Source organism: Microcoleus sp. MON1_C5 (assembly GCF_036701875.1).
In the GTDB taxonomy this organism is placed as follows: Bacteria; Cyanobacteriota; Cyanobacteriia; order Cyanobacteriales; family Microcoleaceae; genus Microcoleus.
This window is the reverse complement of the sequence record NZ_JAUBRN010000033.1, coordinates 1-57104: the sequence shown is the minus strand read 5'-3', so window position 1 is coordinate 57104 and position 57104 is coordinate 1. Positions and strand designations below refer to the sequence as shown.

The following is a 57104-nucleotide window of genomic DNA, read 5'->3' as shown; positions in this document are numbered from 1 at the left end:
CAAGTTCTCGGCATCATTGGCATGGGTTTTTCCACAGTGCAAAATCTGTTATTCAATTTGCTAGATGTGATTGTGATTGCGGTGGTTAGCTTCTTTAGGCTGCTAGATGGTAGACGACTAGGGAATCTGATCGTGAGGCTCTTTCCACCCGGCTTACGCGATGATTTGACCAGGGCAATTCAAAAGAACTTTCTGGGTTTCTTTTGGGGTCGGTTGCTGTTATCAATCTTCTTCGGCATCTCTACCTTTGTGGTGTTTATTTTTCGGGATATTCCTATGCACTGGTTAGGGCTGCAGTCGCAGGCGCATTTGACCTGATTCCCGGTATTGGCGCAACGATTGGGATTAGCCTAATCTGCCTGATTATTCTGCCTCAAAGAATTCTGCTCAGTTTGAAAGTTTGAGTGGGTTGCATTGTTTTACAGCAGGTTGAAGAAAACTTACTCATGCCCCGTATTATATTATGCAAGGCTCCATTAATATAAATCCAGTCATTATGTTCTTTGCGCTATTAGTGGGGGCGCGAGTCGCTGGATTGGTCGGGGTTTTTCTGTCGCTCCCGATCGCGGGCGCGGTGATCGGCATCCTGGATATTGATGAAATGCGTGGGGAAAAGACAGAACAACCTTCTGGTTGATGTTGAAGCTAGTTGGCTTGAGGTTTCGGTTAAAATATTTTGTTTTAAATCTCTGGGAGAGCAATTATGAAAGGTTTAAAAGGAAAAAACGCACTAATTACTGGAGCGAGTTCAGGCATTGGGCAGGCGATCGCCATTCGTCTCGCTCAAGAAGGTTGCAACATTGCCGTTAACTATCGCAAAAGCTTAGAAGAGGCAGAAGATACTGAAGAAATAGCTCTGCAAAAAGCCTGTGGACAAGCATCGGAATGCGGGGTTGAAACGCTATTAGTTCAGGGAGATGTCTCCAAAGAAGACGACATCCTTCGTATGGTGAATAGTGTCATTGATAAATTTGGTAGTCTGGATATCCTGATTAATAATGCTGGGATTCAAACAGAAAGCGCCTCCCATGAAGTGCCAACCGATGAATTCGATCGCGTAATTGGCGTCAATTTGCGAGGTGCATATCTCTGTGCGCGGGAAACCATTAAGCATCTGTTAGAGCAGCAGCGCTCTGGGGTGATTATCAATATTTCGAGTGTGCATGAAATCATTCCCCGCCCGATGTATATCAGCTATTCCATCAGCAAAGGCGGCATGGGAAATCTGACTAAAACCCTAGCGTTGGAATACGCAAACCGAGGCATCCGCGTCAATGCTATTGCGCCCGGTGCGACGATTACACCGATTAATGAAAGCTGGACGGACAATCCAGAACAAAAGGCAGTGGTTGAAAGCCATATCCGAATGGGGCGGGCAGGCACATCGGAGGAAATGGCTGCAGCAGCGGCATTTCTGGCATCAGATGAAGCGGCTTACATTACGGGACAAACGCTCTATATTGATGGTGGATTGACCCTCTATGCTGACTTTCGCGAATCTTGGTCTGCCTAAATTAACTGGGAGAAACTATGGGGAGGAAATAGGCGATCGCTGTCATTTTACCTAAACAAGGATTTTTTTGGGCGATCGCTTTCTTTACTCACCGGACACTAGACTAAACCGCATTAAGGTCTCAGGCAGATATGATTGAACGTGGCAGCCAGGAAGGCATTGCGGACGAGTTAGACCGCAAAGATGTCAAGTAGTGGTATCTTGCTGCGTAACAATCAAATAATTCATTGGGGCGATGAACTTGACAGAGAAAAATCCTCGATCGCGCTGACGTGACTGCGCTCCAAAAATCAATAGTTTCTGCTATTAATGTAAGTCATGAAATTAATTAATTATTTTAACATCTTATTCGGATTTTGGAGCTATTTTCGGGGCGGATTTTTCCTAGTTTGACCCTTTTTTTGTGGGCATAAAATGGTATTTACCAGCGCCAAGACGCTGTGAGCTATAGATGCCAGCATCACCTGAAAAAAGGTAGCTCATCACACAAGCGATCGCCACAAACACCCCAGATTCTAGTCCAAAAAGTTCAATTCCCATTAAAGTTGCAGCGATCGGGGTATTGGCAGCGCCACCAAAGACTCCCACAAATCCCATTCCTGCCAATAAAGGTGCTGGTAATCCCAAGATTAATGACAAAGCATTGCCTAATGTTGCGCCAATAAAAAATAGAGGAGTAACTTCACCGCCCTTAAAACCAGCCCCTAATGTCAACGCCGTTAAACCTATTTTTGCCGCAAAATCCCAAGGCGGTAACTGAGTGTAAAACGCATCGACAATGGTAGGAATACCAAGACCGATATACTTAGTTGAGCCGATCGCCCAAACAGTCAAGGCGACAATAACACCGCCGATTGCCGGACGTAAAGGAGGGTAGGATATCTGGGCTTTAAAGAAGTGGCTAATTTGATGAGTTAGTTTCGCAAAAATCATCGCTACAATGCCGAAAATTATGCCAGCTATAATTGCATAAACTAGCCCCATTGGAGTTATCATTGGTACAAGCGGAGCGTGGCGGTATGCGGTGTGATGCAACCCCAGATTTAAGGTAATGCGATCGCCCACCACTGCTGCAACTAAACAGGGAAAAAGAGCATTATGGTTAATCGTACCAATCGCTAAAACCTCTAAACCAAAGATAGTTCCAGCTAAGGGAGTTCCAAAAACCGAAGCAAATCCTCCACTAATCCCCGCCATTAATAAAGTTCGGCGCTCCCTGGGTTTAAAGTGGAATATTTTAGTCAACTGATCGGCAAGGGATGCCGCAATTTGTAGGGCTGTCCCTTCCCGACCTGCTGAACCTCCAAATAAATGGGTTAAATCTGTCCCTAACAGCACCATAGGAGCCATTCGTAAGGGAATAATGCTTTGGGGATGATGAATCTCTTCGAGTAAAAGATTATTTCCGGCTTCTACTTTTTTGCCATATTTATGATAAATCCAACCGCTGAAGAATCCACCTAGGGGTAGTAAGGCGATCGCCCATAAATGAGATTCTCGCCAATTGGTTGCCCATTCTAAAGATGCGAGGAGAGCGGCGGAACCAAGGCCGGAAAGCATACCAACGATACAAGAAATAATGAACCACTTGCTGAGTTGCAGAATGACTGTGAACTGCTCAATTTGAGGGAGACTTTTCATAAGGAATGATTCTTTTGGATAAATTTAGGCTCGTTGCGATCGAGCCTAAATCTGCGTTAATTACGGCCTTGTTTATGAACCGCAGAGGGCGCAGAGGACGCAGAGAGGGGAGAAGAGTATCAAGGGGATATAAAACCCATATTTGGGATTACTTGTAACTAGATTCCACCAAGATGACAGGAATAGGACTGGTTTCTAAGACGGCTTGAGAAACCGAACCTACTAGCACTTCTTCCCAAGGTTGATGCCCTCGTTTTCCGATCGCAATATATGTCACTTGCCGAGCTTGCGCCACGCGGATAATCTCCTCTGGAACTGTACCCGAAAGACTCAGGAACTCATGGCGAATATCTGATAATATTCGTTGTGCTTGTTGTTGTAATAGTAAGTTGGTGCTTTTATCCCCCAGATTATCTACATACAAAACAATCACATCTCCATCACTGCGCCGAGCTAAGTCTGCGGTCTTAGTTAAAACATCTGTTGTTAGAGGGGAAGCGTCTACTGCTGCGAGAAAAACTGGACGACCGGAAATAGCTACTTTGGTCGGGTCAACTTCGCCTTTTTCTAATAGTTTGGGAGCAAAGGTAGGAATTGCCCAAGCACCCAAGGGAGCGGTTACTAAAATTGAGAGAGCTGCGATCGCCAAAATCGTCTCGCCACCAGCAATGCCCTGAGCTAGGGGAATCGCCCCTATCGCCGCCTGTACCGTTGCCTTAGCGGAATTTCCTGCTAGCAAAAACAGCCGTTCTTTCCCAGTCCAATTACTACCTAAAGTGGAAAGATACCAACCGAGCGATCGCCCAATTAGAGTCCCGATCGCCAACACCAACAGACCAACCAGCAATGTATTTCCTAAGACATTAAGTTGAATACTGGCTCCCAGCAGCACAAACAAAATAATTTCCGCGATCGTCCACAAACTGTCAAAGCCACCCCGCAATCTTCGTGCTAAAGGCGCATCGAACTCAATCAGGAAAAACCCCGCCGCCATGACAGCCAAATAGCCAGAGAAAACCGGAATATGTTCGGCTGATACTACCAGCCCTAGGGCAAAGCCAGCAGCCACTAGGGAGTCCTGAACCGCAGTTTGAGTCCAGTTTTGCTTGACTAATAGTGACACCAAAATTCGAGCAGTCACCCATCCCAACAGCACCCCCAAGCTAATTTGGATGAGGATTTGAAATGGCAGCAATTGCAGAGGGCTGAGGGTGATTCCTAGTAAGGTAATGGCTGTAGCTTTCCCTTGGGACAGAAATGCTAGCAGTAGGCTAAACACCAGCAAAAGCAATACATCTGACAAGGCACTTCCAGTCAGAATCGCATCGGGAATTCCTTTTTTTACTCCCCAACCTAGACTTTTTAACCGCAGCATTCCGGGAACAATTACTGCTGGAGATTCCGCGCCAATGATGCAGCCTAGCAGTAGCCCCGTCAAAAAATCAAACTGAAGTAGCCACATCGCGGCGACAGCAATAGAGATAGCCTCGCAAGCTGCAGGCAGAAAGCCTAATCGCAGCGCCACGGTTCCCTGTTGGGATAGCTTTTCGCGATCGAGTCCTAACCCCGCCTTCATCAAAATCACCATCACGGCAATGGTGCGAAGGGAATTCGCAGCGCCCAAAACCTCTGGGCTAATGACATTCCCCAGTTGCGGGCCTAATAAAATGCCCACCAGCACCATACCTACGAGTGCTGGAGCTTTCAGCCGTCGAGCAATCTGCCCGACAAAAAAGCCCATTAATAAAATCCAGATAATACTTTCTAACATCACGCCACCTTGAAGCTGAATCGATGAAGGTGACTTGTAGGGGAAAGATCGATCGAGGCATCCGCACTATCCTACCCTTCCGCCACAAGTCGGAACAGTAGGAGCCATCAGCCTTTTAAACGTTATGAAGATTATTAATAACGAAGGGCGGTTTCGGCGAGCTCCATCGCCATCATTACTTTTATACCACTATTGAAGCTGATCTTCCATTTCCGTGCCCATTCCCTAAAGCAGATCGCAAATTGAGCTTTTCCGATTCATTGTTCCAAGCTAGGATGCGTCAAATCTGGGCGATTATTTATAGCTATTTCTATCGCCCTGCCATTGGAACTATTGTGATTGAGCGACTGATTGTGCCGAGTCAGGGCGGCCAAACAGATGAGGCTACAGCCAAAAATGCGATCGCGCCTGCACAAACTGCTATAGAGGCGATCGAGTCGCTAGCTGCGGGTAGCCCCTATCTGCTCGGCAGCGAAGCGAGCATTGCTAATTTCTACGTGATTCCCATCTTTATCTACATTTCCCAAACTCCAGATTTTGAAGTGATTACCCCTCAAACGCCGAAACTACGGACATGGTGGGAGAAAATGAGTTAGTTGCCCAGCATCAAAAAAGTGTGTCTAAGTGCAATCTAATTGGCAGCAGGAAACCAGAGGAATATAACTCGAACAGATGTAATCTTTGGCATCTAAATGTTGACCTAATTTGGGGACTGAATTCTCTACGAGAAGCGATGGCATCACCATTTGGATCGTCTTTATCTAGGATTTTGGCATCAAATTTATTGGTGAGTCAGAATGCCGAGAATGAGGAAGCAGAACTAGCGAGTGCAAAATCAATTCAAGCCGTGTCGGTAGAAATTACCGCCATGGGAACTGATATTCAAGCCTGTTTCACGAGGAGATTGAGACCTGTTACTTGCTAACCTGTTAAAGGCTGAGGCTGCCTCTATACTTGCAAGATTGCTTGCGCTGCCTTATAAATAAGGGAGAAAATCTTGTCTCAACAACCAGTCCTCAAGAAAATCAGAAACGATGTCCAACGAAGCGTCTGACCGTCTTAAACAAAATTCTGAAAAAATTATGGGGATGTGGGAGAAGCGGGCGCGTGAGGAAGTTGGTGCATCAACGCATCAAACTTCTCTTGTCTTGCAAGATTCCCTACCTCTGTACTTAAACCAACTGGTAGATGAACTCTCAAACAGAATTGTTAGGACATCTGCCCGAATCACAGCCGACGAGGTAGAAAGTACGCGGATTGGCAGGCTGCATGGGCAGGAACGGGCGGGGTATGCTGACTACTCCATGACTCACCTAATTTTCGAGTATCACCTCCTGCGTCAAGTAATATTTCAAGTTTTAGAAGAAGAAGCACCTTTAGGAGTGCAGGATCGAGACATTATTATCGGCTCCATTGAGCAAGCTGTTAATGACGCGGCCACTCAATTCTCCGAAACGCTGAGAGATATTCAAGAACTATTTATGGTGACGCTAACTCACGACCTCAGAAATCCCATCAATGTCGTAAAAATGGGAACTCAACTGACTCTGCGGCGGCTGGAACGAGGAGATACCCACATGGATGTGGCCGCGAGGATGCTGGGTGCGATCAATCGCCTGGATTCGATGATTCAAAATCTGCTTGATGCGAGCCGGCTGCGGGCAGGGCAGAGCTTAAAGATTGAACTTGAAGAATGCGATTTTCAGATGCTAGTCCAAGAGGTAGTAGAAGATTTGAGCTTCGCCTATGGAGAGCGGTTTGTTGTGGTTTCTGACCCTGATATCTGGGCTTTTTGCAGCCGTAAAGAAATACGGCGGGTGATTGAAAATTTAGCAATTAACGCTGTGAAATATGGTGCGCCTAGTACGCCGATTACACTCACACTCCAGCAAACTGAAACCCAGATCAGCCTTACTATCCATAATGAAGGCAATCCGATCGCCCTAGACGCTCAATCCATCCTATTTCAACAATTTCGTCGAACCATTTCTGCCGAGGAGCAAACAGGCTGGGGATTAGGATTATTTTTAGCAAAAAATATTACTGAGGCGCATAAAGGGACACTGGAAGTTGAAAGTGCAGAGGGCAAGGGGACAAGCTTCATCATTAAGTTGCCTAAATTTCCCTGTTAGTTGGCCTAGTTGCTGAGAGACTTATGTTTAGCAAGAGAAATCTTTTGGTCGATAAGGGCTTTTGTTAAGTTGACTTGAACAATATTTCAATGGATTCCAGCTCTGCCTTACCCTATATACTTATGCGTACTAGCAAAAATATTTAGAAGTCAAAGCACTGTAAAATACAGGTTTTAGTCTTAACTACCATTTTGTTACTGCTGCTAAACCTCAGCCAAGTTCTGCTAAAAAATTCAAAAAATATAGATAACCTTGGCCGGTTTTCAATCACTCACTTAAAAAAGGAATTTATGCCGGGACACGACATTATCGTTATTGGAACTTCGGCAGGCGGACTCAAATAATGGAGGAAAAGGTCACGTTTTTGCGTCAATTGTCTGAGCAAATGGGAAATTACAATTTACAAAGTCCGGCCGCAAAATACGAAGATCGCGCCGCGCCAAAAGCCTGGATGCCGAAGTATCGCTGATTCGAGGCATCATTCTCAACGGCTTTGCCACGAAACGAGCCATTGCCGACACAGAGGAAGAGCAGCCCGAGTAACTCAACGTCGAGCTAGTTTTCTTTCCACCGAGCAATACGCTTAACGAGTGTTTTACAGCCGCGTAAAATTTTAGTCGTCAAGGCGCATCACTTATTACTTTAGACAACTGAGAAATGTGACGGTAATCTTATAGACGTATAGTATTTTTAGCCTCATTTAAATTAAATTTCATTGGGTTATGCTAATATATCGAGCCTGATTCTTGACGCGATCGATCCAAGTTTGAATTGCCGGGAATCTGGTTAAATCAAATCCGCCTTCGTCAGCAACGTGAGTGTAAGCAAATAAACCGATGTCAGCAATTGTATAGCGATCGCCTACAAAAAAAGCATGGTTTGCTAAATGCTGTTCCATCAGCCCCAAAGCAGCATAACCCGGTGCTTGTTTTTGTTGGAGTGCTTCCTGATATTCTTCTGCTTTCCCTGTCATATACCAAAAACGAGAAGTAGCAATAAAAGGTTCGTGACTGTACTGTTCAAAAAACAACCACTGCATGACTTGAGCGCGTTCAAATTTATCCGTGGGGAAAAACTCAGTTTCTTCGCTCAAGTAAAACATAATCGCATTCGATTCAAACAGAAATTTACCCGGTGCGATTTCTAACACCGGAATGCGGCCATTGGGATTTTTGACCAAAAATTCAGGTGTGCGGCTTTTTCCTTGGAGAATATCAATTTCTGTGCGATCGAACGCCATATTGAGCTGAGTTAAGAGCAAGCGAACTTTATAGCAATTGCCCGAGGAGGAATACTCGTAAAGTTTAAACATGAGTCTTGAGAAGATTTTACGATCTTAAATAATCTCATAAATTAGATAATTTAGGCACGATGAGTTAACAGTTGTTTGCTAAAATTATTTTGGCGATCGGTGTCGATCGCCAAAACCAGCCACTTCTGCCAAAGTATAAAGCGGCCGGCCCTTCACCTCCTCGTAAATACGCCCTATATACTGGCCCAAAATCCCAATACTAACCAACTGCACCGCACCCAAAAAGAAAACCGCCATAATCACAATTGTCAAACCAGTTAATGCCGAACCCGCAGAGAAAAGACGCCAATACAAAACCAAAAAAGCCATCAAAACAGACACGAAAGCCGAAAACAAACCCAAATAAATCGACAGTTGCAGAGGAACCTTTGAAAAAGACACTAAACCGTTCATCGCCAAAGCAAAAGATTTACTGAAGGTATACTTAACATCGCCAGCAAAACGCGGATCGCGTTCAAACTTAACCGCCGTTTGTTTAAAACCAATCCAAGCGCGCAGTCCCCGAATGTAGCGGTTGCGTTCAGGCATCGCATTGAGCACGTCCACCACGCACCTATCCATCAAACAAAAATCTCCCGTATCTATGGGAATATCAACATCAGCAAGATTCCGCAAAATGCGATAATACATATAAGCGGGCAACCGCTTAAACCAACCTTCTTGACGGCGGTGAGTGCGCTGAGCGTAAACAACTTGATAGCCCTGCCGCCACTGTTCTACCATATCTATAATTAGCTCTGGCGGGTCTTGCAAATCCCCGTCCATGATGACTACAACTTTACCACTAGAAAAGTTTAAACCAGCAGTTACAGCTATTTGATGGCCGAAATTGCGAGCAAAACTAAGGTAGCAAATTCGCGAATCTTTTTCGTGCAATTCTCGCAAAAGTTCGAGAGAGCGATCGCGGCTACCATCATTAATTAAAATTAATTCTACTGGGCCGTCTAGCCGATCCATCACGGCACTAATTCGCCGATACAATTCAGCGAGATTTTCTTCTTCGTTATAGATAGGAATTACCAAAGAATACTTAGGTGTATCGTTCATTGCTGTTTATGTTTAAAAATCGGCTTTTCAAGCCTTAAATCAAAAGTTTCTTTTTCCCCAAACACGCTGGCTGCTTCACGACAGAGATTCGGCACGTAATTTCGCTCTTTGAGCCAGACAACAGCAGCCGACAAAATAGCAGCGTACCCAAACTTATCTATTTTCTTAAATACGAAAAATAAAGACACCAGAAGACTGACGCACGCCGGAAAATATTTGTTATCATAGATGTTTAGTTCAGACTATAAAAATCACAATCATAACCCCTCGATTAAAAATTGCATGACAAATTCCAATTATCTGTGGCAAGCAAATCAAGACTTAAGCGAAGCTTGTCTGCAACATCCCTTTGTCAGAGGCCTTGCTGACGGCAGCCTCCCCCAAAATAGTTTTGCATATTACGTTGCACAAGACGCATTTTTTCTGGGAGCCTTCGCTCGCGCTTACAGTATCGCTGCAGCAAAAGCACCCGACTGGGATGGGTTTGAAATCCTCCACAATCTCGGCAGCGGTGTTTTAGAAGAACTTCGGTTGCATCAAGGATATGCAGGCAAATGGGGGGTAAACTTGCAAGAGGCTAAACCGGGAATCGCTACCCGCCGCTACACAGATTTTTTATTAGCGACAGCCTGGGGAAGCGGTGTCGGTTTGACAGTAGCCGCGATGACTCCTTGCTTGCGGTTGTATGCTTTTTTGGGACAGCAGCTAGCTAAACCTCATATACCGGAACACGCCTTTAGCGACTGGATTTCCACCTATAACAGCCCTGATTTTGAGTTTTTAGCAAAACGGCTGGAAAGTTTGGTCGATCGCTACGCAGAAGCTGGGCCGGAAGTAGAAGCAACCTATCGCTACGCTATGCTGTGTGAAAGAGACTTTTTTCAGGCAGCTTGGGAAATAGAGTAAATTAAGTTTGGGCAAAAAAGATGGATAATTATCTTAAGCTTCCTACGCCCACGCAGCAAGTTTAACACTCATGTACAGCAGGAATATAGCAAATAATGTCATAACAGCATATCCCCAACGCGGCTGACTACTCAACACTAAACCGAGTCCCATCTAGAACGACACAATGCCGTAAGCGTATCGGTGAAGCGATTGCAGAGCACCGGAGTTTATTAGTAGTGCTAAAGAGCAAAAACCGAAACAGACGACTGTAATGCTCAGCCTTTTTCGCAACTACGACAACAAATAGCCAGCGCCCAAAGCCATCGCAACTTTACTAACAGCTTGCAACCACCAATAATGCCCCCAAGAACGCTCAACTATTAATTAGTGCCCCTGCTAATTCCACTTGCATTCCAAGAGTCGTCAACCCGCGTATCAGCAAAGGAAATAGGGGATAAAAAGCTACAGAATGCTGCTGCTCGTCCTCTGCATAGCTGTAGCCTAAATTAGCGATTTCGACGTACCATTTACCGTCCCAGTGCGAAAACTGTTCCCAGCCACTTTTGGGAAGGAAGCCGCTTACAAAATCCAGAGGTGGCCGGGGATCATACAGGGGCGGGTTTTTGCAGACTAAAGGAGTAATTAGCTGCATCCCGATCGCAATTATCGATCGGCTCAGAAACCACATAGCAATTACAAAAATTAACCCGTCCCTGCTTTTGGATCGCTCCAGGCGCGGAATTACTTCTATCCCTAAATCCGTATTTGCCATGGCTAAAACAGCGCAAGACTGTAGATTTAAAATTAAAGTATAGTCCGCTGCCGAGCGATCGCCAAATATATACGTAAGTACAGGCGTACTACTAATTTTAACGTCCGAGTTTATTGGGAATCCCTTCGCAGCCACCGGGAATAGTCTCTCTCGACTTCGAGCCACACCAAGCGCAGCAGTAATAGCGCTGCTCGTCCGACAGCCGCTTGACACCGGTGAAATCAGCATGTTCAACCACAGCGCCGGTATGTTCACCCGTTTGATAGTTGGGAAATTCGGTACGGCTGCGGGGAGATGCAGTTTCTGCCGAGCCGTAGAATAATGCGGCGCCTCTCATGTCGGCGCGAGCAAGATTGGCGTCGTACAAGACAGCGCGGGAGAGGTTGGCTTTCACTAAATCGCACTTGCTGAGATTGGCGCGGACGAGGTTGGCTTCGCTCAAATCCGTCCACCGCAAATCAGTGCCAGCCAGGTCAGCACCCGCTAACATGACATTGAGATCGATAACACGGATACCGTGATCTCTATCTTCAGCGTAGCCGCCGTCACCGTCCAGGATGGGGCGGCCTAAAAGCCGATCGCGCTTCAGAGGAGTAACCAATCTAGACTGCGACAAAAACCGCAGAATTTTAGCTTTACCTTCAGCATCTACACTGCTCATAATCGCAGCCGTGCGACCTTCTGCGATCGCCCTTTCCTGCGGCCAGTCTTCCAAAAACCCTTGTTCGTCAAGGGCTAAGTCCGAAACCCCTTGAAAATAAGCATCGATCGTTTGCTGCTGCGTAATTCTGTTTTGCTGAATCGTCAAATCTTTCGAGATCACGTACTGCCGCCAAGCCACGTAAACGCCCAAAATTGCGATCAAAATTTGACCCAAAGCGCCGATCAGCTCGCCGAGAGCGCCGATGGCGTCCCAGTTGATTTGGATGTTGCGGCTTCCCGGTTCAGTATTACTACCGCTGAGCATCAGCAAGCCAACAATCCCAGCTAAAAGCCCGAAGCAGGCGACGATCAGAGTGCGCCAAGTCGGCGGAATTACCTGCGCCCAGATTTTGCCCCAACTCGGCCACATCAGCCGCAGCGATATGCCGATCGCACCGATGGCGCCAATTAAGCCCAGCCAAATATTGTCATTGGCCAGCCCAAAAATCATCGCTGCGATCAACCCCAGCGTCACCACGGACCCAGACTTCTCAGTAGTCGTTTGTTCCGGCTGCTGCGGCAATAAAACCTTGCGAGTTGGAGGCGGCGGTATCGGTTTTTTCGGTTCAGCAGTAGCGACGATTGTCCCTGATTCTGGTGGCGCAGTAGGGCTCGCACCGTTGAGACTTTCTACAGTCACGTTAGATTCAGGGCGATTGGGTTGAGAAGAGTTGTTTTCTGGTGTCATGCGTTGAGGCAAGTTCTAATTTTGGCCGATTACTAAAACGATTTTAACTAACTTTCGCAGGATTCTAGATAGCATTACAATAGAAATATCCACTAATTATACTCAAAGAGGTAACATATTATGACCCTGGTACTCCCCAATCTGCCATAAAAACAAATGGGTCAAGTAATCACTACAATCACCGTCACGAATTTCATAGATCTATTTATGGCTGAACGGGGATTCATTGCTGCTGAGGAAGTTCGCTCTGTTACCCTCGATAACGTTGTTGTCGATACCGGATCAACTCTGCTGTCCTTGCCCGCTCCTATTATTAGCCAACTATGTTTAAGACAAGTAGGACAAAGAGATGTAGAAACATCAGCCGGAATCAAAAAAGGTCGAATTTTTGCAGGCGCTCAAATTATTGTAGAGGGGAGAGAAGGGAGATTTGATTGTTTTGAGTTACCCGAAGGCGTTTCTGCTGTTTTGCTGGGCGTGATTCCCATGGAAGAACTAGGCTTAGAACCTGATTTAAAAAATCGACGGTTGCGAGTATTGCCGATGAACAATCAGCAAACATATCTGATGGGTTAGTCGATCGGCGTTTACCATCATAGCACAAACTTGTCGCCGGTGATTCCTATCATTCCCCGTCAATTATCCGCCCTCAAAAATGTTTATAGTGAGAACTAAACTTCTCAAAATAAATTGAGTAATTTATTCCTCATCACAAACGAGTTATCTCGATTATTGAGATGTTATATATTATTAACATCGCTTAAATAAAAGCGAGCGAGAAATGGTTTTTGGGGGTAGATGTAAGTTTTTGACCCTACCTCTAGCGAGCAGAATAAGACTTGAGCAAATACACGCCAACCGTCCCAAATATCAAAACAATTATCCCCAAAACTAACTCCACACTAAACCTTTGAGCATTGCCCAAAGCGACAAGAATTTGCTGCCGCACCACAAACGCCAACAGCCAGCAAATCTCCGCCTTCAGCCAAGCCAAAAGGCCTCTGCCCAACAGATATTGCCGGTGAGCGTTCTCAGAAGTAATCCGTACCGGATAATTAAAAGTATGCCGATAGCGCGAAACCGCAGTTAAAACCGCAAAAATAATGGCAGCAACCGCCAGCACGATCCAAATCGTCACCTTGTCGCCCCAAGCATCAGGCAGCCCCCCTAAGCCGAAATGAATCGGAATTCGATCGGGCAAAACGGCCCAAAACTTGACGATGAGCAAAACAGCCAGCAAAATCGCGATCGCACCGAAAAGCTCTACTGCCACTAAAACAGGCGAAAGCCTCAGAGAAATAATCGGTCGTTGGTTTGGTGCGTTTCCAGTCATGGCTACTTAAAATTAGATTAATATTGAAAATAATAGTATTGGTTCCAATTTCATCCCCCAACAGCTTTCGTTGGGGGTTTCCAAACATCCCGCGAGGTTCTATGACGGCTCAGGTCTTGATTGAAAAGAAAAAGTTAGAAAAACCGCCCCTAACAATACACACATTAGGCGATCGCGTCCTGCGGCAGCCAGCAAAGCGCGTCAAAAGCGTTGATGCAGAAATTCGGCAGCTAGTCCGAGAAATGCTGCAAACCATGTACAGCGCCGACGGTATCGGTTTGGCCGCCCCCCAAGTCGGAGTCCACAAACAAGTAATCGTCCTCGACTGCGACCCGGAAAACCCCGCAACACCCCCAATCGTTTTGATCAATCCCACCATCAAAAGTAGCAGCGGCGATATCTGCATCTTGCAAGAAGGGTGTTTGAGCATTCCGGGAGTTTATTTAGAAGTCAAACGCCCAGAAGTCATTGAAGTATCCTACCGCGACGAATACGGTCGCCCACAAACCCTGATAGCAACAGAGTTACTGTCGAGGGCAATTCAGCACGAAATGGATCACCTCAACGGAGTGCTGTTTGTAGACAGAGTAGAAAACAAGCTGGCACTGAATGAAGCATTAGTCAAGCATAAATTTTCGCCCAAGGCAGTAAAATCCGTATGATGGCAGGAACTCCGAAAAGTGGTTTACTCTTAGCTCTTTCGTGCATCACTGCGATCGCGGCAGTCGGCTCCATCTTTGAGCTGTCATCGGGAGAAGCTCAACTTGGCAATTTAGTCACGGGCATCATCCTCGCCCTGAGCGTACCGCTAACGGGCATATTTTTCTATGCAGCCGTTCAGGATGCCAGGGCAAATCTATAAGCAGAGTTTTTAGTCATGAGTTTTTAGTCATTAGACATCTCCAGAAAAGTAGGTTTTGGGCAGGCAGAATGCCTAACCCTTAATCCCCACAAGAATTTTTGGAGATGTCTATTAGTCATTAGTTAGCACCTAACAACTAATAACTGTGGCAGAAAAATAGCGGATAAATAACATCAGCTAACAGCTCGCGAACTCATCACTAATCACTGTGGAGTAAAGACTGCCCAAAAATAACATCAGCTAACACCTCGCGCACTCATAACTCATGACTAATGACTGATGACTGATGACTCATAACTCATGACTAATGAAATCGGATTTCTGCGACAAGTGCCAGCCAAAGACGCTGCGGGAACGCCAGCATCCAAGTACCAACTTTGTGAAGATGGGGAATTGGTCATCGGACGCGATCGCAATTGTCAAATAGCTTTAGAGTCGATCAATCACGGCATGGTTTCCCGTCGCCACGCCACGATCCGTCCCCTAACTCAGGGTACTGTAACGAGATGGGAAATTTGCGACCTCAACAGTGCTAACGGAACTTATATCAACGGAAAAAAGCTCTCTGGCTGCCAAACTTTAGAAACAGGCGATCGCATCATTCTCGGCCTTGACGGCCCTGAATTTATATTTGAATCTCCCGTAACCCCTTACCAAAATAAACCCGGATTAAGAGCACCACAAAGGGGCAATTTTGCTGGTAGCGAAAAAGACGCTCTCACTTTAACTCAATTATTCCCGATCGCCTCCACTGGGAAACAATTAAGCCAAAAAGCTTACTTATATCCAGGTATTGCCACAGTTATTGTTGTCGTGTCGATGTTTGTCGCAGTTGGAAATTCCGCAGCATTCAATTTGCTGCTGTCAGCTTACCTCGCCGGTGCGGCTTACTACTTTATCTATCAACTGTGCGGCAAACACAAGCCTTGGTGGGTATTGCTTGGTTCGGCGTTAGCTACAGTCCTGATTGTGATCAGCCCCTTATTAATTGGATTTATATTCGTATTTAGAGAAATTTTGCCCGGCCGCCTGCCAACCGCAGGCGAAACAATCAGTTTTTTGCCTTTTTTGAACAGAATGTTTTTCGGGGCGGGTCTGATGGAAGAATTGCTGAAAGCCCTGCCCGTTTTGGGAGCGATGCTGCTGGGAAATTGGCTGCGAAATCCGTGGCGCGATCGAATCGGCGTTTGGGAACCTTTAGACGGAATTCTGTTAGGAAGTGCTTCGGCAGTCGGCTTTACACTGTTAGAAACTCTGGGACAGTACGTTCCCAATGTCATCCAAAATGTCACCCTGCAAGCAGGGGCTGAGGCCGGACAATTAGTAGGATTGCAGTTGCTAATTCCCCGCATTTTGGGTTCCGCCGCCGGACACATGGCTTACAGCGGCTATTTGGGATATTTTATCGGTTTGAGCGCCCTCAAACCCAGAAAACGCTGGCCTATTTTGGCCGTAGGTTATTTCAGCGCTTCAGCACTTCACGCTTTGTGGAATGCGTCGGGAGCCGTCAGCGTACTTTTGCTGGCCTTGGTGGGAGTTTTGTCCTATGCCTTTTTGGTAGCCGCGATTTTGAAAGCCAGAGCTCTGTCTCCCAATCGAGAGCAAAATTTTGCAACTCGAATATTCTTGGAAAAGTGATTTCTGAGTGCTTAATTGTTGAGGTGCGATCGCACTTCAAGCTGCGATTTTTTTCTTGTGTTTTAACCAGCTTAAACCTGCCAATGCTAGAGCTGCCGCCCCAGCGGTGAGAGGCTCGGGAACAGGTTCGGGTTCGGTATTAACTAGAGTGTAAGAAACAGGGGTATCGTAATAGATCCTTCTCCCGTCGAAGTATGGCTCACTATAACTGGACGTAATATATACCTCCGTATAACCCCAGAACAGAGGATACACCCCGTTAATACCCATAGACCAACTTGCCCTGCCCTCCCGCCTGAAGAAATAAGGCCCTCCTGGTTCGTCTGGAGGACTGATATATTCACTGATCCCTGTGTCGTAGCCATAACCATTCAGTCCGAGAAAATCCCCTTGATAAAATGAAGCTGTAAACCCTGCCAAATTGTAGTATTCTTTGCTTCCTTCAAAAGAAGAGCCAAGAATTAAATTGTATGCTCTTCCCTCGGAAACGGCAATTGATTCATCTCCTATTCCTGTAAGCGAGGAGTTATCCACCTTAAAAAAACCGCTAGCTGGAACATCTTCCACATCGAAAGTGTAGTTGAGTATGGCGGCTTGTGCTTTGTCTACTCCTACCAATGACACCGCTGAAAACACACTTAAAATTGTGCTAGCGATCGCACTTCCTAATCTGGGTATTTGTTTGTGACTCATTGTTTTTTATTAAACTTTACGTAAGTCTAGTTTATTTGAGTGAGCGATCGCCCGTAATTATCCGCATTCTTAAAGTAAATTTTTTTGAAGTCAAAGATTGCCGAAGGTAAATAACCGAACTAATACGGATGCGTCGTCTGTTGTATTTGTATAATTTATGACTTTCACTATTACTTTTGAACACAAACTAGAAAAATGTTTTATCGTAATAGCCAAATATTCCGAGGGGTTTGTGTTGTGGCGATGCTGCGGACGATCGTCCCGCTCTGTATACACATTTAATAAATATTGTCAATACGCAATTTCCAGACATTTTACCGCTGTATTCTGCCCTTGTGTATGAGGAGCTACTGCTTAATTACCTGATGCGACAATCGCAACTTAACTTAGAAATTCTTCACAAATAGTTTGACTGTGGTACTATCTGGATGGCTGTGAGTAGCTGAGGGAAGCCAAGGGGCTTGATTCCTGTGGTGGTGGAGGAGAATCCAGGAGTGCTAGATAGGATGTCATTGGGATACGCAAACGTTTTCGCCCAGCGAAGTCAACCCGAACCCCTCCGCATTGGGGTGATTGGGGTTGGCAATATGGGCCAGCATCACACGCGAGTTCTGAGCTTGCTAAAAGATATCGAACTCGTGGGTGTTGCAGACATAAATGTAGAGCGGGGAATAGATGTAGCAAGCAAATACCGGGTTCGCTTCTTTGAAGACTACCGAGATTTGCTCGCCCACGTAGATGCAGTTTGCGTCGCCGTTCCAACTCGCCTGCATCACCCTGTGGGGATGTCTTGTCTCCAAGCGGGTGTTCACGTTTTAATTGAAAAGCCGATCGCGGCTAGCATTGCCGAAGCCGAATCTTTGGTCAACGCGGCTGCTGAGGCCCACCGGATTTTACAAGTGGGTCACATCGAGCGCTTCAATCCAGCTTTTCAGGAACTCGGCAAAGTGCTGAAAACTGAAGAGTTACTGGCATTGGAAGCTCACCGGATGAGTCCCTATTCCCAGCGGGCTAACGACGTATCGGTAGTTTTGGATTTAATGATCCACGACATCGACTTGCTTTTGGAATTGGCAGATTCCCAAGTGGTGAAGCTGACGGCCAGCGGCAGCAGGGCCTCAGATTCAGGTTATTTAGACTACGTGACAGCGACGTTGAACTTTGCTAACGGCATTGTCGCCACCCTGACTGCCAGTAAGGTGACGCACCGCAAACTCCGTTCAATCGTGGCTCACTGCAAGAATTCTCTGACAGAGGCAGATTTTCTCAACAACGAAATCTTGATTCACCGACAAACAACCGCCAATTACGTGACGGATTACGGTCAGGTGCTTTACCGTCAAGATGGGTTGATCGAGAAAGTTTACACCAGCAATATTGAACCGCTCCACGCAGAATTGGAGCATTTTATTAATTGCGTGCGAGGTGGAAATCAGCCTTCTGTGGGAGGAGAACAAGCTCTCAAAGCTCTGCGGCTTGCGAGTTTGATTGAGCAAATGGCTCTCGACGGTCAAGCTTGGTATCCGAAAGAGCTAGAGTCTACTTTGCAAGTTAGCTAAATCGAGACAAATCGTGTCGTTTCCGGGTGCTTTTACAGTTTGGGTTTGTTGTTCGTTGAAGAGGGTAACTGTTCCCATGCAACCGGATTCGATGTCAGTCGATTTGAGATTGGACTATTCGGCGTGAGAAGTTCGGCGAGTGCGAGCGTCGAGTTGCGATCTGTCGAGCGATTTTAGATCTTAGATTGACTCTGCAGATGAATCTGGGGGCTTGAACTAAGGTTTCAACTTTTTTGCTCTCGACAACAGAAGTCGTGGGCAAGTATCCGTCTTTAGGTGAAGTCACGATTTATGCCAAAAAAGACCAACTATTTGACGACTGATGGTTTTGCTAACTAGCTGATTTCCTTGAGGACTCAGGTGAATGCTGTCTCGATACAAAGTTGGAAATTCGGCCGCGCAATTGAAAATGGGAAGAAAATCTATGTAAGTAATTTTCTCTGTTTCTACGAGTTCGGCGAGACGCGCTCTAGCATTGACTTCCCAGTCGCGAGGGCCCGGGCCGCCGAGTTCGCCCCGCTTGGGCGTGACGGCTAGCAAAAACTCGATGTTGGCGGATACAGCTATTTTCTGGATTTGGTGAATAGCCTCTAAGTTGCAGGCTACTACATCGCTGCTTGTGGCTCCGGGTGCTGCCAATTGGCGAGTCGGCACTGCAGGTAGCAGGTAGCGGCTCAATAACTCTAGCGTAGCCGATCGGGGTTTGCGATCCGGGTAAGATCGATCGCGTCCCACAACCAGATCGCAGGGAGCCGATGCAAACAAATCGTCAGTATTGAGCAGCAAAACCAAAGCCTTTGCCCCAAAAACACCGAACCGCTTGGCGTAAGCAAGTTGATTCCTCGGCCCCCAAGAATTGGCTGAGGCGTTGAGAACTTCAAAATTTGAATAGTTGACTTGTGAACCTAATTGTGTATTTTTAGCCAGATTCTGTACTAGCAGTCTCAAATTCCGAGCCATAATTTCCGAGATCGTATCTGTCTGATGTGTCCACCAACCGCCGTTGGCGACAGAATCTCCCAACAGCAAGACGCGCAGAGTTTCTGGAGGGGCGATCGGGGCGATCGCTCCGCTACGCATCGAATACTCGTTAATCTCAATCCGGTTGCCCAAGCGACGCACCTTCTGGTTAGGCGCCAACAAATAGCCGCACTCGGCATCGGCAATATAAATCAAGGGATGACCAAAACCCAGCAGCACCCGCACCAGCACTTCGATTGCTGCCGATAATCCTGCGGTGACAGCCAAAATTATCAGAAAAACTTTCACCACTTAACCTCGTCGATAGAGAAGGAAAAACCCCTGCCGACACCAAGGTATAAAAAAGAATGCAACTGCAGTCAAGCTCTCAACCCCGATTGTAGTCAGTCAATTTTAGATTAAAGATTAAAGCATTGACTCCACAGATGAACCTGGGAAATCTCCCTAAAATCTAAACTTTTTTGGCTTTTGAGGACTCGTGCCTTGAAGCAAGTATCCCTCTTGGAGTGAGGTAAGTAGGTCGTCCTTGTAAAATCTAAAATCTAAAATCTAAAATCTAAAATCTAAAATGTTATGCCGTCGGGCTTTGAGCAACTTGGCAACCCGATTAAGTCAACCGGATCGCCCTCGTGGATATAGAATTCTAGAATATACCGTCAAAATCCGCCGTCAGCCGTCAGTGAACTTGGTGGTTTCAGGAAAATCCGTGGACTTAAAACAAATATTCAAAACGCCGAATCCCATAATCGGTGTCGTACATTTACAGCCTTTGCCAACTTCTCCCCGCTGGGGCGGAAACCTCAAAGCTATTATCGGAAGAGCCGAGCAAGAGGCTACAGCGCTGGCTTCTGGTGGCGCAAACGGTATCATAGTCGAGAACTTTTTCGACGCTCCTTTTGCTAAAGACAGCGTAGATCCGGCGGTGGTAAGTGCCATGACTCTGGTAGTTGAGAGGCTAACAAATCTCGTGACGCTGCCGATCGGCGTTAACGTGCTGCGAAACGACGCCCACAGCGCGATCGCCATCGCCTCCTGCACAGGAGCTCAATTCATCCGCGTCAACGTCCTCAACGGCATCATGGCTACAGACCAAGGCTTAATTGAAGGCCAAGCTCACCAGCTACTGCGCTACCGCCGGGAATTGGGCAGCGATGTCAAAATATTAGCAGACGTGTTAGTCAAGCACGGGCGACCCCTAGGCAGCCCCAACTTGACCACAGCCGTCCAAGAGACGATCGGGCGAGCTTTAGCCGACGCCGTAATCCTTTCGGGCTGGACAACTGGTAGCCCTCCCAATCTCGAAGACTTAGAACTCGCGAGTGCAGCAGCGGCGGGAATTCCAGTTTTCATCGGCAGCGGCGCCTCGTGGGAAAACATTTCCACCCTCATGCAGGCCGCTGACGGCGTAATCGTATCGAGTTCCCTGAAACGAAACGGCCGCATCGAGCAGCCTATCGATCCGATCCGCGTCAGTCAGTTTGTAGAAGCCGCCCGCCGCAGCTTGTCACAGAAAGAGCGCGAACAGGAAAATAGAGATGCTAATGGCTCAAGAGGGCCAACACCGGAACCGGGCAAAGTCACAAGTAAAACGTAAAATGGGAATTGTTGACTGTTGGTAGTAGTCAGTTGGCAGTAGTCATCAGTTATCAGTTATCAGTCATCAGTCATTAGTTAACAATTAACAGTCATTAGTCAACAGTCAACAATTCCCAATTCCCAAATTACCCAATCAAAAAATGATTCGCCGACGTTCAACCCCTTGGATTCATCGCTGGTCTCGGACTGTGATGGCAGCGATCGCAGCCATAGGCGTCGTAGAAACGGCCTATCTCACGATCGCTAAATTCACGACTGGCTCGGTCATTTGTCCCACCAGCGGCTGCGACAAAGTTCTCAACAGTCCCTACGCTACAGTCTTTGGCACAGTGCCTTTAAGTTTGTTAGGCTGTCTGGCTTACCTAAGCATAGCAATCCTGGCATTGGCTCCCAAAGCTGTAAATCCCGACACCCAGAAAGGACTGCACTCTCAACTAGAAAAAAACACTTGGCAAGCGCTATTTATCATCACCGCTGCGCTGGTAATTTTCAGCAGCTATTTGATGTATGTGATGGCTTTTGAAATTCAGGAACTGTGCATTTACTGCATCACTTCTGCCTTATTTTCGCTGTCGCTGTTTGTGCTGGTGCTAGTCGGGCGCGAGTGGGAAGATATCGGACAGTTGGTGTTTACAGGCATTTTGGTGGCAATGGTGAGTTCGATCGGCGCCTTGGGACTTTATAACAGCGTCAACTCACCTGGTCCTACTGTCTCTACCCCCGGAATTGTACCCCCTGCCGTCACTACAACCTCCGGTCCGGCACAAATTGCTTTGGCCCGCCACCTCCGACAAATTGGCGCGAAACAATACAGCGCTTACTGGTGTCCCCACTGCCACGACCAAAAAATGCTTTTTGGTAAAGAAGGTGCTGCCATAATCGATTACGTTGAATGCGATCCCAGGGGGCAAAATTCCCGCGCTGAAATTTGCCAAGCTGCTGCTGCGAATGTTAAAGGTTTCCCGACTTGGGAAATTAAAGGTCAGTTTTATTCGGGAATCCAATCTTTGGAGAAACTCTCTGACTTATCAGGTTACACCGGCCCGCGCAACTTTCAAAACTGACAGAAAAGTTTGAGATTATAGATGACAGATTTTAGATTGATTCGCTGGAAATATCCGGGTTTTTAACTTAGTTTATCCTTGGCTCGTACTGCGAAATCAATCTAAAATGTGGCATCTATAATAAATAAAAAAATAGTAAAAATTAGTGATAACGAAAAAAGTTTAAAAGAAGTGGTGGGTTTCTAGTATTTAGATCGGTGAATAATTACTAAAACTTTTACATAAAAGCAAGAAACCGGGTTTCTGCTTCCAGAATGATTGTTGAAATGACATATTTTGGTTGCGAAACCCGGTTTCTCCTCTTGCAGCCCGATCGCACCGAAAAACCAAAAAATTGGCTAATCTAAAATCTAAAATCTAAAATCTAAAATCGACTCGCCCGCACCGAAAAACCAAAAAATTGGATAATCTAAAATCTAAAATCGACTGAGCCGATCGCCCTGGAGATGTAAAACCTATACGTAGTAGTAGTTTAGATGCTCAAAGGGCGAGGCCCAAATCCCCAAAATATGCTAAAAACTATCAAAAAATGGGTCGATCGAGAACGCCGAGTATTGATTACTGCGAGTGCCGTTGCTAGTACGGTCATTGTAATGCGCTGGTTCGGATTTTTTCAGGTGTGGGAATGGGCTGCTTTCGACCACTTTGTGCGGTGGCGGCCGGCCGAACCAATTGACTCGCGCATCGTCATTGTAGAAATTAACGAAGCTGACTTGCAAAAATACGGCTACCCAATTTCCGATGCTGTATTGGCCCAATTGCTGCAAAAATTGCACGCTGGCAAGCCGCGGGCGATCGGCCTCGACGTTTACCGAGATTTGCCAACTCAACCGGGTAACGCCGAATTGGTCAAATCTTTTAAAAATATTCCCAACTTAATCGGCATTGAGTTGATGCCAGACGAAACCAGGTTCGGAGTTCGGCCACCTCCGGTACTTGACCAGCTCGATCGAATTGGTTTCAACAATGTTGTCATCGACGCTGACTCAAAAGTGCGGCGAACTTTGCTCTACGCTTGGCCCGGAGACGGCAAAACTCATAAAAGTTTTGCACTCAGACTGGCTTTGCTTTACCTCAAAAGCGAAGGAATTTCCCCTCAATCCGCAAAAGCCAATCCTAAATACTTGCAGTTAGGCAAGGGGGTTTTTCGGCCTTTCCAACCGAATGATGGTGCTTACGTTCGAGCGGACAGCCGTGGCTATCAAATTTTGACCAACCTGCGCGGCCCGCGAGGCAGTTTTCGCACTGCATCGATGAGCGATGTGCTTTCTGGCAAAGTACCCGCTGATTTTGTACGATCGCGCGCTGTCTTGATCGGCTCAACTGCCCCCAGCCTCAGAGACTTTTACCAAAATGCTTACAGCTCGGGTTGGTTTGGTCCTCCCCAGCAAATACCGGGAGTCGAGCTTCAGGCTCATTTCTTGAGCCAAATTTTGAGTGCGGCCCTCGACGGGCGCGGGGGTATCAATGTCTGGCCAGAGGCTGCGGAGTTGCTGTGGATTTTACTCTGGTCTTGGGCGGGAGCAAATGTGAGTTGGAATTTGCGATCGCTTGGTCGATCGGCTTACTGTTTATTAAGTATCTGTCTAGGTCTGAGTGCCACTTTATACTTAGCATTCTTAGCAGGTTGGTGGCTACCGTTAATTCCTCCAATCCTCAGTCTTGTGGGTTCTGGTGTCGCAGTTGTGGGTTATCTGGCTCACTTGCAAGAAGAATTAAAACGGTCTAAAGAATTTTTACAATCGCTAATCGATACAATTCCCGATCCAATTTTTGTCAAAGATCGAAATCACCGCTGCGTTGTTTTGAATCAGGCATATTGTCGGTTTATTGGCTATCCTTTAGAAATTTTAACCTGCCGCACAGATTATGATTTATTTCCCCAAGCCGAAGCCGAGATATTTTGGCAGCAAGACGAATTAGTATTGCAAACTCATCAGCCGCGAGAAAATGAAGAATATTTTACTGACGCTCACGGAATTACGCATCTAATTGCGACTAAAAGATCCCTCCATAAAGATGCTGCCGGCAACCTATTTTTAGTCGGAGCAATCAGAGATATTACCGAGCGCCAACTCCGGGCAAAAGCCCTAGAACAAAAAAATGCTGAGCTCAGCCACCAAGCTTATCACGATGCCCTTACCGGTTTGCCCAACCGCCAAAGGTTCTACGAATGCTTGCATCGGTCTCTAGAAATAGCCTCCAGCACTCAGAAATTGGTAGCTTTACTCTTTTTAGATTTAGATGGATTTAAGTCAATTAACGACACTCTCGGACACAATGTGGGCGATTTACTCTTAAAAACAGTTGCGAGTCGGCTCAAAAAATGCTTGCGCGGCAGCGATACAATCTCGCGGTTGGGCGGCGACGAGTTCACAGTCATTTTGCCCGCAATTCCAGGTCGCGAGGAAGCTGCGAAAGTAGCGGAAAAAATTTGCGACGCCATCATGCAGCCTTTTATTTTAGAAGAACATACAGTTTCTGTAACTACAAGTATTGGCATTAGTTTATATCCCATTGACGGTCAAGAGCCAGAGATGTTAGTTAAGAATGCCGATGTTGCGATGTATCGTGCTAAGGAACGCGGGAAAAATCAATATCACTTTTATTAATTAAGATCCCTTAAAAAAATAATGCAACTGTAGGTAAAGTCCCCACCCGGATATTGATAAGTCATTTGTAATTATTCAATTTTTTATCGAAAATCTCAATTATTTCACGCAAAATTTGAGCAATTTCTAGATCTCAAACCCTAATTGGGTCGTGAGGAAGATATTATTTCAGGCGTCCCCTGTGCAGCTAACTTAAAAAAATAGCTCGCTCCTTAAACTGTAAGCCCTCTAAGCTTTTTGAAACCGTTCAAAAAAATGTCCAAAGTAGGGAAGTCTAAAATCTAAAATCACATAATTTAAAATTCTCTAATCAGTCATCTGTCATTAGATAGATTTAGCCAAATATAAAACTTATGAGAGCAACTTGCCGTCTTATCTCAATGTTACAAAATATTAAAATAAATCACAACGTGAAACCAAATTCAAATCGCCAAAAAGCCTTAATGTAAAAAAATTTATGTAAACTTATGAAAGTTAATTAAAGTAAATGTAAAGATATCCGTGGAAATACGGAAATTGACAGATATAATAGGTGGTACAGACGTGGATCTATTGCGATGATTTGAATAAGGCTGTGAATACTATGCGTACTTTGATTCAGCTCACAACAACGGCAACCCTGGCGGCCTGCCTGCAAGTGAATATAGTCGGCACCGCAAATGCGGCTCGACTTGCCAGCAACTCAACTAGCAATTTCACAAAAGCCCGTAGCGCGGGCGAGAGCCCGAGGCCATCGACCCCGAGAGTTTTGACAGTTGCACAAACCTCTAGGTTTCCCGATTACCCAAAAGAATACGAACCAGACCCGAACGGCAACCCCAAAAGTGACGGTACGGGGACGCGCTGACCCCAAATTTTCAATAAATTTTCAATCTTCTATTCGCGGAGATTTGTACCAATTCGATTGGTTAATTAAAGTATGGCTGCACCAATCCGGATCGGTGAGGGGATAGTCCACTCGGTAATGACCGCCGCGACTTTCAGTGCGAAACGCAGCACTTTTGACAATTAAATAGCCGATATCCAATAAATTCCCCACTTCTCCCCAATTTCGCAAAATCGAGCTATTTTCCGCCTCAGCAGGGGAAAAATCAATAATTTGTCCGGGTCGTAAATTATCAAGCGTTTGACTCAAAGGCAACGAAGCAAATTCTTGCCGCCAAATCTCAAGTTGGACGATCGCACTTTCCAAATCGCGTTGTCCCCGGCAAATTCCCGCACTCTGCCACACCAAGTTCGGCAATTCGACCCGCAACTTTTCGATCGCCTCAATGTCCTTTTCAGAAATCGATTTTTCCAAGATTTCCCCCGCCTCGAACTGATCGGCGAATGCCTCGGGCGTTCCACCTTCTAGCTGCAAAAGCCCCATCTGCGCCCCAAAAACCAGACATTCCAGCAGCGAATTGCTCGCCAACCGATTAGCGCCGTGTACCCCCGTGCTCGCAGTTTCTCCCACCGCGTACAAACCCGGAATCGAAGTTTGGTTAAACTTGTCAGCGACAATCCCTCCCATCCAGTAATGGGCTGCGGGCGTCACCGGCACCGGTTCGGAAAAAATATCAATTCCCCAATCAGCGCACACTTGAATAATATTGGGAAACCTGTAGCGCAGTCGATCGACCGCAATCGGCCGCAAATCCAGCCAAACATGAGGTTCCCCCGTCTTTTGCAAGTGGCGGAAAATAGCGCGGCTGACAACATCCCTAGGGGCGAGTTCCCCGCTGGGGTGAGAGTCAAAAGCAAAGCGATATCCCTTACTGTCAACCAAATGAGCTCCTTCTCCCCGCACCGCCTCGCTAATGAGAAACCGAGGCGCGCCCGCTGTGCTCAGCGCCGTCGGGTGAAACTGCACAAATTCTAAGTCTCGCAGCAGCGCCCCGGCGCGCCACGCAATTGCCACCCCGTCCCCGGTACTTACCGACGGATTGGTCGTTTGAGCAAAAACCTGTCCGCCACCGCCTGTCGCCAGCACCACGGCTTTGGCCTGCAGCCACTTGACTTGTGAGCCACAAATCGAGCTAATCCCCTGGCAGCGCCCGGTTTCGTCTAGCCACAGACTCAAAGCAAAGGCAGGAGATACGAGTTGAATGTTTTTGCGGCTCAATACTTTTGCTGTCAGCGTAGCGATCACGGCTTTGCCCGTAGTGTCGGCGGCGTGGAGAACTCGGCGGCGGGAGTGGGCTGCTTCTAGGGTGAGGGCTAAATCTGGGCCGGTGCGATCGAATGCAACGCCCATTTTCACTAGGGAGTCAATGCAGGCTGAAGCTTCCTCAACTAAAAATTTCACCGCATCCAAATCGCAAAGACCGGCTCCTGCAGCCAGTGTATCCTGAATGTGCAGCGCTGCCGAATCTTCAGGGGCGATCGCTGCGGCAATCCCTCCTTGAGCCCAATCGCTGGCAGAAACAGGTAGGGTATTTTTATTGATCAAGCCCACGTGCAAATGCTCTGGCAGGCAAAGTGCTGTATACAAACCCGCCGCGCCAGCACCTATTACCAATACGTCAAATTTGTCAGTCATAAGTCTGCCGCCAGTCAATTTTAGATTTTAGATTTTAGATTTTAGATTTTAGAATTGAGTCTACAGATGAATCTGGGGACTTGAACTAATGTCAGTCGATCGAGCTTATATTTTAGATTTTAGATTAAAGAATTGAGTCTACAGAGGAATCTGGGGAACCCGCTTATTTCAATCTAGGGAATTTTTGCAGGCTTTTGCCCAATGGTGGTTGAAAGTAAGTCTCCAGAAATTAAAGGCAGAAGTCATCAGCCTATAGAAAAAAAATTTTTTCTTTCTGCCGAATGCCTTCTGCCCAATGACTTCTGCCTTCAAATGAGACCCGCTGCTACCTAGTCGTACAGACCATTATTCAACCTGTTGTCTCCTTCAATAAAGACTGATTCAACCTCAGTTACGGTGAATTTGTCCAAGTTAGCTTGCAGCACTTTTTTCTGAGCATCCGTCAAGTCTGAAATATTGAGTACGTCCTCAACATTTTCGTAAGGAGCATTCTTAATAATTAGTCGAGCTAAAGTGGGATACAACCCTCGAAATTCCCGAAAGTCCCTGACGGCGCTGTTGTTCAAATCAAGTTTTTTGCCGTATTCTGTGGCCAGCTTCTCATCGGCGCGATTGGTTCTAGCCGGAGCTTCAACAGCTAGGAGCGAGGATGATGGCAAGACGATACGGCTTAATGACGCCGCGATCGCGCTTTGGTCTCCAGCCCATGCAAAGCAGCCCAGCACTAAGCCCAATACTGCCAATAGACGACCCAATCGTTTCATGAAGTTTTGTCTCCCAATTTCATACACAGCATTTATGTAGAGACTACCATTTTGCTTATGCAGTTTTTCAGATAAATCCGCAATAGGTAGAGGGCTGTTATAAACTTTACATTTTGGTATTGACAAGGCAGACGATATATGATATTAACTGACTTTTTAGCATCCCAGGCCAGTTTATAAAAGGCACTCCAAATTAAAAACTCGGACTGCCATTTTAAAGGGTTAATTTTTGCCCTGCACGCAATTTTCTAGCTATCGAGAACTCTTTCCTTTCGTTTTGAGAAAAGCGTTCAAGTCAGCATAAGTACCAGCGTAAGTCAGGCTGGGAGTGTCGTAACCCTTCAAAGCCACGGTGTGTGGCTCGAAAGCGCCCTCGGCCCCCAATTGCGTCAGGTATTTGTAGGTCGTTTCTCCCACAGCGATATCCTTGCCAAGTTGCTTGGTGCAAGACTCCAGGCGAAATGCTGCGTTTACAGTATCTCCCAAGGCGGTGTAGTCCGATCGGTCGCTGCTGCCAGAATTTCCCACCATTGCATAACCGGTATTGATTCCCGCCCCGACTCGCAAAGGAAAAGGTAGGGGGTAACGGCTGCTGAGTTCGTCTGTTGCCTTGTGCAGTTCGCTCAAAGCTTGGCAAATCCGCATCATTTCCTCGCTGCTGACACCGCTGGTTTTGTGGAACCAGACTGCCATGATCGCATCACCGATGTATTTGTCCACCCAACTGCCGTGTTCGCGAATGATCTGTCCTGCTTTGCGGAACCAATTGCCGATGACTTCCGAGAGGAGGGTTTCGTCTAGCTGCCTAGTCAAAACTGTAAAGTCTCGGATGTCCATTACCATGACGCTAATCAGGCTACGCACCGTCAAAGTCGCCGTAAAATCTTCAGAGTCTGTATCGTGTATTGGATCGTGCCGATGGCCCGCGGTTGGGTTGTAGAAGTCCAATTCGGTTTGACCGAAAATAATCCGATCGCCATTTCGGAGAGTGACAGGAATACTGACCCGCCGCCCGTTGACAAAGGAACCATTGCGGCTGCCCAAGTCGATCAGGTAGAACTCTCCTGTCTCCATTTGCTGTAACATCGCGTGATTACGGGAAATCCAGCGATCTGTCAGTACAAAATTATTGTCATCGCTCCGCCCTACTGTCCAGCAATTGCTGCCGGCGAGCGGCAAGTAGCGATTGCCGCCTTCTGTGCGAAGTACCATATGTGGATTGGGTTGCACTCGTCACAACAGTCCTAGAAACGACACAAAATTAACCGATTTGAGAGTTGAGACTTCAGATTTTAGATTTTTTAGTCCATCATCGATGCACCTAGCCCCTGCAGGATTTCAGAACCATAAATTCGATCGAGCGAGCGAAGGTATTTATGATTCGATCTACAAAAGCCGCCAGTAAAAACATACTGTCTACCAAGATTGTACCTGATAATACTGCCTGCCCCGGAGCGGAGACAACTTTTATTTATTTTGATGGACCAGAAAAAAGTGGGAAAATGGCTCTCTGGCTAGCCAGCTACCCTGTACCCACAAGTCCGAAATCTTTCAACACAATTCCTGAAACCCAAGTTTTGCATGAATCTCAGAAAGGAAGCTTATTTTCCTGAATTTTAAGTTATTGATTCGGCAAAACGAGAAATCAAGATTCTAGGAAACAGGGTTTCTACAATATGGGTCAGCGAGCAACTTCTCTGTACACGGTAGAGCTAGGCGCGGGTAGGGGGTGTGAGCTGGTATGCAGATCGAGAGTTCTGTGAACTACCAACACCAACCACGGCTCCCTATGGTGTAGGCTTCCAATTTCAATCGGAACAGCCGATCGTATCGAAGATTTCCTTCCAAACGTCGAACTTACATTCCGTCCCTGGGCAGTAGTGGTAGTTCATAACGCTAATAATCCAAGCCCTTCATCGCCAATAATGATAGCAGAATTCACATCTGTATCGTGCTTAGTTTGGCAGTTGCAATAAGTCCAGCTTCGCACTTCCAACGGAAGGCTACCCACCTGATTCAGACCTACGTGGCAACTCTTACTCTATGGCGCAAAAAACCGACCCATGTCTAGGTAAGTTTTACCGTCTCTTTCAGCCTTGTATTTCAGCGTTCGGGTCAATTTAGACCATCCGCCATTCCTAATTTATTTGGCTAGGTAATGATTTTTTACCATGTTATTAACTGCCACATTTTCAACAAAGATAACTTGGTTTTTCTGCACCAACTTAGGAGATAATTTTTCCTGGAAATTTTCACTATTGTTTGCCAGTTTTTCGTGAGCCATGGCCACTATACGAGCTTTATGGTGACGATTTCAACCTGAATGTTGGCGAGATATTTTATGCTACTTACGGTTTATATTTTGAGATTTTGTGGTTGATTGTAGCAAAAACCCTCCCCAGCTTTCCTAGAAAATTGAGGAAATTCTCACCAACAATTTGTACTTTTTGTGGGTACTGAATTGATTGCTGGTCATGCGTTGACTAGAACTTCGGGAAAGATGCCCGTCCTTCAAAGAAGTTGATGAATGCTCTGCATAGGTTTAGTGAACTCAAATGATGCAGTTTTGGGTGACAGGGCAATCGCATCTGGTAAATAGCACTTTATGAAGCAAAACTGAGCTAGCGGGGTAACAAGCAAGCTAGAAAACTTACCAGGCAATGGTTTAAGGGAACCCTGCTTATTTAATCTGCTTAGTAACGCCAGCAAATTTACAAAAAAATGGCAAATTAATATTAATTTATAAAGGAAATATAGAAAATCTGGCATAGCCGATGCAGGGTAAACGCATCTAAATTAATTTGACAAAAACCTGAATTTGTGTATTACTAAATAACTCAAAAAACTTTCTTTAAATGCTTAACTTTAACCCACTTAAGCAGATTAAATCAGAACCTTAAGATTTTCTAAACTTCTTAAAGCCGGATAATTTTCCTTCTTAAATAGGTGTTAGACTTAGAGCATTAACTAGCAGAGTTTAAAATTTGAACTAAATAATTATTGTCCATAGCCGCTCGATACCGCTTCATTTTTAGACTTTGTTTAGAAGTTTTTTCTTGTTTTAGTAAATTTATAGCCAAGCGACGTAGAAGTGCAAAATTTTCGGGAGAGTTCTGTTTCCGAATCCGGCTTTCATCTTCACAAAATGTAACATCAAGCGTCCAATGTAAGCTATTTTCAATGCCCCAATGACTGCGGATCGCCCCAGCATTTTTTCAGCATTACTGCTTAAACTACTCAAGTAAAAACGAGCTTCACTGGTGGTTTTATTCCACAACCGTCGTTCACTAACTATCATGACAACTGTTTTTAATCCCGTCCATAATTCTTGATTATGCAGAGGTGGTAGCTCGGATACATCCACCGTCCAGACTTGTCTTTTTTCCACTCGATGATGTCCCGCTTCTACTTGTTCATAATAATCATACTTTTACCTAAATAATCGCCTTTTTGTGCTACTTCAAACCACTCTTTCACGGCTTTGTATAGGAGTTTTTGATTCCCTTTTAAAGCTAAAATATAATCTCCTTTTTTCGTAACAATCAGAGATGTTATGTCTTTCTGACATCCCATGGCATCGATGGTTATTACACTTCCGGCAATTTCTAACATTTCTATTAATTCCGGAATGGCTGTCAGTTCATTAGATTTTTTATCGACTTTTTTTTGTCCTAAAACCAATTGATGAGATGAAGACCAGGCAGTAACTATATGTAGCGCTTTTTGCTGGTCATTTCGGTCATAAGATTGTTTCATTGTTTTGCCATCAATGGCAATCACGTTTAGTTCTAATTCCCCTACTATCGCATTTACCCAACTCAAAAAACATTCTTGAAACTGTTGTGGTTCAATTCGGGCAAATACCCGACTAAATGTGTCATGAGATGGTATACCATTCGCTAATTCTAGAAAGCTTTTCAACCATTCATATTTGGCATTACCATAGGCTTCTATTGCCACCCATCCGTCTGCACCACTGATGATAGCTAGAATCGCAATCGCTATAATATCTTTGAGTAAATGTTCTTTACTTCTTTCTATTCTTGGGTCTTCTAAATTTGCAAAATGCTCGAAAAAGCTGGCATTTAAAATATTCATTTCTGTCAATGAATCTGTTTGTTTTTGTCTGGAACTTACAGCTTTACTAAAACCTCTTGCCATTGACAGCACCAATAAACTACAACAAACTACATGGAAATTTAGTCGGATTTAACTGTAGCATATTTTGGGTTCAAGTTAAGATGCGTTTACCCTGATAGCCGATGGGGAAGAACAGGAATCAGCCATTCCGTATATTTTATTTAAGATAAGTGATACTGGCGTTGGCATAGATCCAGAACGAATGGGAAAATTGTTCCAACCATTCACCCAGGCTGATGCTTCAACTACCCGAAAGTATGGGGGTACTAGATTAGGGTTAGCAATTACTAGAAATTTGTCTCGGATTAGGGGTGGCGACACCTTAGTTGAAAGCGAGATTGGTAAGGGGTCTAATTTTACTATTATACTGCCAGCAGTAGTGAGTATTCCCAAGTAAAACCATTGCTCATAATTGCAGCGTAAAAAACAATTGTTAGAAAAGTGCGTACTTTACATACCCCCCATTATTATGAGCATCAGCGATTTTTAATAAATCTGGCAAAACCGCAAGAAGCTGTGGCGTGTCAACGTCTATCCCAGCAGAAAGGTTTTGAATAAATTTAATTTTATAGCAGGCTCCGAATCGGACGGATTAAGGTTTTTTGTTCTGAGATTAACTGTTGGTAAGGAGGGTAGGAAACCACTAAGATTAAAAATCCTCTATGCTAGAGTAGGTGCTAAATGCGCTAGATCTCGCTTTTGACTGCTTGTTTGTGGCAATCGTTGGGGCATTTATGATGATTTATCAAATTTTTAAAACGAATTTTATTTATTGTAACCGTCTTGTGATAACTGAGAGATTGGTTATTTCTTGCCTGTCCAACTCGTTCTCCAGCTAGGAGTGAAGACCACAAGCTGGACGGCAAAAAACAACCCTGGCTTTCATCCCACCGCTAAGAAGAGTACAGTTATAGCGGGGCACTTCCCGCCGAGTAAGTTAAATTGGAAGAGAATTGTATGTTGTCGAAAAGAATTTTACCTTGTCTGGATGTGAAAGCCGGTCGCGTGGTCAAAGGTGTCAATTTTGTCAATCTTCAGGATGCTGGCGATCCGGTAGAAATGGCTCAGGTTTACAATGATGCGGGTGCTGACGAGTTGGTGTTTCTGGACATTACAGCGACTCACGAAGACCGGAATATTATGATCGATGTGGTGTACCGAACGGCCGATCGAGTATTTATCCCTTTGACGGTGGGCGGCGGTATCCAATCCTTAGACACAATTAAAAGTTTATTGAGGGCGGGCGCTGATAAGGTGAGTATTAATTCGGCGGCGGTGCGCGATCCGAGTTTAATTGACAAAGCCAGCGATCGATTTGGTAATCAGTGCATTGTAGTGGCGATCGACGCCCGCAAACGGCAAGACGCAGATAATCCTGGTTGGGACGTGTACGTGCGCGGAGGGCGAGAAAATACCGGAAAAGATGCGATCGCCTGGGCCAAAGAAGCCGAACAGCGCGGCGCGGGCGAAATTCTGGTGACAAGCATGGACTCGGACGGCACTCAAGCCGGTTACGATTTGGAATTAACTCGAAGCATTGCCGAAATTGTCGAAATTCCCGTCATTGCTTCCGGGGGCGCCGGCAACTGCCACCACATCTATGAAGCCGTGACTGAGGGCAAAGCAGAAGCTGCACTGCTGGCTTCCCTGCTGCATTACGGGCAACTCAGTGTAGGAGAAATTAAAACTTATCTAGCAAAATGTCAAGTTCCCGTGCGACAGCAGCAGCCATTAGTTATTAGTCATTAGTTCAGTGGATAGTCGGGCGCATCTCATATCTTGCAACATTTTCAACAAACCGCTCTGCGGGTTCACTCAAGCGCCCTCTCACATTGCAACCAGGCTAAATAAACCCGCCCCCACCCCACGATCGAACCAGTTACTGACATTGATACCGCTATGTGAGGCGCCTCCGAAGGCACTTATAGAGAATTTTTTTGATTCTACACAAGTGCCTTCTACATAAATGTCTTGGGGCAACCGACGCCTGTCATCTAGAAATATTCCCTGAGAAGGATTTCAAATACCCACTTTTTCAGCTAAATATTATATGTTAGCTCAATTTGAAAGAAAGCAACGGTTGCTTTTCTCAAACTTGAGTTAAAGATTGTGCAGAATATGAGTGAGTTTCAGCCTGTTAACAATCTTAGCGATCAAAACTACTAAAAACGGAGAAATTTTGTATGTCTTTTATCAGCTTTAACTTCCCTGCTAAGCGTTTAGTTCGCACTTTAATAGCTGTTTGTTTTTGTGCCTTGATGTTTGTTTCTAATGTTTTCCCCGCTTTTGCCGTTACCAGCAGCCCCACTAAAGGCGAAGACCAACTTTTGGGTATTGAAAAAGAATCTCAAGAAGTTGTCTTGAAAAAACCGATGTCCTTGGAAGAAACTCAAGAAAAAGCGAGCAAAGGGCCTAACGAAGTTCAGGGAGACGCTGACATTGAAAAAATGAAGAATCCTTCCAACACAAATACTACATCCTTTGAGCAACAAGTCAAAAAAGCTGTCAGCAAAATCAAAGACTAACTTAGCGCGCAGTAGTCAGCCGACAGTTGTCAGTATAAAAGATTAGGGACACGGCGCGGTGCCGTGTCCCTTGAAATGTCGTATCCAATCTAAATTTATCTCTAGTTTTCAGAATTGGTATCAGATTGAATAAAAAAGTGGAAACGACTTGGCACCTTTCGGCTTTACGAACACTCTTTGCTGGGGCTGCAAGTGTAAGCTATCGAATCTTTCTCTCGTCAAATGAGCGTTTACTACTTGACCGTCATCTAAGGTTAATTCTACCTGAATTTCCCATCCCAAATGAATCAAGCGACTGATTCTTGCAGGCACTGTTGCACTATTTTCTGTAGTTTCAATTACTACGTCGTGAGGGCGCAAAAAAATCTCCGGGTTGGCTGAGTCAAAGCCGTTGTCTTGAAACATCCTCGAACTGCTAGGCAAGACATTGACTGGGCCGATAAAACTCATGACGAAAGCACTCGCTGGATGGTCGTAAATTTCTGCGGGTGTTCCTACTTGTTCGATTTTACCTTTATTCATTACTGTAATGTGATCGGCAACTTCCATCGCTTCTTCTTGATCGTGCGTCACAAAGACTGTGGTAACGTGAACTTCGTCGTGCAGTCGCCGCAACCAAGCACGCAAGTCTTTGCGAACTTTGGCATCGAGAGCCCCAAAAGGTTCGTCTAGCAGTAACACTTTCGGTTCCACAGCCAGAGCTCTGGCGAGGGCCACCCGCTGCCGCTGGCCTCCTGAAAGTTGCGACGGGTATCTATCGCCCAATCCTGCCAATTGCACTAAATTCAACAATTCTTCTACCCGCGATTTGACTTTCGCCGGCGGTGTTTTCTGAATTTGCATCCCGAAAGCGATGTTTTTTCGCACTGTCATGTGCTTGAATAGCGCGTAGTGCTGAAACACGAACCCAATTTTGCGCTCTTGGACGCTAGTATTTGTGGCATCTTGGCCTGTTAGCCAGATTTTGCCGGAGTCGGGCATTTCTAAACCAGCAATCAACCGCAGCAGTGTAGACTTGCCGGAACCAGACGGGCCTAGCAATGCGACTAGGGAACCCGATTCAATTTCTAAGCTGACTCGATCGAGTGCTTGGAAACTGCCAAACTGTTTTGATACGTTTTCTACAACTATGCCCATAGGTAGGAAGAAGGAAGGGGGAAGACGGAAGAGGGAACAAGCAAGAGGAAAGAAGCAAGAGACAAGAGGCAAAAGGGAAAAATGTTAATCTCCGGTTTGGGGATGGGTTAAAGTAAGTTTTTTTATACCACGATCGCACATCCGTTTGTTAATTTTATGGTTTTGGCGATCGGTCAGTCGATTTTAGATTTTAGATTTTAGATTTTAGATTTACTTGCAGCTTTAAATCTGGAAGATAGAACTTTGGTCTAAAATTTTGGGTTCTCCAGGAAAGGAGTCGGGGCTTTGTATCCGTTTTTGGGCGGGGTCACACACCGGAAAAGTAACAAAAATGCACATCCAAAACAAAACAACACAATTCTTTGCCACCAAAGTTGGCGTTTGGTACTACAATGCAGCAAAAGTTCAAGCGTTTTTGACTTCAACGGCTGAGGGGATAAAGGAAAATGGGAGATGTTGGACGTGTGCCTGTAGGAATTATCGGCGCTTCAGGGTACGGCGGCGTGCAACTTGTGCGACTGCTGGCGGACCACCCGGCGGCTGAAGTAGTTTATTTGGGCGGGGATAGCAGTGCGGGAAAACCTTTTTCCAGCCTTTATCCGCATTTGACTAACTGCACTGACTTGACAGTGGAGGCGATCGACCTAGACAAAATAGCGGCCAAATGTGAAGTTGTGTTTCTGTCGCTGCCGAACGGTTTAGCTTGCAAAATGGCACCGACGCTGCTCGAAAAAGGCTGCAAAGTCTTGGATTTGTCGGCTGACTACAGATTTGAAAATCAGGAAACTTACAAAGCTTGGTACGGGGGCGAGCGATCGGACTCCTCAGTGGCTGCAACGGCTGTTTACGGTTTGCCAGAATTGTATCGCGATCGAATTAAAGACGCTCAGTTAGTAGGCTGTGCCGGCTGCTACGTCACTGCTAGTTTATTGGCCCTGGCACCTTTGCTCAAACAAGGTCTCATTGTGCCAGAAACAGCCATTATCGACGCCAAATCCGGTACTTCGGGAGGGGGACGCAAAGCCGAAGTTAATCTCTTGTTGGCTGAAGCAGAGGGTTCTCTGGGCGCTTACGGCGTTGGCCGCCACCGCCACACGCCAGAAATCGAGCAGATTTGCAGCGATTTAGCGGGACACGATATTAAAGTTCAGTTTACTCCCCACCTAATTCCGATGGTGCGCGGAATTCTGGCGACTGTTTACGCAACTTTGCGCGATCCGGGTTTGGTGCGAGAAGATTTAATCACGATTTTCAGCGCTTTTTACCGCAATTGTCCTTGGGTAAAAGTGTTGCCGGCTGGAGTTTACCCGCAAACAAAATGGGCTTGTGGCACGAATCTTTGTTATATCGGCATCGAAGTCGATCCGCGTACTGACAGAGTGATTGTGCTCTCGGCGATCGACAATTTAATTAAGGGACAAGCCGGTCAAGGCATCCAGTGCATGAACTTGATGATGGGCTGGGAAGAAACTTTGGGTTTGCCACAATTGGCTTTCTATCCTTAATTGAGGAGCGGTAATATCCAGATTTAACTGGTTAACTGGTTCCCGGGCTCTGCCTGGGAACCGATATCCAGAGGAAGAGCCTCGAAGACCCGAGGAAAATTGGAGGCAGAGCCTCCGGATCTGCGTCCCCAGGCAGAGCCTGGGAACGAGGATTAGCGATTACCAAGTGTTATTTAGGCCCGTAACCGATCGACCCAGCATAAATTGCCCGATCGCCCAATTCATCCTCAATCCGCAATAAACGGTTATATTTAGCAACTCGTTCGCTGCGACACAAAGAACCAGTCTTGATTTGACCGGCGCGAGTCGCTACGGCTAAATCGGCAATGGTGGTATCTTCAGTTTCACCGGAACGGTGGCTGATGATCGATCGATAGCTGTTCCGTTTGCCCAGGTCGATCGTATCCAAAGTCTCTGTCAAAGAACCAATTTGATTCAGCTTAATCAAAATCGAATTGCTAGCTTTCAAATCAATTCCTTTTTGCAGCCGGGTGCGATTAGTAACAAACAAATCGTCACCTACCAACTGAACCTTGCTGCCCATTTTCTGCGTCAGCGCTACCCAACTGTCCCAATCGTCTTCGTGCAAACCATCTTCAATGGAAACAATGGGATATTGACTCACCAAACCATCCAAATAATCGATTAATTCTGCCGGCGAATGAGCCACACCGTCGTAAGTATATTGCCCATCTTTGTAAAATTCGCTAGCAGCAACATCCAAAGCCAAAGCAACTTGTTCACCCGGTTTATAGCCAGCTTTTTCAATAGCTGCAATCAACAAATCCAAAGCTGCTTGATTGGATTTAAGATTAGGCGCAAAACCGCCTTCATCACCCACACCAGTCAGCAAACCCTCAGCTTTTAAGACTTTACTCAAGGATTCAAATACCTCTGCACCCCAGCGTAAAGCTTCTTTAAAAGAGGGCGCACCCACAGGGACAATCATAAATTCTTGAATGTCCACATTATTGTTAGCGTGAGATCCCCCGTTGATCACGTTCATCAGTGGTACTGGCAAAACGTTCGCCAAGGGCCCGCCCAAGTAGCGGTAAAGGGGGAGTCCTAAAGTCTCGGCGGCCGCCTTTGCTGTGGCTAAGGAGACTCCGAGAATGGCATTAGCGCCGAGGTGGGATTTGTTGGGGGAACCGTCCAAGTCAATCATGGTTTTGTCTACCAGTGCTTGGTCGATCGCATCGAGATTAGCCAAAGCGGGGGCAATTTTGTGTTCGACGTTAGCGACGGCTTTTAGGACTCCTTTGCCGCCGTAACGGGTTTTGTCATCATCGCGGAGTTCGTGGGCTTCAAAAGAGCCTGTAGAGGCACCGCTGGGGACTTGTGCGAGCCCCACAACACCGTTGGCTAGGTAAACTTCAGCTTCAATGGTGGGGCGGCCACGGGAGTCGAGGATTTCTCTGGCTTGAATAGATTCGATCGCAGTGTCTAGCATATTAATTATTCCGGACTTAACTCAAGGTTTCATGACAATTAGCAGTCTCTGGGTTTTCCCACGCTGACTGCTGACGGGTAATAGAGTACGCGATCCCCTGAATTATTGGTACACAGTTCAAAATATTTGCGGATTGGGACGAGCAGATTGGTGTCAATAAGCTATGCTTGTTGAATAAACACCTCCGGCAATTTTGACAATAATTTGATTGTTTTAACCCCAGATTCCCGCATATTTCTTAATTGGAACCTTTGTTAAAATCAGAATATCAACAAAGTCAATCAAAAAAGGAGAAACTTAAGATGTTAGAAACAAATATCGGAGAAATTAGAGCATTAGCTGAAAATTCAGACCCAATTATTGCCGATCCCCCAAACATCAAATTGCTCACAGCGCCCTTGCCAAATCCAGGCAGCGACCCCAACTTTTTTGACTTAACTTCCAATGACGACGCATTTCAATTAGCAAATGGAATTCTGCGGAATACTCCCGGAGGTTTGCGGGCTTTAGATGGTAACGATTTTGTCAGAGGTTCCGGTGGTGCGGAACTGATGAACGGTAACAGTGGCAGAGATACTTTAATCGGAGGTTGCGGCAGCGATACTATTCGCGGTGGCCAAGATTTTGACATTCTTTATGGAGAATGTGGCAGCGATTTTGTCAGCGGAGATCAAGGTGATGACTACGTTTATGGAGGCACGGCTAATGACTTTATTCGCGGTGGTAAAGGGAATGATGCTTTAGTAGGAGAGAGTGGGAATGATACTCTAATCGGTGATGCTGGAATTGATAGACTTTGGGGAAGTGAAGGCGCAGATATGTTTGTCCTCCGCACAGAAGTGGGAGCAACTTCGGGGGAGATTGGTTCGCTTCAACCATCTCCTAGTGGCAATTTTGATGTAGATGAAGTGCCGGCAGATTTTATTCTCGATTACAATCCGGCTCAAGGTGATGTAATTGGATTGGGCGGAGGACTGACGCGAAATGATATTGTTTTGAGCGAAAGGTTTTTGACAATTGGTGATGCCAGAGATTACGATAGCAGCGGCCCTTTTCCTCCGGAACAGCCTCGAACTCTGGAGTTGAGATTGCTGGATACTAAGGCGACGGTGATTCGGGAAGCTAGCAGTGGCAATATCTTGGGTTTGGTGAAGGATGTTTCCCCGGATCAACTTCAGTTTATATCTGTATCGGATGGGACGATCGCTCTAGGATAATTACCAACTGCTGGGCAAGGCTAATCTGCATAGCACGGACGGGCGGAACGAAACGCCCATCCGACAACAACAAGGCTCTCAATCCTCGTTCCCAGGCTCTGCCTGGGTAGGCATATAAGCGAGGCTCTACCTCCCGATTCCTGACATAAATTCAACAATATTTAAGATTGCCAGAAATCCGCCACATCATATCCCATTTCGGTGAGCATTTGCCGCAGCAGAGGTAAGCTCAAACCAATCACATTTGTGTGACATCCTTCGATTTTTTCGACAAAAAGACCGCCTTTACCTTCGAGTGCAAAACAGCCTGCACAGGCGAGGGGCTCTCCGGTAGCGACGTAAGCCGCTATTTGGCGCGAGGTAACTTCCGCAAAATGAACTTTTGTAACTTGACAGCGAATGAGCGATCGCGACCTGGCCTCACCCAAGTCCTCGAATTTAGTATCAATTAAAGCATGACCCGTATACAGTTCGCCCACCTTACCGCGCATTTTCTGCCAGCGCGAGATTGCTTCTTCCGCATCCTTGGGTTTGCCGTGAATTTCGCCCTCTATGAGCAAAATTGAATCGCATCCCAAAACCAAACAAGATTTGGGATTAGGGATTTGCGGGTGAGAATTAGCCAGTAAAAACTTAGCTACAGCCTCAGCTTTTCCCTCTGCTAAAACCTGCACTAAATTATTGGCATCCCTCATTTGTATTTGCGCTTCATCAAAGTCGCTGGGGCAAATCACAGCTTGAATGCCGGCATTTTCTAGCAGGCGACGGCGCGCTGGAGAAGCTGAAGCTAATACAAAAGTTGGAATTTTCATAAGTTAAGAAGTTCAGTTGACAGTTGACAGTTGACAGTTGACAGTTGACAGTTGTCAGTTGTCAGTTAACTGTGGTGAGGTTTCCAGCGAACAGTCAACAGTCAACAGCGAACAGTCAACAGTCAACAGTTAACAATGCCCCATGCCCCATGCCCAATTCCCAATTCCCTAATAAACAGAGAAAGATTTAACAACTTTCTCAAAAGCTTCTTTTACCTTGGGCCAGCGTTCTTCGGTAGTGGAAACGTTAAGAGTAAAAAGTTTGCCGCGGCTGACGGCTACACTCGCTAAGTTGTGGCGTTCTTGGTTTGGCAACTTAACGGCATATTCTAATATGTAATAGTTTTTCGATCGCGATTCGCGAGATTCAGCATTGACTAATTCAGCTTCGCGGCCGGAATCACTCGGGGCGATCGCACTTTTGCTGAGCTTGTATCCCACATCCGTCGGTGTTCCCAAATCAGCCAGAGTTTTGTCCTTCGGAACTGGGCTGATTACCACGCTGACGTTCTCGGTTTGCTGAATCAAATCGCGCAACACCACATCGGGCCCGTTAGAAACCGCGATCGGCAGCCAGCCGTTAGGATAGAGAAATTGATAGCCGTCGCCAGTATCAACGTAGCTTTTGAGTCCGGTGACTTTAGACACACAACCGGTCAAAGTGAGGCTTAGAACCACCAGAAGTATTGCCGCAATTCGTTTGAGCATTCTTTTTACGAGTAGGGTAAAACAAAAATATTTAATTTTAATTGTCTCACCAAACCTTGCCCCTCAAAATAGTTAAGCTATGGATCGCTGTTTGTGTATCGCCAGCGATCCATAGCCATATAGTTTAATTGTTAACAAAATCATTACAGGTGAGTCAGCCAGCTAATCAGCCCGTGCTTGGTCGAAACTTCTAAAGCCAAGAGAGAAACAAAGCCAATCATGGCAAGGCGGCCGTTTAAGCGTTCGGCGTAGGGGGTAAAGCCGGTGCGGGGTTCGTCATCGACGTATACTTGCGGCTCGATCGCAAAATTGTTCATTTTGCCTTGGTCGTCCAGCATTAAGCCTCTGTTACTCATCTTTTTTTTCCTAAATGGTTTTTAGTGTACTGTAAATAAATGTAACAGACTTGTGAAGATATGTAAAGGATTGTGAGAAATTTTTTTAAATACCTCGATCTGACACCAGTTTAAAAAAAAATGCAACTGTAGGCAAGCTCTAAACCCTTATACAATCAGTCTTTCCCCAATCTAAAATCTAAAATCTAAAATCTAAAATGGTATGACTGTGGGTAGACTCTGGGCCCCGGAGGGGGGAGGATAGAGTGAATAGGCACGAAAGTCGATGGTGTGTGGCAAATCCAGTCTGGGTTTGACGAAAATTGTGGAACGGAGGAAAAATTTATGCGGGCCAGTCTGGAAATGCGGTGGTTTTATAGCGGTGCACTGCCAAAATCGCTCAATCAATGGTTTGGAAGCGAGAGTCTCGGCGCGTATCTTTCGCCTCCCGAAGAGCGGGAAGACATATATTTGTTAGTACCTAACTGCGACTACTTGGGAGTGAAGCTGCGTGGGAAAACCTTGGAGGTAAAGTGGCGTCAGGCAGAGTTAGGGACGATGCAGTTCGCCAATCGCTGGGAAGGCAAAGCCGAAAAGTGGCTGAAGTGGGTTTGTGCGGACACGATGGCGCCGATACCGGCGGATATTTTGGCGACAGGAAAGTGGGTGGCAGTCAAGAAAAAGCGAGCGCAGCGTCTTTATCAAGTTTCGGCCCCTGGTTCCCTGATATCTGTGCCTGTGGAAGCCCCAATTCCCCAAGGTTGCACCGTGGAACTTACTCAATTGAACATTAACGGCAGCGCGTGGTGGACTTTGGGATTTGAAGCGTTTGGCAGCGAAAGTTGTTTGACAGAAAGCCTGCAAACAGTAGCTAGTTGGACTAGCAAGAGTTATCAGGCGCAAAAGTTAAAACCTGAGGATTCTTCTGCTTATCCGATTTGGCTGGCAAGCAAGTAATATCAAACCCGGCTTCAATAATACCTCCTGTATTTTTTAGTCGTCCTCTGCTGGGACGAGAGGGAAGTGTAAACGCGGTTTCAACCGCCGAGTCTGGCTGTCCTGGACGCCACTGGCATATATAGTAAGGTGCTCTACTACCGGAAATCTTCAATAATATTTCAATAACGGAGTCTGACGCACCTGAGATGTTGCACCATTTTCAATTAGGTTTTTTACGGGCGGGCAGGATGCCCACCCCACAAGAAAACTCACTCTTTGTGGAACAGGCATCTTGCCTGTTCTTGAGAATGGTGCAAGATGCACCCTAAAAATCGATCGTCCTGTGACAGTTGGCTTTAGTCTTATCTGATCGAGGGGGTTTCTAACTATTCCCCCTCTCTCCCATTCTCCCCCTCTCCTCTTCTCTCCACTTTCCCAGCAGTTCTCAGAATTTGACAAGCCAAAATCGCCGCCCCAAACCCATTATCAATATTCACCACACCCACACCAGCCGCACAAGAATTGAGCATAGTTAAAAGAGGAGCAATCCCGCCAAAACTCGCGCCGTAACCCACACTTGTCGGCACAGCAATCACCGGACAATCTGCCAAACCCGCAACCACACTCGCCAAAGCGCCTTCCATGCCCGCCACCGCAATCAACACATCAGCATCGGCAATAACGTGCCGGTTGCTCAGCAAGCGGTGAATGCCGGCAACTCCGACATCCCACAAACGTCGCACCTGAAAACCGCAAAGTTCCGCAGTAATTGCCGCCTCTTCCGCTACAGGCAAATCCGCCGTTCCCGCACTGATAATAGTCACAGTACCCGGATGCTGCGGAGTTGGGGAATTAGGAGAAATTGCACAAATTCGAGCTTTTTGGTAGTAGCACAAATCGGGTATTTTTTGTTGCAATTGCTGGAAAACTTCCGGTTCGATTCGTGTCGCCATCACCGCAGAATTTCGCCCGCGCATCGCCTCGATAATATCAACAATTTGGTCGGGCGTTTTCCCCGGGCCCCAAATTACTTCAGGAAAACCCGTTCTTAAAGTACGGTGGTGGTCAATTTTGGCAAAATCGCCGACTTGTTCAAAGTCAAAATGCTTTAATTTATCCAAAGCGGCGATCGGGCTAATATCGCCTGCAGCCACAGATTCGAGTAAGTTCTGTAAAATTTTAGGTTCCATTAATTAATTACTGACTAATGACTAATAACTGCTGACTATTCTGTTATTTTCAACTCGTACAAATTCCAGAAAGCACCGCCGAGGGCACTGTAGCGAATTCCCGAAACGCGATCGCGCACCGCCTCAAAAGTCAGCGGATTCACCATATAGATAAACGGCACTTGTTCTGCTATAATCCGCTGCGTCTCCCCATAAATTTCCTTGCGCTTCGCCTCATCAAGCTCCTGGGAAGCTTTCACGTAAAGGTCATCGATTTTCTGCTCCCAGTCGTCAACTTTCCAGCCCTTAATCGGCGGTTCTCCGGCTTGCGGGCCCTGGTTGAAACTGTGCAGCGTGCCGTTAACAGACCAAATATTGTAGCCGCTGTGCGGTTCAGTACCTCCCGTAAAACCGCCGAGGTAAGTATCCCAATTGCGCGTCAACCGCAGCTTTTCCACATAAGTGTTAAAACTCAGGAACTGCGTATCAATTTGCATCCCCAGTTTGCCCAAGTCTTGCTTAATTTGCGTTGCCATTTGTTCCCGAACTTTTTTACCCGCAGCCATCAATAAAGTAAATCGCACCTTGTTGCCTTCAGCATCCAACAATTCGTCGTTACTATTATACTTGAAACCAGCACTTAACAGTAACTCTTTCGCTTTTTGCCGATCGTAACTGTAAGTTGTCAATCCCTGTTCTGGGGACAGGTAGAACGGGCTTTGGGCCGGAATTGGGGAATGCAGCGGCGCGCCAAGTCCGCGATAAATATTGTTAGTCATAGCGGATCGATTGATGCCGTAGGCGATCGCCTGCCGAAATTCTTTACTCGCGAACCAGCGAGACTTAACCGGGTCTACAAACGGCTGATCTTGAGCATTGCGCCCCTTATTCAGATTGAAACACATAAACACGCTGCCAGTATCCGGGCCGCCGTTGAATACCGTATATTGGCCGCGTTTTTCCTCCCGTTTCAGCAGCGGAAACACTTCCGGCTCCACGTTCAGAGTATCCAAATCGCCCGATCGAAAATTCAGCAGTTGATTGTCAGTATTTTCGATAATTTGCCAAACGATTTGCTGGACGTAAGGTTGAGGATTTCCCTCAGCATCTTTGCGCCAAAAATACGGATTTCGTTCCAAAACAACGCGCTGATTAGGAGTATAACTCAGCATTCGGTATTGACCATTCCCCACAATTTTTTTAGGGTCAGTATCCGTGCCCCAAGTAGTCAAGAATTGAGGCTTGCCGTCTGCATCTGTATTATCGATAGATTCCTGTAAAATATGAGCTGGTAAAATTGGGATTCCCCCAGCATATCTAATAAAAGGAGCAAAGGGTTCTGCAACAGAAAATTCTACACGGCGACTGTCGAGTTTTTTGACTTTTGGAAATTCACCGCTGATGCCAACCCTCAGAATATCTTTCAAACCGCTAGGAATTTTGTCATTGAAATAAATCTTTTCATAGCTAAAGATAATGTCATCAGTAGTCATCGCTTCGCCGTCCGACCATTTCAACCCCTCTCGCAGGGTAAAGACAATCTTTTTGCCATCTTTAGAAACTTCCCACGACTCAGCTAAACCGGGTTCTAACTCAGAGGTCAAGCCGTTTTCGGTGATCAGTCCCTCGTACATATAGCCAAAAACGCTGTATGCAGATTGATTTAGGGGGTAGTTAAAGGTTGCTGGGCCGCTGGGGGTGGGAACGACGAGTCTGTTTACTAAGTTCGATCGGGCTGGAGTGCACGCAGACAGAGTTATAGTGGCAATTGCCGCCAGTACAATCGCCAGCCAGCGCAGTCTTGAATGTAGCATCATAGAAATTTTCATAATTTTTTAGTTTACCACCTGCGTGCAACTATGACTGAGATTGTAGCCAACCTAGAAAGTTTTTAGTGACAGCGAAATACTTTGTAATCCCGGCTTCTCGCAAAACATCTTGAACTTCCGGTAGACCAAATTCTTTGACGTTACCGCTGAGAAATACTTTGGTTTCTGTAGAATGCGATCGGGCATGACTGAGGATACTGTGTAGAATCAAATTGTCTGTTGGATCTTTTTTGATTATAGGTGTGTTTAAAGTTGCTTGAATAATCTCTGGATTTAATGCAATCATTTCGGCATTGTATGACATCAGAGAAATTGCTTCACGCAACCGTAATTCAATTTCATCTATTCGTTCGAGATAGTAAACTAATGACTCTTCTAGGTTAAAAGATAGAGATGCGACCTTTTCAGAGGTAACATCTCGCTTGGTTTCGCTAATTTGACGGCTTAGCTGTTCCTTAAAAGAGTTTTGTCGCTTCAACTCGTCCTCGAAAGCTGACCAAGCCTCCATATAACAAACGCTGGGTATGACTAACTGAACTGATGAGGACAAATCTCTGAGCAACATAATTGCTTCAGCCTCACGCCCTGTAGCAATACTCATCAGAAAGTTGGTCTCGATATATATAATTGCCACCTAATTCCACTCCTGATTTTGTTGTTCCACCTGCGAGTAATGGCAGCAAACCGATGGCTGATATCTGTTCTGATGCTGGAGGAATTTCTGATTTCCAGTTATAATCTAAGTCATGCAGCCACGATTCTATCAGCCCCCCAAGGGTACGTTCAGAGAGCCATTGACTGCCAAAACTCGGCATATAATAGCGACATATTTCACCAGTATTTAGAGTGCAAACAGGCTCCGATAAATTCACACCATCCCATTTGAAAATAAAAATTTGTTCCGCGTCAATAAACATAGCATAGGGAACGATCGCGTTTCTTTCAGACAGCTTAGCTAACACAGCTTTCAGCCAATCGATCGCCCGCTCGACAATTTTCTGTTTTGCGTCTGCTTCTTGAGCTTGAATAATTTTAACCTCGATTAGCACGACTATGCGATCGTCCTTATCCAACGCGATGACATCCGCGTCTACAGGAAATTGTAATTCCCAGGTGTCAGTGTCCATGATTTCAGGCTTCCTAGCGATTTTGGATTAAAGAATTGACTCCACTATCAATTTTAGATTGTAGAGTTCTATTTTTTGCCCACCAAAACTACAGCATAGGCTGCAATTCCTTCTTCTCTCCCCACCGGCCCTAATTTTTCGTTTGTAGTAGCTTTGATGCCGATTTGGTCTGGTTTTAATTGTAGGACAGCAGAAAGCCGATCGCGCATTTGCTCAATATGCGGTTTCAGCTTTGGACGTTCTGCCACCACCACCGAATCAATATTGCCGATTTCCCAGCCTTTATCTAATATTAACTGATTCACTTGTGCCAGCAGTACGAGACTATCAGCACCTTTCCATTTCGGGTCAGTTGGCGGGAAATAAAGACCGATATCTCCTAAGCTGAGAGCTCCGAGCATCGCATCCATGATAGCGTGGGTAAGTACGTCGGCGTCGCTGTGTCCTAATAAGCCTAATTCGTGGGGAATGTGCACGCCGCCGAGGATGAGGGGGCGTTCTGGAACTAAGCAGTGAATGTCGTAGCCGTTGCCGATGCGGATGTTCATGTAAAATTGAGGTTTGGGAAGTATAGCAAAAAACAATTATTTCATATTTGCGGGGAGATAGGTGAAAAAGTATGGTGTTGATTTACGGACGGTGTGGGAATTGTGACCAAGACATACAGATGTTGGTTGGTCAGTCTCTCTTTGCAAAAAACTTGTTTGGCATCTATCTTATAGCTGCTCTCATTGTGGGGAGGTAATCGAGTTAGATGATACTCATACTATACCTGACGAAATAAGAGAAGAGATTCTAGCAAAAGAAGGGACTTGGAACTTGATTGTATTGGAAAAAGAACAACGTGCAACAGTTGTAACAACAATTCTGCGTGAGGCTATGTCGTTGTCCTTACCTGAAGCTATGAAGCTAAAAAAGAAGAAACCTGGTTCTGTTTTTATCGGAACTAAATCTGACACTGCTCGACTAAAACAGCTTTTAGCTGCTGAAGGTTTGAAAGCTTCAATCAGCAGAAGTGTTACAACAATCGCCGTTGTCGCTCAAATTGGGCTATGAGTTTGCCCGATAAATCATATGGGATAACTTCTCCTATTCTCCCCTGTCCTCCAACCACCGATCGTACAAATCCAGCCGGCGCGATCGAGTTCTTTCAATTTGCTGTTGCTTGCGCCAGCGAGCAATTTCTGCGTGATTACCAGACAGCAACACGTCGGGTACCTTCAATCCCCGAAAATCCGCCGGTCGAGTGTACTGCGGATAATCCAAAAGTCCGTCTTCAAAACTCTCAAACTTTAGGGAATCTTCCTTGGCCACAGTTCCCCGCAGCAATCGCAAAACCCCATTAATCAAAGCCAAAGCCGGAATTTCGCCCCCCGTGAGTACAAAATCCCCCAAAGATACCTCGCGAGTTACCAAATGCAAGACTCGATCGTCCACACCCTCATAATGGCCGCAAATCAACACCAACTGATCGCGATCGGCCGCCAACTCCCGAAACATCCCCTGCTGCATCGGTTCCCCCTGGGGAGTCAGCAAAATCACCTCCCGCCGCGGCAAAACCGGCAGCGACTCCACCGCAGCAAAAATCGGTTCCGGTTTCATCAGCATCCCCACTCCGCCCCCGTAAGGCTCATCATCAACTCGCTGGTGCTTGTCTGTGGTAAAATCGCGGGGATTGACAAAATTCACCTCAGCAATCTTTTTAGCTAAGGCTTTGCCCATCAGTCCCGACTCTAGGGGAGCCCGGAAAAATTCTGGAAATAAGGTAACTACGTCAAAGCGCACAATTATTGGAATTTTATTGATACATCATCTCTAGTTTGACCCTTAGGGGGAGTTCAGTTTTCAGTAATTGCTTTATTCTTTATAATTTCTTATAATTTCTGAAAATTTTTGCAAGTTGAATTCTCTTCCTTTGTCGGCGGGCCCCTTTTGTACAACAATAAATCAGTTTTTCATGACAGCGACTGCAAGCAAACTCGCCGCCAAACAATTGCGGGATAGCGCGATCGGCGATCGCACCTCACTCGCACAAACAAAAATTTATTCTTAAAAAGCCCTATTGTACGCACAGCAACGGCAAAATTGAATTTCACATCCAACAGAGGAAGACACACCATGCAGCAGTTGACATCTCAAGCCCTCGAACACAATATTCCCCAGCGCACAAAAACCTCGATTATGGTCATCGGGGGAGCCGAAGACAAAGTTCACGGGCGAGAGATCCTAAACACCTTTTTTTGCCGTGCTGGGGGTGCAAATGCTCGGCTGGCGATCATTCCGTGTGCTTCGCGAGATCCCGAAGGAATTAGCAACCGTTACCGCACCATATTTGACGAAATGGGCGTTAGTGCCGTCAAAGTAGTGGACATCCGCGAACGCGAACAAGCCGAAAACCCCGTCTGGAAAGATTACTTAGAAGATTGTACGGGCGTATTCATCACAGGTGGCGACCAACTGAGGCTCTGCGGGCTGCTGGCGGACACCCCGCTGATGGAGAAAATTCGCAAAGAAACTCTCGAAGGCAAAATTACCCTCGCCGGTACGAGCGCGGGTGCTGCGGTGATGGGATATCACATGATTGCAGGGGGCGGGAGTGGGGCGTCACCGAACCGATCTTTAGTAGACATGGCAAACGGACTTAACATTATTCCTGAGCTCATCGTAGACCAGCATTTTCACAACCGCAACCGGATGGCTCGCTTGCTGTCGGCTGTGGCTTGCCACCCCGATCGCATCGCTATTGGTATTGACGAAGACACCTGCGCCTTGTTTGAGGGAGACGATACTATGAAAGTTCTCGGTAAAGGCACTGTGACTATTGTTGATTCTAGGGAAAATTTTTATACCAATGAGTCTCTGGTAGGAGCGACAGAACCCTTAAGTCTGTTCAATATGCGCTTGCACGTTCTGTGTCACGGAGATTGCTACAATATGCCCCTAGGCAAACCAATGCCATCGGGAGCGTGTTCCGAGTCTGGCTGGCCCCCCGAATGCCGCACAGCCAACTAACGCAGAACATCTCTTGTCATTGATTCGGCAGAAATTAGGCGGCATTCCGGCCGAATCATGGATACAACAATAGAATAGATTCCGAAGCAGCCACGGGCTGACGCCAGGAGGCAGAATCACAGAAAATTCTAACTTCGGGCTTTGAGTTTTTGCTAGCCATGGATCTGTACTTGTTTTTAGCTGCTCGCAGGGGCATGAATTTTCAATTGGGTAGCCCATAACTGGAAATTCACTCCCAAACTGTTCGCTGCGAACAGTCGAGCGAGCAATCTAGATCGAAATTGAATAAATGCTCCAATTATCTATAAGATTTCGCGCCCCATACCCCTCTAACTACCATGAAAATACTTAAAATCCAGACCTTACGCGGCCCCAACTACTGGAGCATCCGACACCACAAACTCGTCCTGATGCGTTTGGATTTAGAGGAGTGGGCAGATAAAACCACATCTGAAATTCCTGGCTTCTACGAAGGGTTGATCGCCGCACTTCCGAGTTTGAACGACCATCACTGTTCTCCAGGCCATCAGGGAGGATTCCTGCAACGGGTCAGAGAAGGCACAATGTTGGGACACGTAATCGAACACGTCGCCCTAGAACTTCAGGAAATGGCAGGAATGCCGGTCGGGTTCGGTCGTACCCGCGAGACTGCGACCCCAGGCATTTACCAAGTAGTAATTGAGTATCAAAACGAACAAGCAGGTCGCTATGCCGCCCGGGCGGGCGTGCGGATGTGCCAGAGCATTGCCACTACAGGTTCTTATCCAGCAGCAGAATTAATCCAAGATTTGAGAGACCTTAGAGAATTTGCTGGGTCGGCGGCCCTGGGGCCGAGCACGGAAACACTGATTAAGGAAGCAGAAGCGCGTGGCATTCCTTGGATGCCTTTGAACGCCCGGTTTATGATTCAACTCGGCTACGGGGTTCACCAAAAGCGGATTCAGGCAACTCTGAGCAACCGCACGGGAGTTTTGGGGGTAGAACTCGCCTGCGATAAGGAAGGTACCAAAAATATCCTCGCCAGCGCTGGCGTGCCGGTTCCCAGAGGAACGGTGATTCATTATTTGGACGAACTGCAAGCGGCGATCGAAGATGTCGGCGGTTATCCGATCGTCCTCAAACCCCTAGACGGCAACCACGGCCGCGGCATTACGATCGACATCAATTCCTGGGAAGCAGCAGAAGAAGCTTACGACTTAGCCAGCGCGGCATCAAAAACAAAAAGCGTGATTGTCGAGCGCTATTACGTCGGCCGTGACCACAGAGTATTGGTAGTCAACGGGCAAGTCGTAGCAGTCGCAGAACGAGTCCCCGCTAACGTCGTGGGTAACGGCAAGTTTACAGTAGAACAGCTTATTGAAGAAGTAAACCGCGACCCGCAGCGAGGAGACGGACACGACAACGTGCTCACCCGGATCACGATCGACAAATTGTGCCTGGATTTGCTGCAAAAACAAGGATACGCGATGGACTCCGTAGTGCCGGCCGGCGAAAGAGTATTTTTGCGGGCGACAGCAAACTTGAGTACCGGTGGCATTGCAGTCGATCGCACCGACGAAATCCACCCAGAAAACGTCTGGCTGTTTTCCAGAGTCGCCAAAATTATCGGTTTGGACATCGCCGGCATTGACGTAGTAACTCCCGACATCTCCCAACCACTGCGCGATGTCAACGGCGTCATCGTCGAAGTCAACGCAGCACCGGGTTTCAGAATGCACGTCGCCCCGAGTCAGGGTTTACCCCGCAACGTCGCCGGCGCCGTCTTCGATATGCTTTTCCCCTCGCCTCAAACCAGCCGGGTGCCGATTTTAGCGGTAACGGGAACCAACGGCAAAACTACAACCACTCGCCTCCTTGCCCACATTGTCAAGCAGACCGGTCAGATTACCGGCTACACGACTACCGACGGCACTTACATCGGCGATTATTTGGTAGAAACCGGAGACAATACCGGGCCGCAGAGTGCTCAATTGATTTTGTCTGACCCAACGGTGGAAGTAGCGGTGCTGGAAACGGCTAGAGGCGGAATTTTGCGATCGGGCCTGGGCTTCGATCAGTGCGATGTCGGCGTCGTCTTGAACGTCGCGGCAGATCACTTGGGAATTGGCGACATCGACACCGTGGAACAGCTCGCCAAACTCAAGAGCGTCCTCGTCGAGGCGGTAATGCCCAAAGGCTATGCAGTTTTAAATGCAGACGACCCGTTAGTATCACGGATGGCGCAGCGTGTCAAGGCTCAAATTGCATATTTTTCGATGAACCCGGACAACGAACTGGTTGCCAAACATACCGCTGCGGGCGGGCTGGCAGCGATTTACGAAAATGGGTATTTGTCGATCTTGAAAGGCGATTGGACGCTGAGAATTGAGCAGGCTGTGAACGTGCCGCTGACGATGGGCGGGCGCGCGCCGTTTATGATTGCCAATGCTTTAGCAGCTTGTTTGGCGGCTTTTGCCCAAGGATTGAAAATAGAAGATATTCGATCGGCTTTGTCAAGCTTCCAAGCATCCGTCGGTCAAACTCCCGGACGGATGAATTTGTTTAAATTGGGCAACTATCACGCTTTGCTCGACTACGCCCACAACCCCCACAGCTACAAAGCTTTGGGCAGTTTCGTGCTGAATTGGCCGGGACTGCGGATAGGGGTAGTCGGCGCCCCCGGAGACCGGCGAGATGAAGATTTTGTCACCTTGGGCAAACTTTCGGCCGAGATGTTCGATCGCATTATTGTCAAGGAAGATATTGACAGGCGCGGGCGAGAACCCGGTGTTGTGGCACAGTTAATTTGCCAGGGAATTGCAGAGGCGATTTCTGCAGGAACCGCAAAGAAATCTCAAGTTGAATACGAGTTGATTCTTGACGAAACAACGGCCGTTAACAAGGCTTTAGATGAGGCGCAGGCCGGCAGTTTGGTAGTGATTTTACCTGAAAGTGTCAACAAAGCTTTGACTTTAATTGAGGCCCGGAAACCGATTAAGGAATCTGTGGAAGTTCAAAATGGTTTAGATCGATCGAAGTCACAGGAAAGTTTAAAACCGACTGTGGTGAATCAAGGCTAAACTCTTAAGTTTCATTTAATTAATAGGTTGGGTTGAACTTTTAGGACACCCAACCTATTTTTATATAAATTCTCAGTTAAATGAGGTACGCCCGGTAATTGGTAATCGAACGGTGCGTACCTATGATAAATAGTTTGACTTCAAGCTCTTTCTGAAGTTCTCTAATTGCATTTTGTGCATTTCTGTATGAATCGGTATTTCCCTGTTGCTGATACAACTCAGAGGCTTTCTGAAAATCATTTATTGCTCCCTGTATATCTCGCTGTTCGTTGCGGGCCTTAGCCCGAGTGAAGTAAGCATCAGCATCCTTAGGTTCGAGGCGAATAGCTTCATTGTAATCCGCCATCGCTCCCTCTATATCTCCCTGTAGTAAGCGGACAGCACCCCGATTGCTGTAGGCTTTAGCATAGTTAGGAGCGAGGCGAATAGCTTCGTTGAAATCGGCGATCGCACGCTTTAGATCTCCCTGCTGATAGTGGACAACACCCCGACAGTGGTACGCTTCAGCATCGTTAGGATTGAGGCGAATAGCTTCGTTGAAATCGATGTTGAAATCGATTGGCCCTAACGGATTGCACTCATTTCTGTCAATTTCTTCCGCTTGTTGTGCTGACAACTGCGCGACAGCAAATTCAGCAGGTTGCACGCTCGCAATTGTTGCCGTGATTAGCGCTGCTGGCAATCGGTAATAAAAACTCATTTTTTAACCTCTCATGAGATTTGAGATTTGAGCTCTTAGATTATAGATTTGACATTTTAGATGGCTCCCTCTGAATTTTTACTTTAATCGCACTCAAGCCAAGTATCATACTCAAACCAACTCGTAGGCTGCGTCAAGCGGAGTGAGAAAGCGATTATTAAGGGGTGAGGCATCTGACGCACCTTACTCTATTTTAGATGGCTCCCTGGGAATATTTTACTTTAGCTTTTAACTACCGCCCACTGAGTCACCGGTGCAAGCGGTTTCCAACCCTGAAAAGAGCCGATCGCCCCTACTCGCTGAATCCCAATTCTAATTAGTTCCCCGCCATAACGATCGTGCCATTGCAAAACTTTAAACTCGCTCTCAACTGTCACCGCATTAACAACTAATCGGCCGCCTTCACCTAAAGCATTCCAGCAAGTTTCCAGCACAGCTTCTGTGGTGACACCGCCGCCGATGAAAATAGCATTCGGTTGAGGCAAATTTGTCAGGGCTTCCGGCGCTTCTCCCGCAACGATTTCGAGTTCGGGAACGCCGAAAGTCGAGGCATTTTCGGCGATGTATTGCAGTCGAGTTGGGTGGCGTTCGATCGCGATCGCCCTGCACCGAGGATGACTCCGCATCCATTCGATCGCGATCGAGCCGCAGCCCGCACCCACATCCCAAAGTAACTCTCCGGGAATCGGTGCTAACGTTGATATAGTAACGGCTCGAACCTCCCGCTTGGTAAGTTGTCCGTCGTGGCGATAAGCAGCATCCGGCAAACCCGAGGTACGAGGGAAAACCACAGTTTCGCGATCGGCTGCAACTGCAATTGCGATCGTGTTCAAATCCGCCAAATCCGATTCATTCCAGGCTGCTGCTACCCCCTCGATCCGCCGTTCCGATTCCGATCCCATCCGCTCGAACACGGTCATCAAACTGCTGCCAAACCCCCGCTGTGTTAACATTGCCGCCACAAGACTAGGGGTGTGCCTGTCAGCACTCAAAACCAGCAGGCGCGCGCCGGGGGACAAAGCAAGGGCTATCGATGCGATCGGGCGATTTGTCAAACTGAAAGTCTCAACTTGGGCCATCGGCCAACCCAAACGGGCGCAAGCAAGACTAAAAGCCGATACAGCCGGAATCACAGTCATTTCCGAAATGGGAATTTGGCGCGACAGCGTGACGCCGATGCCGTGACACATCGGATCGCCGCTTGCTAGCACGCACACAGACTGTCCCCGGCGACGGAGGATGTCGTCAACTGTTGCTTGCAAAGGCGATGCCCAAACCCATTTTTCGCGGGTGTCGTCGGTTGGTAGCATTGCTAGGTGACGGGCGCCACCAACAACGATTTGAGATCGAGAGAGGAGGGTAGAGGCGATCGGGCCGAGCCCCGAAAGTCCATCTTCGCCAATCCCCACCACCGAAAGCCATTTGTGCATTGCGCCCTTACTGCTAATTACTACTTATCGATTCTAAAGAATAATATCGGATTTCCATTCATAATTCTTTCTTCTACTTGGCTCATTCCGAGTCTTTCTGCGACTTTTTGCGACTCAATGTTTGGGCGATCGCAGCTTGCGACAACCTACTCAAAGCCAAGTTCATTAAAACTATACTCCAATATTTTGGTTGCAGCTTCACTAGCGTAGCCTTTTTTAGTGGCTGTTGGCAGCAATGCGTAAACTAACTGGGGCTGTTCTTCTTCAAAAAAATACCACAAACCCACAAATCCAATGACTTCTTGCTCGGTGTTTGTCTCGATCGACCAAAGACCGAATTTCTTTTCTGAAAAAAGCTTTTGATTCTCGGCAAGCATTTCTTCTACTTGTTACAGCGACCAGATTTCGCCGTCACACAGATATCTCCTGACATAGGAATCAGTGAAAATTCTGTGGAGCGTGTTGAGGTCGCTATCCAAAATCTGTTTCAAAACCAATCTCTGAGTTTTAAGTATCATGTCGGTTATTTTTTTAGGATAACTTACCTATATTATTCGAGGTTTTTGTGCATCTATTATATTACCCTTTGCTGACCGTAATGTTATACTTAGCGATTCAACTATACAATACCTATTGCATAAAATTTTGATATGTCAACCGCAGATTTAATGCAGATGCAACACAAATTAACGCCGATATTTTTAATAAAAGTGAGTGAATGAATGCTATTTTATCTGCTATGAAATCACAAATTTATTCCGAGATACTTTAGCGCAGTATTCCCAGTGTGAAAAAATAATAGCATTTTATTTATTTCTGTGCCACTTTTCTCGGTGGCATACAAAGCTAGAGCGCTCGGCGCACTGGTTCATAAAGTTATAGATACAAAAAAAATAAATATTAAATATGAATAACAAACAGAAGGAATTTATCGGGTTCGGCTGCGTAACTGCGATCGTCCTGTTATTCGGATTCATAGGTATTACGGTATGGGAGTTGAGAGAATTTCTAGGTATATATAATCCCCCTTGCCTTAACTACAATTCTTGGGAAGTAGAGCCTTTAATTGTGGGTCAAACGACTAAGCTAAAAATCGGGAGTACCGACGCCGCTTCAGGGTGTATTCCAGGAGATTCTACGCAGTCCGAGAAACAGTGGGTGTGGTCGTCCGATTATGAAGAAGTCGTCAAAGTTTCCCCAGATGGAATTGTGACGGGTATTGGGCCGGGAAAGTTTGCCGTGTTTGCCAAAAAAGGTGGAGAAACACTCTCTATGTCCGGTATTGTTTACCCGCCTGATTGGACACTTCGGATTCTACCAGAAGTTGCAACCGTGCGCGTGGGCGCTCGTATTACCTTTAAAATAATTCTCTCCGATTCAAAGGGGAGATTGCTTCCGCCAGTGACTTATTTCCGATTTTCGACTCCCTACTATCAGCAACCGATACCTGGTGCACCCAGCAAATCTCCCAATCCGGAGCCGTTGCTCGCTCAAACGCAATCAGCGGGCACATTTCAAGCGCTGCGACCTGGAACTGTTACTATTACTGGGGGAATGGGCGATCGCACTAGCGAAGCCAAATTAACTATTAAATAAAAAACAAAAATCCTTCCATTCCTAGGAATCTCCGGTAGCGAATCATTTGAACTGTTGCTGCTTATCCGCTGCTGATATATGCCTTAGCTTATGTGCAAGTATGCTTAGACCCTGCGAGCGTCCCGCACAGAAAAGTTTATATATCTCGCTTCGTACTCTCACCGCCAACACTCCTCTAAAACCCAAATTGGGATGCTCCCCATGCTACCGGACTAGATATCACAATAAAGTCTCTAAAAATATTTTTACCCAAACAAAAAGCGCCCCTATTTCTAGGAGCGCTTTTTATCAATCAAAAGCTAAAACTTAGCCGTTGATAGAAGGA

At 46.5% G+C, this 57104-nt stretch carries 55 protein-coding genes, 1 pseudogene and 1 riboswitch (1 of these 57 running past the window's edge); of the genes and pseudogenes, 27 read left to right on the top strand and 29 right to left on the bottom strand.

Features of this window, described 5'->3' with window-relative positions; translation table 11 throughout:
- The 3 genes from QUA71_RS17290 to QUA71_RS17280 all read left to right on the top strand — a co-directional run.
- On the top strand, window positions 1-318 hold the 3' portion of the coding sequence (locus QUA71_RS17290) for an AI-2E family transporter (protein ID WP_333286780.1). It extends 78 nt beyond the left edge of the window; the window shows 318 of its 396 coding nt (coding positions 79-396); the start codon falls outside the window, past its left edge; the stop codon is at window positions 316-318.
- A 178-nt stretch (window positions 319-496) separates the two neighbouring features.
- Window positions 497-637: a hypothetical protein gene (locus QUA71_RS17285; protein ID WP_333286778.1), complete on the top strand. Its 141-nt coding sequence runs from the start codon at window positions 497-499 to the stop codon at window positions 635-637.
- Window positions 638-703: 66 nt separating this feature from the next.
- Entirely contained in the window at window positions 704-1513 is an 810-nt protein-coding gene (locus tag QUA71_RS17280) for a glucose 1-dehydrogenase (protein ID WP_333286776.1), read from the top strand.
- Window positions 1514-1897: 384 nt separating this feature from the next.
- Here QUA71_RS17280 and QUA71_RS17275 read toward each other — a convergent pair whose 3' ends face one another.
- Together QUA71_RS17275 and QUA71_RS17270 are read right to left on the bottom strand one after the other, a co-directional pair.
- The gene (locus tag QUA71_RS17275; RefSeq protein WP_333286774.1) at window positions 1898-3154 is read right to left on the bottom strand and encodes a voltage-gated chloride channel family protein; all 1257 of its coding nucleotides are present in this window, start codon (window positions 3152-3154) and stop codon (window positions 1898-1900) included.
- 148 nt (window positions 3155-3302) lie between these two features.
- Window positions 3303-4925 (bottom strand): cation:proton antiporter, encoded by a 1623-nt coding sequence (locus QUA71_RS17270; protein ID WP_333286772.1) that lies wholly within the window; start codon window positions 4923-4925, stop codon window positions 3303-3305.
- Window positions 4926-5016: 91 nt separating this feature from the next.
- Window positions 5017-5105, bottom strand: a riboswitch (Fluoride riboswitch).
- 62 nt (window positions 5106-5167) lie between these two features.
- Here QUA71_RS17270 and QUA71_RS17265 point away from each other — a divergent pair.
- The 3 genes from QUA71_RS17265 (at window position 5168) to QUA71_RS17255 (ending at window position 7057) form a co-directional block, all read left to right on the top strand.
- Window positions 5168-5521 (top strand): glutathione binding-like protein, encoded by a 354-nt coding sequence (locus QUA71_RS17265; protein ID WP_333286770.1) that lies wholly within the window; start codon window positions 5168-5170, stop codon window positions 5519-5521.
- Window positions 5522-5658: 137 nt separating this feature from the next.
- On the top strand, window positions 5659-5850 hold the full coding sequence (locus tag QUA71_RS17260; RefSeq protein WP_333286768.1) for a hypothetical protein: 192 nt from the start codon (window positions 5659-5661) through the stop codon (window positions 5848-5850).
- A 109-nt stretch (window positions 5851-5959) separates the two neighbouring features.
- Window positions 5960-7057 (top strand): HAMP domain-containing sensor histidine kinase, encoded by a 1098-nt coding sequence (locus QUA71_RS17255; RefSeq protein ID WP_333286766.1) that lies wholly within the window; start codon window positions 5960-5962, stop codon window positions 7055-7057.
- A gap of 712 nt (window positions 7058-7769) precedes the next feature.
- Here the strand turns inward: QUA71_RS17255 and QUA71_RS17250 are convergent.
- The 3 genes from QUA71_RS17250 to QUA71_RS17240 all read right to left on the bottom strand — a co-directional run bounded on the left by QUA71_RS17250 (window position 7770) and on the right by QUA71_RS17240 (window position 9604).
- Window positions 7770-8369: a glutathione S-transferase family protein gene (locus QUA71_RS17250; protein ID WP_333286764.1), complete on the bottom strand. Its 600-nt coding sequence runs from the start codon at window positions 8367-8369 to the stop codon at window positions 7770-7772.
- A gap of 84 nt (window positions 8370-8453) precedes the next feature.
- On the bottom strand, window positions 8454-9416 hold the full coding sequence (locus QUA71_RS17245) for a glycosyltransferase family 2 protein (protein WP_333286762.1): 963 nt from the start codon (window positions 9414-9416) through the stop codon (window positions 8454-8456).
- Window positions 9413-9604 (bottom strand): hypothetical protein, encoded by a 192-nt coding sequence (locus QUA71_RS17240; protein ID WP_333286759.1) that lies wholly within the window; start codon window positions 9602-9604, stop codon window positions 9413-9415. Before QUA71_RS17240 ends, QUA71_RS17245 begins: the two co-directional genes overlap by 4 nt.
- 94 nt (window positions 9605-9698) lie before the next feature.
- Between QUA71_RS17240 and QUA71_RS17235 the strand changes: the two genes are divergently transcribed.
- Complete coding sequence (locus QUA71_RS17235) at window positions 9699-10322, top strand: TenA family protein (RefSeq protein WP_333286758.1); 624 nt, start codon at window positions 9699-9701, stop codon at window positions 10320-10322.
- A 355-nt stretch (window positions 10323-10677) separates the two neighbouring features.
- On the opposite strand, the gene QUA71_RS17230 is transcribed toward QUA71_RS17235, so the two are convergent.
- Both QUA71_RS17230 and QUA71_RS17225 read right to left on the bottom strand, forming a co-directional pair.
- Window positions 10678-11076, bottom strand: coding sequence for a hypothetical protein (locus tag QUA71_RS17230; protein WP_333286756.1), 399 nt, complete (start codon window positions 11074-11076; stop codon window positions 10678-10680).
- 97 nt (window positions 11077-11173) lie between these two features.
- Window positions 11174-12466 (bottom strand): pentapeptide repeat-containing protein, encoded by a 1293-nt coding sequence (locus QUA71_RS17225; protein WP_190659067.1) that lies wholly within the window; start codon window positions 12464-12466, stop codon window positions 11174-11176.
- A gap of 156 nt (window positions 12467-12622) precedes the next feature.
- Here QUA71_RS17225 and QUA71_RS17220 point away from each other — a divergent pair, with 156 nt between their 5' ends.
- A complete protein-coding gene (locus tag QUA71_RS17220; RefSeq protein ID WP_333286753.1) occupies window positions 12623-13042 on the top strand; it encodes an aspartyl protease in 420 nt (139 codons plus the stop codon).
- A gap of 244 nt (window positions 13043-13286) precedes the next feature.
- On the opposite strand, the gene QUA71_RS17215 is transcribed toward QUA71_RS17220, so the two are convergent.
- Window positions 13287-13799 carry a DUF1648 domain-containing protein gene (locus QUA71_RS17215; RefSeq protein ID WP_333286751.1) on the bottom strand — a complete coding sequence of 171 codons (513 nt, stop codon included), beginning with the start codon at window positions 13797-13799 and terminating at the stop codon, window positions 13287-13289.
- 101 nt (window positions 13800-13900) lie between these two features.
- On the opposite strand from QUA71_RS17215, the gene def reads away from it, so the two are divergent.
- The 3 genes from def (at window position 13901) to QUA71_RS17200 (ending at window position 16299) form a co-directional block, all read left to right on the top strand.
- Window positions 13901-14461 (top strand): peptide deformylase, encoded by a 561-nt coding sequence (def, locus tag QUA71_RS17210; protein WP_190659061.1) that lies wholly within the window; start codon window positions 13901-13903, stop codon window positions 14459-14461.
- Window positions 14461-14661 carry a hypothetical protein gene (locus QUA71_RS17205; protein WP_199292547.1) on the top strand — a complete coding sequence of 67 codons (201 nt, stop codon included), beginning with the start codon at window positions 14461-14463 and terminating at the stop codon, window positions 14659-14661. The genes def and QUA71_RS17205 overlap by 1 nt, the downstream gene beginning before the upstream one ends.
- 300 nt (window positions 14662-14961) lie before the next feature.
- The gene (locus QUA71_RS17200) at window positions 14962-16299 is read left to right on the top strand and encodes a PrsW family glutamic-type intramembrane protease (protein ID WP_333286749.1); all 1338 of its coding nucleotides are present in this window, start codon (window positions 14962-14964) and stop codon (window positions 16297-16299) included.
- Between the two features lie 36 nt (window positions 16300-16335).
- Here the strand turns inward: QUA71_RS17200 and QUA71_RS17195 are convergent, their stop codons facing one another.
- Window positions 16336-16992, bottom strand: coding sequence for a hypothetical protein (locus QUA71_RS17195; protein ID WP_333286747.1), 657 nt, complete (start codon window positions 16990-16992; stop codon window positions 16336-16338).
- A gap of 506 nt (window positions 16993-17498) precedes the next feature.
- On the opposite strand from QUA71_RS17195, the gene QUA71_RS17190 reads away from it, so the two are divergent.
- Entirely contained in the window at window positions 17499-18551 is a 1053-nt protein-coding gene (locus QUA71_RS17190) for a Gfo/Idh/MocA family protein (RefSeq protein WP_006635844.1), read from the top strand.
- A 282-nt stretch (window positions 18552-18833) separates the two neighbouring features.
- Here QUA71_RS17190 and QUA71_RS17185 read toward each other — a convergent pair whose 3' ends face one another.
- Window positions 18834-19820 (bottom strand): SGNH/GDSL hydrolase family protein, encoded by a 987-nt coding sequence (locus QUA71_RS17185; protein ID WP_333286826.1) that lies wholly within the window; start codon window positions 19818-19820, stop codon window positions 18834-18836.
- A gap of 418 nt (window positions 19821-20238) precedes the next feature.
- On the opposite strand from QUA71_RS17185, the gene btpA reads away from it, so the two are divergent.
- From btpA to QUA71_RS17165, 4 genes are all read left to right on the top strand, one after another.
- Window positions 20239-21126, top strand: a complete 888-nt coding sequence (gene btpA / locus QUA71_RS17180) for a photosystem I biogenesis protein BtpA (protein ID WP_138921119.1) — start codon at window positions 20239-20241, stop codon at window positions 21124-21126.
- Window positions 21127-21268: 142 nt separating this feature from the next.
- Window positions 21269-22192: a vitamin K epoxide reductase family protein gene (locus tag QUA71_RS17175; protein ID WP_333286745.1), complete on the top strand. Its 924-nt coding sequence runs from the start codon at window positions 21269-21271 to the stop codon at window positions 22190-22192.
- Between the two features lie 476 nt (window positions 22193-22668).
- Window positions 22669-24804: a CHASE2 domain-containing protein gene (locus tag QUA71_RS17170; RefSeq protein ID WP_445243793.1), complete on the top strand. Its 2136-nt coding sequence runs from the start codon at window positions 22669-22671 to the stop codon at window positions 24802-24804.
- Between the two features lie 574 nt (window positions 24805-25378).
- Window positions 25379-25651 (top strand): hypothetical protein, encoded by a 273-nt coding sequence (locus tag QUA71_RS17165; protein ID WP_333286741.1) that lies wholly within the window; start codon window positions 25379-25381, stop codon window positions 25649-25651.
- Between the two features lie 21 nt (window positions 25652-25672).
- Here the strand turns inward: QUA71_RS17165 and nadB are convergent, their stop codons facing one another.
- The 3 genes from nadB to QUA71_RS17150 all read right to left on the bottom strand — a co-directional run bounded on the left by nadB (window position 25673) and on the right by QUA71_RS17150 (window position 29301).
- Complete coding sequence (gene nadB, locus QUA71_RS17160; protein ID WP_333286739.1) at window positions 25673-27325, bottom strand: L-aspartate oxidase; 1653 nt, start codon at window positions 27323-27325, stop codon at window positions 25673-25675.
- Window positions 27326-27654: 329 nt separating this feature from the next.
- Window positions 27655-28089: a photosystem II complex extrinsic protein PsbU gene (gene psbU, locus QUA71_RS17155; protein WP_333286737.1), complete on the bottom strand. Its 435-nt coding sequence runs from the start codon at window positions 28087-28089 to the stop codon at window positions 27655-27657.
- A 252-nt stretch (window positions 28090-28341) separates the two neighbouring features.
- Window positions 28342-29301, bottom strand: coding sequence for an adenylate/guanylate cyclase domain-containing protein (locus tag QUA71_RS17150; protein WP_333286735.1), 960 nt, complete (start codon window positions 29299-29301; stop codon window positions 28342-28344).
- Between the two features lie 164 nt (window positions 29302-29465).
- On the opposite strand from QUA71_RS17150, the gene QUA71_RS17145 reads away from it, so the two are divergent.
- Window positions 29466-29702, top strand: a complete 237-nt coding sequence (locus QUA71_RS17145; RefSeq protein WP_333286733.1) for a hypothetical protein — start codon at window positions 29466-29468, stop codon at window positions 29700-29702.
- A 530-nt stretch (window positions 29703-30232) separates the two neighbouring features.
- Here the strand turns inward: QUA71_RS17145 and QUA71_RS17140 are convergent.
- Both QUA71_RS17140 and QUA71_RS17135 read right to left on the bottom strand, forming a co-directional pair.
- Window positions 30233-30373, bottom strand: a complete 141-nt coding sequence (locus QUA71_RS17140) for a hypothetical protein (protein WP_333286731.1) — start codon at window positions 30371-30373, stop codon at window positions 30233-30235.
- A 679-nt stretch (window positions 30374-31052) separates the two neighbouring features.
- Window positions 31053-32250 (bottom strand): annotated as a pseudogene (locus QUA71_RS17135) (ISAs1 family transposase).
- 91 nt (window positions 32251-32341) lie between these two features.
- Between QUA71_RS17135 and QUA71_RS17130 the strand changes: the two are divergent.
- The 3 genes from QUA71_RS17130 (at window position 32342) to QUA71_RS17120 (ending at window position 34754) form a co-directional block, all read left to right on the top strand.
- Window positions 32342-32626: an ATP-binding protein gene (locus tag QUA71_RS17130; RefSeq protein WP_333286824.1), complete on the top strand. Its 285-nt coding sequence runs from the start codon at window positions 32342-32344 to the stop codon at window positions 32624-32626.
- Window positions 32627-33186: 560 nt separating this feature from the next.
- Entirely contained in the window at window positions 33187-33978 is a 792-nt protein-coding gene (hisF, locus tag QUA71_RS17125; RefSeq protein WP_006635853.1) for an imidazole glycerol phosphate synthase subunit HisF, read from the top strand.
- 434 nt (window positions 33979-34412) lie between these two features.
- A complete protein-coding gene (locus tag QUA71_RS17120; protein ID WP_333286729.1) occupies window positions 34413-34754 on the top strand; it encodes a low temperature-induced protein in 342 nt (113 codons plus the stop codon).
- 120 nt (window positions 34755-34874) lie between these two features.
- Here QUA71_RS17120 and QUA71_RS17115 read toward each other — a convergent pair whose 3' ends face one another.
- Window positions 34875-35891, bottom strand: a complete 1017-nt coding sequence (locus QUA71_RS17115) for a sulfate/molybdate ABC transporter ATP-binding protein (protein WP_333286727.1) — start codon at window positions 35889-35891, stop codon at window positions 34875-34877.
- Between the two features lie 446 nt (window positions 35892-36337).
- Here QUA71_RS17115 and argC point away from each other — a divergent pair, with 446 nt between their 5' ends.
- Window positions 36338-37396, top strand: coding sequence for an N-acetyl-gamma-glutamyl-phosphate reductase (argC, locus tag QUA71_RS17110; RefSeq protein ID WP_190659031.1), 1059 nt, complete (start codon window positions 36338-36340; stop codon window positions 37394-37396).
- Between the two features lie 169 nt (window positions 37397-37565).
- Here argC and eno read toward each other — a convergent pair whose 3' ends face one another.
- The gene (eno, locus tag QUA71_RS17105; protein ID WP_445243792.1) at window positions 37566-38846 is read right to left on the bottom strand and encodes a phosphopyruvate hydratase; all 1281 of its coding nucleotides are present in this window, start codon (window positions 38844-38846) and stop codon (window positions 37566-37568) included.
- A gap of 302 nt (window positions 38847-39148) precedes the next feature.
- Here eno and QUA71_RS17100 point away from each other — a divergent pair, with 302 nt between their 5' ends.
- The gene (locus QUA71_RS17100) at window positions 39149-40063 is read left to right on the top strand and encodes a calcium-binding protein (protein WP_333286725.1); all 915 of its coding nucleotides are present in this window, start codon (window positions 39149-39151) and stop codon (window positions 40061-40063) included.
- A 161-nt stretch (window positions 40064-40224) separates the two neighbouring features.
- Here the strand turns inward: QUA71_RS17100 and QUA71_RS17095 are convergent, their stop codons facing one another.
- From QUA71_RS17095 to QUA71_RS17085, 3 genes are all read right to left on the bottom strand, one after another.
- Window positions 40225-40875: a nucleoside triphosphate pyrophosphatase gene (locus QUA71_RS17095; protein ID WP_333286723.1), complete on the bottom strand. Its 651-nt coding sequence runs from the start codon at window positions 40873-40875 to the stop codon at window positions 40225-40227.
- Window positions 40876-41043: 168 nt separating this feature from the next.
- Entirely contained in the window at window positions 41044-41583 is a 540-nt protein-coding gene (gene psbP, locus QUA71_RS17090) for a photosystem II reaction center PsbP (protein ID WP_190735456.1), read from the bottom strand.
- Between the two features lie 143 nt (window positions 41584-41726).
- Window positions 41727-41939, bottom strand: a complete 213-nt coding sequence (locus tag QUA71_RS17085) for a high light inducible protein (protein ID WP_190659021.1) — start codon at window positions 41937-41939, stop codon at window positions 41727-41729.
- 270 nt (window positions 41940-42209) lie between these two features.
- Here QUA71_RS17085 and QUA71_RS17080 point away from each other — a divergent pair, with 270 nt between their 5' ends.
- Entirely contained in the window at window positions 42210-42875 is a 666-nt protein-coding gene (locus tag QUA71_RS17080) for a hypothetical protein (RefSeq protein ID WP_333286721.1), read from the top strand.
- 368 nt (window positions 42876-43243) lie between these two features.
- Here the strand turns inward: QUA71_RS17080 and larB are convergent, their stop codons facing one another.
- The 5 genes from larB to ispF all read right to left on the bottom strand — a co-directional run bounded on the left by larB (window position 43244) and on the right by ispF (window position 47530).
- The gene (gene larB, locus QUA71_RS17075) at window positions 43244-44047 is read right to left on the bottom strand and encodes a nickel pincer cofactor biosynthesis protein LarB (protein WP_333286719.1); all 804 of its coding nucleotides are present in this window, start codon (window positions 44045-44047) and stop codon (window positions 43244-43246) included.
- A 35-nt stretch (window positions 44048-44082) separates the two neighbouring features.
- Complete coding sequence (locus QUA71_RS17070) at window positions 44083-45843, bottom strand: ABC transporter substrate-binding protein (RefSeq protein ID WP_333286717.1); 1761 nt, start codon at window positions 45841-45843, stop codon at window positions 44083-44085.
- A 40-nt stretch (window positions 45844-45883) separates the two neighbouring features.
- A complete protein-coding gene (locus tag QUA71_RS17065; RefSeq protein WP_333286715.1) occupies window positions 45884-46456 on the bottom strand; it encodes a PIN domain-containing protein in 573 nt (190 codons plus the stop codon).
- Window positions 46434-46982, bottom strand: coding sequence for a hypothetical protein (locus QUA71_RS17060; protein ID WP_333286713.1), 549 nt, complete (start codon window positions 46980-46982; stop codon window positions 46434-46436). The genes QUA71_RS17065 and QUA71_RS17060 overlap by 23 nt, the downstream gene beginning before the upstream one ends.
- Window positions 46983-47050: 68 nt before the next feature.
- Window positions 47051-47530: a 2-C-methyl-D-erythritol 2,4-cyclodiphosphate synthase gene (gene ispF / locus QUA71_RS17055; RefSeq protein WP_333215266.1), complete on the bottom strand. Its 480-nt coding sequence runs from the start codon at window positions 47528-47530 to the stop codon at window positions 47051-47053.
- A 280-nt stretch (window positions 47531-47810) separates the two neighbouring features.
- Here ispF and QUA71_RS17050 point away from each other — a divergent pair, with 280 nt between their 5' ends.
- Window positions 47811-48038, top strand: a complete 228-nt coding sequence (locus QUA71_RS17050) for a hypothetical protein (RefSeq protein WP_333286712.1) — start codon at window positions 47811-47813, stop codon at window positions 48036-48038.
- A gap of 33 nt (window positions 48039-48071) precedes the next feature.
- On the opposite strand, the gene trmD is transcribed toward QUA71_RS17050, so the two are convergent.
- Window positions 48072-48767 (bottom strand): tRNA (guanosine(37)-N1)-methyltransferase TrmD, encoded by a 696-nt coding sequence (trmD, locus tag QUA71_RS17045; RefSeq protein WP_333286710.1) that lies wholly within the window; start codon window positions 48765-48767, stop codon window positions 48072-48074.
- 333 nt (window positions 48768-49100) lie between these two features.
- Between trmD and QUA71_RS17040 the strand changes: the two genes are divergently transcribed.
- A complete protein-coding gene (locus tag QUA71_RS17040) occupies window positions 49101-49994 on the top strand; it encodes a cyanophycinase (protein ID WP_006635870.1) in 894 nt (297 codons plus the stop codon).
- A gap of 338 nt (window positions 49995-50332) precedes the next feature.
- Entirely contained in the window at window positions 50333-53053 is a 2721-nt protein-coding gene (gene cphA / locus QUA71_RS17035) for a cyanophycin synthetase (protein WP_333286708.1), read from the top strand.
- A 76-nt stretch (window positions 53054-53129) separates the two neighbouring features.
- Here cphA and QUA71_RS17030 read toward each other — a convergent pair whose 3' ends face one another.
- The 3 genes from QUA71_RS17030 to QUA71_RS17020 all read right to left on the bottom strand — a co-directional run bounded on the left by QUA71_RS17030 (window position 53130) and on the right by QUA71_RS17020 (window position 55560).
- Window positions 53130-53753 carry a tetratricopeptide repeat protein gene (locus tag QUA71_RS17030; protein ID WP_333286706.1) on the bottom strand — a complete coding sequence of 208 codons (624 nt, stop codon included), beginning with the start codon at window positions 53751-53753 and terminating at the stop codon, window positions 53130-53132.
- A 221-nt stretch (window positions 53754-53974) separates the two neighbouring features.
- Entirely contained in the window at window positions 53975-55183 is a 1209-nt protein-coding gene (cbiE, locus tag QUA71_RS17025; protein ID WP_333286705.1) for a precorrin-6y C5,15-methyltransferase (decarboxylating) subunit CbiE, read from the bottom strand.
- 146 nt (window positions 55184-55329) lie between these two features.
- Window positions 55330-55560 carry a GNAT family N-acetyltransferase gene (locus tag QUA71_RS17020; protein WP_333286703.1) on the bottom strand — a complete coding sequence of 77 codons (231 nt, stop codon included), beginning with the start codon at window positions 55558-55560 and terminating at the stop codon, window positions 55330-55332.
- A gap of 529 nt (window positions 55561-56089) precedes the next feature.
- Between QUA71_RS17020 and QUA71_RS17015 the strand changes: the two genes are divergently transcribed.
- Window positions 56090-56779 (top strand): hypothetical protein, encoded by a 690-nt coding sequence (locus QUA71_RS17015; protein WP_333286701.1) that lies wholly within the window; start codon window positions 56090-56092, stop codon window positions 56777-56779.
- Window positions 56780-57104: the final 325 nt, after the last annotated feature.

Coding starts and splice junctions, on each gene's coding strand:
- QUA71_RS17285 (WP_333286778.1), top strand. CDS start 497: ATGTTCTTTGCGCTATTAGTGGGGGCGCGAGTCGCTGGATTGGTCGGG.
- QUA71_RS17280 (WP_333286776.1), top strand. CDS start 704: ATGAAAGGTTTAAAAGGAAAAAACGCACTAATTACTGGAGCGAGTTCA.
- QUA71_RS17275 (WP_333286774.1), bottom strand. CDS start 3,154: ATGAAAAGTCTCCCTCAAATTGAGCAGTTCACAGTCATTCTGCAACTC.
- QUA71_RS17270 (WP_333286772.1), bottom strand. CDS start 4,925: ATGTTAGAAAGTATTATCTGGATTTTATTAATGGGCTTTTTTGTCGGG.
- QUA71_RS17260 (WP_333286768.1), top strand. CDS start 5,659: ATGGCATCACCATTTGGATCGTCTTTATCTAGGATTTTGGCATCAAAT.
- QUA71_RS17255 (WP_333286766.1), top strand. CDS start 5,960: ATGTCCAACGAAGCGTCTGACCGTCTTAAACAAAATTCTGAAAAAATT.
- QUA71_RS17250 (WP_333286764.1), bottom strand. CDS start 8,369: ATGTTTAAACTTTACGAGTATTCCTCCTCGGGCAATTGCTATAAAGTT.
- QUA71_RS17245 (WP_333286762.1), bottom strand. CDS start 9,416: ATGAACGATACACCTAAGTATTCTTTGGTAATTCCTATCTATAACGAA.
- QUA71_RS17235 (WP_333286758.1), top strand. CDS start 9,699: ATGACAAATTCCAATTATCTGTGGCAAGCAAATCAAGACTTAAGCGAA.
- QUA71_RS17230 (WP_333286756.1), bottom strand. CDS start 11,076: ATGGCAAATACGGATTTAGGGATAGAAGTAATTCCGCGCCTGGAGCGA.
- QUA71_RS17225 (WP_190659067.1), bottom strand. CDS start 12,466: ATGACACCAGAAAACAACTCTTCTCAACCCAATCGCCCTGAATCTAAC.
- QUA71_RS17220 (WP_333286753.1), top strand. CDS start 12,623: ATGGGTCAAGTAATCACTACAATCACCGTCACGAATTTCATAGATCTA.
- QUA71_RS17215 (WP_333286751.1), bottom strand. CDS start 13,799: ATGACTGGAAACGCACCAAACCAACGACCGATTATTTCTCTGAGGCTT.
- def (WP_190659061.1), top strand. CDS start 13,901: ATGACGGCTCAGGTCTTGATTGAAAAGAAAAAGTTAGAAAAACCGCCC.
- QUA71_RS17205 (WP_199292547.1), top strand. CDS start 14,461: ATGGCAGGAACTCCGAAAAGTGGTTTACTCTTAGCTCTTTCGTGCATC.
- QUA71_RS17200 (WP_333286749.1), top strand. CDS start 14,962: ATGACTAATGAAATCGGATTTCTGCGACAAGTGCCAGCCAAAGACGCT.
- QUA71_RS17195 (WP_333286747.1), bottom strand. CDS start 16,992: ATGAGTCACAAACAAATACCCAGATTAGGAAGTGCGATCGCTAGCACA.
- QUA71_RS17190 (WP_006635844.1), top strand. CDS start 17,499: ATGTCATTGGGATACGCAAACGTTTTCGCCCAGCGAAGTCAACCCGAA.
- QUA71_RS17175 (WP_333286745.1), top strand. CDS start 21,269: ATGATTCGCCGACGTTCAACCCCTTGGATTCATCGCTGGTCTCGGACT.
- QUA71_RS17170 (WP_445243793.1), top strand. CDS start 22,669: ATGCTCAAAGGGCGAGGCCCAAATCCCCAAAATATGCTAAAAACTATC.
- nadB (WP_333286739.1), bottom strand. CDS start 27,325: ATGACTGACAAATTTGACGTATTGGTAATAGGTGCTGGCGCGGCGGGT.
- psbU (WP_333286737.1), bottom strand. CDS start 28,089: ATGAAACGATTGGGTCGTCTATTGGCAGTATTGGGCTTAGTGCTGGGC.
- QUA71_RS17150 (WP_333286735.1), bottom strand. CDS start 29,301: ATGGTACTTCGCACAGAAGGCGGCAATCGCTACTTGCCGCTCGCCGGC.
- QUA71_RS17145 (WP_333286733.1), top strand. CDS start 29,466: ATGATTCGATCTACAAAAGCCGCCAGTAAAAACATACTGTCTACCAAG.
- QUA71_RS17140 (WP_333286731.1), bottom strand. CDS start 30,373: ATGGCTCACGAAAAACTGGCAAACAATAGTGAAAATTTCCAGGAAAAA.
- hisF (WP_006635853.1), top strand. CDS start 33,187: ATGTTGTCGAAAAGAATTTTACCTTGTCTGGATGTGAAAGCCGGTCGC.
- QUA71_RS17120 (WP_333286729.1), top strand. CDS start 34,413: ATGTCTTTTATCAGCTTTAACTTCCCTGCTAAGCGTTTAGTTCGCACT.
- QUA71_RS17115 (WP_333286727.1), bottom strand. CDS start 35,891: ATGGGCATAGTTGTAGAAAACGTATCAAAACAGTTTGGCAGTTTCCAA.
- argC (WP_190659031.1), top strand. CDS start 36,338: ATGGGAGATGTTGGACGTGTGCCTGTAGGAATTATCGGCGCTTCAGGG.
- eno (WP_445243792.1), bottom strand. CDS start 38,846: ATGCTAGACACTGCGATCGAATCTATTCAAGCCAGAGAAATCCTCGAC.
- QUA71_RS17100 (WP_333286725.1), top strand. CDS start 39,149: ATGTTAGAAACAAATATCGGAGAAATTAGAGCATTAGCTGAAAATTCA.
- QUA71_RS17095 (WP_333286723.1), bottom strand. CDS start 40,875: ATGAAAATTCCAACTTTTGTATTAGCTTCAGCTTCTCCAGCGCGCCGT.
- psbP (WP_190735456.1), bottom strand. CDS start 41,583: ATGCTCAAACGAATTGCGGCAATACTTCTGGTGGTTCTAAGCCTCACT.
- QUA71_RS17085 (WP_190659021.1), bottom strand. CDS start 41,939: ATGAGTAACAGAGGCTTAATGCTGGACGACCAAGGCAAAATGAACAAT.
- larB (WP_333286719.1), bottom strand. CDS start 44,047: ATGGAACCTAAAATTTTACAGAACTTACTCGAATCTGTGGCTGCAGGC.
- QUA71_RS17070 (WP_333286717.1), bottom strand. CDS start 45,843: ATGATGCTACATTCAAGACTGCGCTGGCTGGCGATTGTACTGGCGGCA.
- QUA71_RS17065 (WP_333286715.1), bottom strand. CDS start 46,456: ATGAGTATTGCTACAGGGCGTGAGGCTGAAGCAATTATGTTGCTCAGA.
- QUA71_RS17060 (WP_333286713.1), bottom strand. CDS start 46,982: ATGGACACTGACACCTGGGAATTACAATTTCCTGTAGACGCGGATGTC.
- ispF (WP_333215266.1), bottom strand. CDS start 47,530: ATGAACATCCGCATCGGCAACGGCTACGACATTCACTGCTTAGTTCCA.
- QUA71_RS17040 (WP_006635870.1), top strand. CDS start 49,101: ATGCAGCAGTTGACATCTCAAGCCCTCGAACACAATATTCCCCAGCGC.
- cphA (WP_333286708.1), top strand. CDS start 50,333: ATGAAAATACTTAAAATCCAGACCTTACGCGGCCCCAACTACTGGAGC.
- QUA71_RS17030 (WP_333286706.1), bottom strand. CDS start 53,753: ATGAGTTTTTATTACCGATTGCCAGCAGCGCTAATCACGGCAACAATT.
- cbiE (WP_333286705.1), bottom strand. CDS start 55,183: ATGCACAAATGGCTTTCGGTGGTGGGGATTGGCGAAGATGGACTTTCG.
- QUA71_RS17020 (WP_333286703.1), bottom strand. CDS start 55,560: ATGCTTGCCGAGAATCAAAAGCTTTTTTCAGAAAAGAAATTCGGTCTT.
- QUA71_RS17015 (WP_333286701.1), top strand. CDS start 56,090: ATGAATAACAAACAGAAGGAATTTATCGGGTTCGGCTGCGTAACTGCG.